This window comes from Streptomyces nigra, from assembly GCF_003074055.1.
In the GTDB taxonomy this organism is placed as follows: Bacteria; Actinomycetota; Actinomycetes; order Streptomycetales; family Streptomycetaceae; genus Streptomyces; species Streptomyces nigra.
The window spans coordinates 567,481-624,614 of the sequence record NZ_CP029043.1 but is presented as its reverse complement, the minus strand read 5'-3'; the positions used below and the strand labels follow the sequence as shown (position 1 = coordinate 624,614).

51 protein-coding genes (2 of these 51 only partly in view) are annotated in these 57,134 nt (G+C 72.9%); 29 read left to right on the top strand and 22 right to left on the bottom strand.

The window, feature by feature from the left end:
* On the top strand, window positions 1–629 hold the 3' portion of the coding sequence (locus tag DC008_RS02905) for a glycoside hydrolase family 75 protein (protein ID WP_108705562.1). It extends 67 nt beyond the left edge of the window; the window shows 629 of its 696 coding nt (coding positions 68–696); its start codon lies beyond the left edge, outside the window; it ends in the stop codon at window positions 627–629.
* 34 nt (window positions 630–663) lie between these two features.
* Here the strand turns inward: DC008_RS02905 and dhaM are convergent, their stop codons facing one another.
* The 5 genes from dhaM to DC008_RS02880 all read right to left on the bottom strand — a co-directional run bounded on the left by dhaM (window position 664) and on the right by DC008_RS02880 (window position 4,420).
* Window positions 664–1,083 carry a dihydroxyacetone kinase phosphoryl donor subunit DhaM gene (gene dhaM / locus DC008_RS02900; protein ID WP_108705561.1) on the bottom strand — a complete coding sequence of 140 codons (420 nt, stop codon included), beginning with the start codon at window positions 1,081–1,083 and terminating at the stop codon, window positions 664–666.
* Window positions 1,076–1,675: a dihydroxyacetone kinase subunit DhaL gene (gene dhaL, locus DC008_RS02895; RefSeq protein WP_108705560.1), complete on the bottom strand. Its 600-nt coding sequence runs from the start codon at window positions 1,673–1,675 to the stop codon at window positions 1,076–1,078. Before dhaL ends, dhaM begins: the two co-directional genes overlap by 8 nt.
* Window positions 1,676–1,721: 46 nt before the next feature.
* Window positions 1,722–2,714: a dihydroxyacetone kinase subunit DhaK gene (gene dhaK, locus DC008_RS02890; protein ID WP_108705559.1), complete on the bottom strand. Its 993-nt coding sequence runs from the start codon at window positions 2,712–2,714 to the stop codon at window positions 1,722–1,724.
* 185 nt (window positions 2,715–2,899) lie between these two features.
* A complete protein-coding gene (locus tag DC008_RS02885; protein WP_108705558.1) occupies window positions 2,900–3,505 on the bottom strand; it encodes an HD domain-containing protein in 606 nt (201 codons plus the stop codon).
* Window positions 3,506–3,568: 63 nt separating this feature from the next.
* A complete protein-coding gene (locus DC008_RS02880) occupies window positions 3,569–4,420 on the bottom strand; it encodes an enoyl-CoA hydratase/isomerase family protein (protein ID WP_235071683.1) in 852 nt (283 codons plus the stop codon).
* Between the two features lie 209 nt (window positions 4,421–4,629).
* Between DC008_RS02880 and DC008_RS02875 the strand changes: the two genes are divergently transcribed.
* A complete protein-coding gene (locus DC008_RS02875) occupies window positions 4,630–5,193 on the top strand; it encodes an NADPH-dependent FMN reductase (protein WP_108705556.1) in 564 nt (187 codons plus the stop codon).
* A gap of 52 nt (window positions 5,194–5,245) precedes the next feature.
* Here the strand turns inward: DC008_RS02875 and DC008_RS02870 are convergent, their stop codons facing one another.
* The 4 genes from DC008_RS02870 to DC008_RS02855 form a co-directional block, all read right to left on the bottom strand.
* On the bottom strand, window positions 5,246–5,704 hold the full coding sequence (locus tag DC008_RS02870; RefSeq protein WP_108710539.1) for a MarR family winged helix-turn-helix transcriptional regulator: 459 nt from the start codon (window positions 5,702–5,704) through the stop codon (window positions 5,246–5,248).
* 50 nt (window positions 5,705–5,754) lie between these two features.
* A complete protein-coding gene (locus tag DC008_RS02865; protein WP_108705555.1) occupies window positions 5,755–6,447 on the bottom strand; it encodes a type 1 glutamine amidotransferase domain-containing protein in 693 nt (230 codons plus the stop codon).
* Window positions 6,448–6,613: 166 nt separating this feature from the next.
* The gene (locus DC008_RS02860; protein ID WP_108705554.1) at window positions 6,614–7,420 is read right to left on the bottom strand and encodes an MBL fold metallo-hydrolase; all 807 of its coding nucleotides are present in this window, start codon (window positions 7,418–7,420) and stop codon (window positions 6,614–6,616) included.
* Window positions 7,421–7,523: 103 nt separating this feature from the next.
* Window positions 7,524–7,997, bottom strand: coding sequence for a MarR family winged helix-turn-helix transcriptional regulator (locus tag DC008_RS02855; RefSeq protein WP_108705553.1), 474 nt, complete (start codon window positions 7,995–7,997; stop codon window positions 7,524–7,526).
* 113 nt (window positions 7,998–8,110) lie between these two features.
* On the opposite strand from DC008_RS02855, the gene DC008_RS02850 reads away from it, so the two are divergent.
* The 7 genes from DC008_RS02850 (at window position 8,111) to DC008_RS02820 (ending at window position 16,165) form a co-directional block, all read left to right on the top strand.
* A complete protein-coding gene (locus DC008_RS02850; protein WP_108705552.1) occupies window positions 8,111–9,160 on the top strand; it encodes an LLM class flavin-dependent oxidoreductase in 1,050 nt (349 codons plus the stop codon).
* 36 nt (window positions 9,161–9,196) lie between these two features.
* Window positions 9,197–9,895, top strand: coding sequence for an NADPH-dependent F420 reductase (locus DC008_RS02845; protein ID WP_108705551.1), 699 nt, complete (start codon window positions 9,197–9,199; stop codon window positions 9,893–9,895).
* A gap of 166 nt (window positions 9,896–10,061) precedes the next feature.
* Entirely contained in the window at window positions 10,062–10,826 is a 765-nt protein-coding gene (locus DC008_RS02840; protein ID WP_108705550.1) for an SDR family NAD(P)-dependent oxidoreductase, read from the top strand.
* 192 nt (window positions 10,827–11,018) lie between these two features.
* A complete protein-coding gene (locus DC008_RS02835) occupies window positions 11,019–11,738 on the top strand; it encodes an SDR family oxidoreductase (RefSeq protein WP_108705549.1) in 720 nt (239 codons plus the stop codon).
* A 258-nt stretch (window positions 11,739–11,996) separates the two neighbouring features.
* A complete protein-coding gene (locus tag DC008_RS02830) occupies window positions 11,997–12,752 on the top strand; it encodes an HAD family hydrolase (RefSeq protein ID WP_108705548.1) in 756 nt (251 codons plus the stop codon).
* Entirely contained in the window at window positions 12,749–15,145 is a 2,397-nt protein-coding gene (locus tag DC008_RS02825) for a glycoside hydrolase family 65 protein (RefSeq protein ID WP_235071676.1), read from the top strand. The genes DC008_RS02830 and DC008_RS02825 overlap by 4 nt, the downstream gene beginning before the upstream one ends.
* Before the next feature lie 129 nt (window positions 15,146–15,274).
* Window positions 15,275–16,165: a universal stress protein gene (locus DC008_RS02820; protein WP_108705547.1), complete on the top strand. Its 891-nt coding sequence runs from the start codon at window positions 15,275–15,277 to the stop codon at window positions 16,163–16,165.
* A 9-nt stretch (window positions 16,166–16,174) separates the two neighbouring features.
* On the opposite strand, the gene ppk2 is transcribed toward DC008_RS02820, so the two are convergent.
* From ppk2 to DC008_RS02805, 3 genes are all read right to left on the bottom strand, one after another.
* Entirely contained in the window at window positions 16,175–16,978 is an 804-nt protein-coding gene (gene ppk2, locus DC008_RS02815; protein ID WP_108705546.1) for a polyphosphate kinase 2, read from the bottom strand.
* Between the two features lie 146 nt (window positions 16,979–17,124).
* Window positions 17,125–17,478, bottom strand: coding sequence for a DUF8129 domain-containing protein (locus DC008_RS02810; RefSeq protein ID WP_108705545.1), 354 nt, complete (start codon window positions 17,476–17,478; stop codon window positions 17,125–17,127).
* A gap of 68 nt (window positions 17,479–17,546) precedes the next feature.
* Window positions 17,547–17,903: a DUF6479 family protein gene (locus tag DC008_RS02805; protein ID WP_108705544.1), complete on the bottom strand. Its 357-nt coding sequence runs from the start codon at window positions 17,901–17,903 to the stop codon at window positions 17,547–17,549.
* 116 nt (window positions 17,904–18,019) lie between these two features.
* Here DC008_RS02805 and DC008_RS02800 point away from each other — a divergent pair, with 116 nt between their 5' ends.
* From DC008_RS02800 to DC008_RS02780, 5 genes are all read left to right on the top strand, one after another.
* Window positions 18,020–18,403 (top strand): four-helix bundle copper-binding protein, encoded by a 384-nt coding sequence (locus DC008_RS02800; RefSeq protein ID WP_108710537.1) that lies wholly within the window; start codon window positions 18,020–18,022, stop codon window positions 18,401–18,403.
* A 117-nt stretch (window positions 18,404–18,520) separates the two neighbouring features.
* The gene (locus tag DC008_RS02795) at window positions 18,521–19,696 is read left to right on the top strand and encodes an acyl-CoA dehydrogenase family protein (protein WP_108705543.1); all 1,176 of its coding nucleotides are present in this window, start codon (window positions 18,521–18,523) and stop codon (window positions 19,694–19,696) included.
* Window positions 19,697–19,705: 9 nt separating this feature from the next.
* Window positions 19,706–20,548, top strand: coding sequence for an oxygenase MpaB family protein (locus DC008_RS02790; protein WP_108705542.1), 843 nt, complete (start codon window positions 19,706–19,708; stop codon window positions 20,546–20,548).
* A gap of 55 nt (window positions 20,549–20,603) precedes the next feature.
* A complete protein-coding gene (locus tag DC008_RS02785) occupies window positions 20,604–22,808 on the top strand; it encodes a serine/threonine-protein kinase (protein WP_108705541.1) in 2,205 nt (734 codons plus the stop codon).
* A 207-nt stretch (window positions 22,809–23,015) separates the two neighbouring features.
* Entirely contained in the window at window positions 23,016–24,596 is a 1,581-nt protein-coding gene (locus DC008_RS02780; RefSeq protein ID WP_208645803.1) for a phytoene desaturase family protein, read from the top strand.
* A gap of 7 nt (window positions 24,597–24,603) precedes the next feature.
* Here DC008_RS02780 and DC008_RS02775 read toward each other — a convergent pair whose 3' ends face one another.
* Window positions 24,604–26,319, bottom strand: coding sequence for a serine hydrolase domain-containing protein (locus tag DC008_RS02775; protein ID WP_108705539.1), 1,716 nt, complete (start codon window positions 26,317–26,319; stop codon window positions 24,604–24,606).
* A gap of 218 nt (window positions 26,320–26,537) precedes the next feature.
* On the opposite strand from DC008_RS02775, the gene DC008_RS02770 reads away from it, so the two are divergent.
* A complete protein-coding gene (locus DC008_RS02770; protein WP_108705538.1) occupies window positions 26,538–27,647 on the top strand; it encodes an NAD(P)H-dependent flavin oxidoreductase in 1,110 nt (369 codons plus the stop codon).
* A complete protein-coding gene (locus DC008_RS02765; RefSeq protein ID WP_108705537.1) occupies window positions 27,644–29,221 on the top strand; it encodes an acyl-CoA synthetase in 1,578 nt (525 codons plus the stop codon). The genes DC008_RS02770 and DC008_RS02765 overlap by 4 nt, the downstream gene beginning before the upstream one ends.
* An 87-nt stretch (window positions 29,222–29,308) precedes the next feature.
* Here DC008_RS02765 and DC008_RS02760 read toward each other — a convergent pair whose 3' ends face one another.
* A complete protein-coding gene (locus DC008_RS02760) occupies window positions 29,309–31,723 on the bottom strand; it encodes a penicillin acylase family protein (RefSeq protein ID WP_108705536.1) in 2,415 nt (804 codons plus the stop codon).
* 112 nt (window positions 31,724–31,835) lie between these two features.
* Here DC008_RS02760 and DC008_RS02755 point away from each other — a divergent pair, with 112 nt between their 5' ends.
* Window positions 31,836–33,335, top strand: coding sequence for an acyl-CoA synthetase (locus DC008_RS02755; protein WP_108705535.1), 1,500 nt, complete (start codon window positions 31,836–31,838; stop codon window positions 33,333–33,335).
* On the opposite strand, the gene paaK is transcribed toward DC008_RS02755, so the two are convergent.
* A complete protein-coding gene (gene paaK, locus DC008_RS02750; protein WP_108705534.1) occupies window positions 33,336–34,634 on the bottom strand; it encodes a phenylacetate--CoA ligase PaaK in 1,299 nt (432 codons plus the stop codon).
* A 195-nt stretch (window positions 34,635–34,829) separates the two neighbouring features.
* On the opposite strand from paaK, the gene DC008_RS02745 reads away from it, so the two are divergent.
* Entirely contained in the window at window positions 34,830–35,717 is an 888-nt protein-coding gene (locus tag DC008_RS02745) for an alpha/beta fold hydrolase (RefSeq protein WP_108710536.1), read from the top strand.
* Here DC008_RS02745 and DC008_RS02740 read toward each other — a convergent pair.
* Window positions 35,668–37,479: an LTA synthase family protein gene (locus DC008_RS02740; protein ID WP_108705533.1), complete on the bottom strand. Its 1,812-nt coding sequence runs from the start codon at window positions 37,477–37,479 to the stop codon at window positions 35,668–35,670. The two genes, DC008_RS02745 and DC008_RS02740, sit on opposite strands and share 50 nt — an antisense overlap.
* Window positions 37,480–37,607: 128 nt before the next feature.
* Window positions 37,608–39,254 carry an acyl-CoA synthetase gene (locus DC008_RS02735; RefSeq protein ID WP_108705532.1) on the bottom strand — a complete coding sequence of 549 codons (1,647 nt, stop codon included), beginning with the start codon at window positions 39,252–39,254 and terminating at the stop codon, window positions 37,608–37,610.
* 178 nt (window positions 39,255–39,432) lie between these two features.
* Here DC008_RS02735 and DC008_RS02730 point away from each other — a divergent pair, with 178 nt between their 5' ends.
* The 7 genes from DC008_RS02730 (at window position 39,433) to DC008_RS02700 (ending at window position 45,371) form a co-directional block, all read left to right on the top strand.
* Window positions 39,433–40,233 carry a crotonase/enoyl-CoA hydratase family protein gene (locus tag DC008_RS02730; protein ID WP_108705531.1) on the top strand — a complete coding sequence of 267 codons (801 nt, stop codon included), beginning with the start codon at window positions 39,433–39,435 and terminating at the stop codon, window positions 40,231–40,233.
* Between the two features lie 13 nt (window positions 40,234–40,246).
* The gene (locus DC008_RS02725) at window positions 40,247–41,188 is read left to right on the top strand and encodes a Zn-ribbon domain-containing OB-fold protein (protein WP_108705530.1); all 942 of its coding nucleotides are present in this window, start codon (window positions 40,247–40,249) and stop codon (window positions 41,186–41,188) included.
* On the top strand, window positions 41,185–42,234 hold the full coding sequence (locus DC008_RS02720) for a thiolase domain-containing protein (RefSeq protein WP_108705529.1): 1,050 nt from the start codon (window positions 41,185–41,187) through the stop codon (window positions 42,232–42,234). Before DC008_RS02725 ends, DC008_RS02720 begins: the two co-directional genes overlap by 4 nt.
* On the top strand, window positions 42,231–43,397 hold the full coding sequence (locus tag DC008_RS02715; protein ID WP_108705528.1) for a thiolase domain-containing protein: 1,167 nt from the start codon (window positions 42,231–42,233) through the stop codon (window positions 43,395–43,397). The genes DC008_RS02720 and DC008_RS02715 overlap by 4 nt, the downstream gene beginning before the upstream one ends.
* 118 nt (window positions 43,398–43,515) lie before the next feature.
* Window positions 43,516–43,761 carry a DUF397 domain-containing protein gene (locus tag DC008_RS02710; RefSeq protein ID WP_062669662.1) on the top strand — a complete coding sequence of 82 codons (246 nt, stop codon included), beginning with the start codon at window positions 43,516–43,518 and terminating at the stop codon, window positions 43,759–43,761.
* 135 nt (window positions 43,762–43,896) lie between these two features.
* Complete coding sequence (locus DC008_RS02705) at window positions 43,897–44,799, top strand: universal stress protein (protein ID WP_108705527.1); 903 nt, start codon at window positions 43,897–43,899, stop codon at window positions 44,797–44,799.
* A gap of 74 nt (window positions 44,800–44,873) precedes the next feature.
* Window positions 44,874–45,371: a hypothetical protein gene (locus DC008_RS02700; RefSeq protein WP_055619707.1), complete on the top strand. Its 498-nt coding sequence runs from the start codon at window positions 44,874–44,876 to the stop codon at window positions 45,369–45,371.
* 19 nt (window positions 45,372–45,390) lie between these two features.
* On the opposite strand, the gene DC008_RS02695 is transcribed toward DC008_RS02700, so the two are convergent.
* Together DC008_RS02695 and DC008_RS02690 are read right to left on the bottom strand one after the other, a co-directional pair.
* Window positions 45,391–47,313 carry an N-acetylmuramoyl-L-alanine amidase gene (locus DC008_RS02695; protein ID WP_108705526.1) on the bottom strand — a complete coding sequence of 641 codons (1,923 nt, stop codon included), beginning with the start codon at window positions 47,311–47,313 and terminating at the stop codon, window positions 45,391–45,393.
* A gap of 252 nt (window positions 47,314–47,565) precedes the next feature.
* The gene (locus DC008_RS02690; RefSeq protein WP_108705525.1) at window positions 47,566–48,708 is read right to left on the bottom strand and encodes an aminoglycoside phosphotransferase family protein; all 1,143 of its coding nucleotides are present in this window, start codon (window positions 48,706–48,708) and stop codon (window positions 47,566–47,568) included.
* 233 nt (window positions 48,709–48,941) lie between these two features.
* Between DC008_RS02690 and DC008_RS02685 the strand changes: the two genes are divergently transcribed.
* Window positions 48,942–50,435, top strand: a complete 1,494-nt coding sequence (locus DC008_RS02685; RefSeq protein WP_108705524.1) for a DNA-binding protein NsdB — start codon at window positions 48,942–48,944, stop codon at window positions 50,433–50,435.
* A gap of 29 nt (window positions 50,436–50,464) precedes the next feature.
* Here the strand turns inward: DC008_RS02685 and DC008_RS02680 are convergent, their stop codons facing one another.
* Entirely contained in the window at window positions 50,465–51,832 is a 1,368-nt protein-coding gene (locus DC008_RS02680; protein ID WP_108705523.1) for a PP2C family protein-serine/threonine phosphatase, read from the bottom strand.
* A 426-nt stretch (window positions 51,833–52,258) separates the two neighbouring features.
* On the opposite strand from DC008_RS02680, the gene DC008_RS02675 reads away from it, so the two are divergent.
* Window positions 52,259–52,672, top strand: a complete 414-nt coding sequence (locus tag DC008_RS02675) for an SsgA family sporulation/cell division regulator (RefSeq protein WP_108705522.1) — start codon at window positions 52,259–52,261, stop codon at window positions 52,670–52,672.
* A 61-nt stretch (window positions 52,673–52,733) separates the two neighbouring features.
* On the opposite strand, the gene DC008_RS02670 is transcribed toward DC008_RS02675, so the two are convergent.
* The gene (locus DC008_RS02670) at window positions 52,734–53,831 is read right to left on the bottom strand and encodes a baeRF3 domain-containing protein (RefSeq protein WP_108705521.1); all 1,098 of its coding nucleotides are present in this window, start codon (window positions 53,829–53,831) and stop codon (window positions 52,734–52,736) included.
* A 78-nt stretch (window positions 53,832–53,909) separates the two neighbouring features.
* Window positions 53,910–55,490 (bottom strand): alpha/beta hydrolase, encoded by a 1,581-nt coding sequence (locus DC008_RS02665; protein WP_108705520.1) that lies wholly within the window; start codon window positions 55,488–55,490, stop codon window positions 53,910–53,912.
* A 293-nt stretch (window positions 55,491–55,783) separates the two neighbouring features.
* On the opposite strand from DC008_RS02665, the gene DC008_RS02660 reads away from it, so the two are divergent.
* Both DC008_RS02660 and DC008_RS02655 read left to right on the top strand, forming a co-directional pair.
* Window positions 55,784–56,443 (top strand): chaplin, encoded by a 660-nt coding sequence (locus DC008_RS02660; RefSeq protein WP_108705519.1) that lies wholly within the window; start codon window positions 55,784–55,786, stop codon window positions 56,441–56,443.
* Window positions 56,444–56,611: 168 nt separating this feature from the next.
* Window positions 56,612–57,134 carry the 5' portion of a GNAT family N-acetyltransferase gene (locus tag DC008_RS02655; RefSeq protein WP_108705518.1) on the top strand. 332 nt of this gene lie beyond the right edge of the window, so the window shows 523 of its 855 coding nt (coding positions 1–523); the start codon lies at window positions 56,612–56,614; the stop codon falls past the right edge of the window.

Sequence of the window (57,134 nt, the reverse complement as noted above, 5' to 3'; positions counted from 1 at the left end):
CCCCGCCGCCACCCGTCCCGGAGGAGCCGAGGGTGAGTCAGGAGGCCGACGTCACCGCCGCGGAACTGCTGGCCAAGGTGAACAGATGCGCCCAGGTCTCCGGGGGCCGCTACCGCACGGACAGCGGCCGGCCCGCGACCGTGCCGGTCTGCGGGACCGAGGAGGCGGTGTTCTGGAAGGCCGACATGGACATCGACTGCGACGGCCGCCCCACCGCCCGCTGCAGCCGCCGCACGGACCCGCACTTCTCCTCCGCCACCGCGTTCACCCAGTCCGACGGCCGCTATCTGAGCGCCGAGAAGCTGCCCTACATCGTGGTGCCGACGCCGAGCACCATATGGGACTACCGGGACCACGGGATCCGCGGCGGCTCGCTCGCCGCCGTCATCCACCAGGGCCGGGTGCGGTACGCGGTCGTCGGCGACGTCGGCCCGTACGACATCATCGGTGAGGCGTCGTACGCCGCCGCCGAGGCGCTCGGAATCCCCGCCGACCCCCGCTCCGGGGGCGCCGCGTCCGGGGTCACCTACATCGTCTTCAAGGACCAGGCGGTCAAGCCCATCGAGGACGCGGCCGAGGCCGTCCGCACCGGGGAGCGCGTGGCCAGGAAGTTCACGCGCGGACGGTGACGGACAGGGGCACCAACCGGCACCCCCTTGGCGCTCACACCTTCCGGTAGCTGTACGCGTCCGCCGCGGCCGCCTCCACCGCCGCGAGGTCGGCGCCCGTCGCCGCCGTCACGACCGCGGCCACCGCGCCCTCCACGAACGGCGCGTCCACCAGCCGGGTGTTCTCCGGCAGTTCGTCGCCCTCGGCCAGCAACGCCTTCACGGTGAGGACCGCGCTCCCCAGGTCGGTGAGGACCGCGACGCCGGCACCCCGGTCCACCGACGCGGCCGCCGCCGCGATCAGCTCGGCGCTCGTGCCCAGCTCACCGCCCTCGGTGCCGCCCGCGGGGGCCACGGGCACATCGGTCCCGCCGCCCGCCAGCTTCTGCGCCAGCTCGGCCACCGACGCGGCCACCTGCGCGCTGTGCGAGACCAGCACGATGCCGACCGGTCGGCCTTCCTTCGCCTCACTCATCGGACGCCTCCACGAGAGCCTCCACGAGCAGCGCCGAGGACGTGGCGCCCGGGTCCTGGTGCCCGATGCTGCGCTCCCCGAGATAGCTGGCCCGTCCCTTGCGCGCCTGCATCGGCGTCGTCGCGACGGCACCCTCCCGCGCGGCCGTCGCCGCCGCGGCGAACCCGTCGCCCAGCGCCTCCACGGCGGGGACGAGGGCGTCGAGCATGGTCGCGTCGCCCGGAGCGGCGCCCCCGAGCGCCATGACCGCGTCGACCCCGGTGCGCAGGGCCTGCGCGAGCTGCTCGGCGCCGACCTCGGCCGCGTCGCCCAGCGCCTTGCCGGTACGGCGCAGCAGCGTGCCGTACAGCGGCCCGGACGCCCCGCCCACCGTGGAGATGAGCTGCCGTCCGGCCAGGATCAGGACCGCGCCGGGCGTCTGCGGCTGCTCCTTCTCCAGCGCCGCCGTGACGGCTGTGAACCCGCGCTGCAGATTGCTGCCGTGGTCGGCGTCGCCGATGGGGGAGTCGAGGGCGGTGAGGTTCTCCGCCTCGCGGTCCACGGAGGCGGCGGTCGCCGTCATCCAACGGCGGAAGAAGTCGGCGTCGAGCACTTGATCTCCTTGCGTGGCAGGTGGCTCGTGTTCGTACGGCCCCGGATCACATGCCCCAGCGCAGGCCCGGTGTGCTCACCGGCGCGTCCCACAGCCGCAGCAGCTCCTCGTCGACCTGGCACAGGGTGACCGAGGCACCGGCCATGTCCAGCGAGGTGACGTAGTTGCCCACCAGCGTGCGCGCGACCGCGACCTCGCGCTCGGCGAGCACCCGCTGCACCTCGGCGTTGAAGCCGTACAGCTCCAGCAGCGGGGTGGCGCCCATGCCGTTGACCAGGACGAGGACCGGGTTGCGCGGGGTCATGTCGTCCAGGATGGCGCCGACCGCGAAGTCCGCGATCTCGCCCGAGGTCATCATCGCCCGCCGCTCGCGGCCGGGCTCGCCGTGGATGCCGATGCCCAGCTCCAGCTCGCCGGTGGGCAGGTCGAAGGTGGGGCTGCCCTTGGCGGGCGTGGTGACGGCGCTCAGCGCGACGCCGAAGCTGCGCGCGTTCTCGTTGACCTGCCGTCCGACGGCCTCCACCCGCTCCAGCGGCTGCCCCTCGTCGGCGGCGGCCCCGGCGATCTTCTCCACGAACAGGGTCGCGCCCGTGCCGCGCCGCCCGGCCGTGTAGAGGCTGTCGGTCACCGCGACGTCGTCGTTGACGAGCACCTTGCCGACCTGCACGCCCTCGTCCTCGGCGAGTTCGGCGGCCATGTCGAAGTTGAGGACGTCGCCCGTGTAGTTCTTCACGATGAAGAGCACCCCGGCCCCGCTGTCCACGGCGGCCGCGGCCCGCACCATCTGGTCCGGCACCGGGGAGGTGAACACCTCGCCGGGACAGGCCGCCGACAGCATGCCGGGACCGACGAATCCGCCGTGCAGCGGCTCGTGCCCCGAACCGCCGCCGGAGATCAGCCCGACCTTGCCCGCGACGGGGGCGTCCCGCCGTACGATCACCCGGTTCTCCACGTCGACGACCAGCTCGGGGTGCGCGGCGGCCATCCCGCGCAGCGCGTCCGCGACCACGGTCTCCGCGACGTTGATCAGCATCTTCATGAGTACCTCCCGGGAAGCTCACCAGGTGACCTGGCGACTTGCGTCTGGGCTGTTCGGAGTGGGTACGGGGCAACGATCGCACGCGGGGCCCGTGGAAGTCCCGCTGTCGGAAGTATCGACCTTGTGGCTGCGCCGGTCACCTCCACGGGCGTCCCGGTGTCCCGGGGGACCCCCGGCCGCGTGGGTCAGAAGGCCGGGTTGACGCCGTCGCGGTCCTGCTGCGCCCTGTGCGCGGCGAGCAGCCCGCCCGGCCAGCTCGACGGGGGTGCCTTCTCCGGGCGCCGGAGCGCCTGTGCCACCACCGCGGCGCTCAGCGCGGCCTCGATGTCCTGGCGCGGGAAGGCGGCGAGGGCGGCGGCCAGGGTCTCCTCGTCGCCGGGCGGGATCAGGTCGGTGTGCCCGAAGTCGGCCAGGACGCCCTCCCGGACCAGCCGGGGCAAGGTACCCATCCGCTCCGCGATGCCCGGGGAGGTGTGCAGCGCGATCGCCTCCCAGACGCTCCGCACGAGCGGCTCCGGCCAGTCGTACGCCGCCAGGAACGCGCGGGCCGCGTCGGCGCCCTCCACCTCGAACCGCTGCGGCCCGTCGTGGACGGCGGCCGTGCCGGAGTCGTGGAACAGACAGGCCACCGCGAGGGCTTCGCGCTCGATGCCGTCGACACCCTCCCGTCGGCCGATGTGGTCGGCCAGCAGCCACACCCGCACGCTGTGGTGGAGGATCGGCGGGTCGAGCACCTCGCGCACATGCGCGTGGGCGGCGTCCGCGACGGCCCCCGGGAAGGCGATCGGCATGGCGCGGCCTCCTGTTCCCCGGGCCGGGGGAGAGGTGTGCCTCCGCGAGAGCGCGGCCCGGCGTCAGGTCGATGGTCCCAAACGCCGCCCGAGGTCGCGTTCGGCGCCGTCCGGCTGCTGCAGACCGGCGTCGAAGAGCCGTTTGACGCGGGCGCTGTTCTCCGGCCGCCCCGAGGTGCGGAAGAACGCGGCCAGGGCCTCGGCGAACTCCTCGACGGGCGGCTCGGTGACCGCGTCGACCAGGGCCTTGGTCTCGGACACCGCGACCTTGTCGAATCCGGCGACGCGGCGCGCGAAGGCGTCCACGACGTCCTCCAGCCGGTCCTCCGGCACCACGCGGTTGACGTAGCCGTACGCCGCCGCCAGGTCGGCGGGGAAGTCGTCGGCGCCCAGCAGCACCTCCAGCGCCCGTCCCCGCCCCAGCAGCCGGGCCAGCCGTCCGGCGGGGTTCCCGCCGGGCACCGAGCCGACACCGACCTCGAAGTGCCCGAGGACGGCGCGGGGCCCGGCGAACCGGACGTCGGTCGCCAGGACGAACTCGCTGCCGGCGCCCCGGGCCCGACCGGCGATCTCGCTGACGGTGAGGGCGGGCACCCGGGCCAGCCGGTACATGTTGTCGGCGTACGGATGCAGCCCGGAGGCGGCCGGGCTCATCGCGGCCACCCGGGCGGTGTCGGACAGCATGTCCCAGTGCGCCATGAAGAAGTCCTCATGGGCGCTGCGGAAGACGACGACCGTGAGATCGGGCGCCTGTTCGATACGGGTGATCAGCTCCGCGAGCTGCTCCACGGTGTCGGGGTCGACCAGGTTGATCGCGCCGTTGGAGAAGGTCACGCGCCAGTAGGACGGCGTGACCTCCTGAACGGCGAACTGCTCGGCGGCGCTCATGTGCTCCGGCCCTTCGTGAGGGGTCATCGCTCGTGACTGTGCCCGGCCGGGGCGTCCCGCCCCACCCGACCGCCTCCGTCAGGGTGACGCGGGAGACACCCGGGAGACACGGCGTTTACTTGACGTGTCAATTAAACGGAGTTACCTTCTCGATGTGGTAATTGCTTGACGAATCAAGCTTTCTCGGTGCGCACCGTACGCGCGCACCACCGCACACCACTCCACGGAAGGTCCTCATGACCAAGATCGGAATCATCATCGGCAGCACGCGCCCGGGCCGGAACGGTGAGGCCGTGGCCCGCTGGGTGCACGAGGTCGCCGCCGAGCGCACCGACGCCGAGTTCGAGATCGTCGACCTGCTGGACTACGAGCTCCCCGTCCTCGACGAGGCGTACCCGGCGTCCCTGGGCAACTACACGCAGCCGCACACCCGGGCCTGGGCCGAGAAGATCGCCTCGCTGGACGGCTTCGTCATCGTGACGCCGGAGTACAACCGCTCCGTGCCGGGCGCCCTGAAGAACGCCATCGACTTCCTCTACGCCGAGTGGAACAACAAGGCCGTCGGGTTCGTCAGCTACGGCTCGGTCGGCGGCACCCGCGCCGTGGAGCACCTGCGCGGCATCGCGGGCGAGCTCCAGATGGCCGACGTCCGCTCGCAGGTGGCGCTCTCCCTGTTCACCGACTTCGAGAACTTCACCACCTTCACGCCGGCCGCCATCCAGCGGGACACCCTGGTGACCACGCTCGACCAGGTCGTGGCCTGGTCCACGGCGCTGGCCCCGCTGCGCACCGGCGCCTGACGCACGGCCGCCCCGGCACCCGCATCAGCGGTGCCGGGGCGGCCGCTGCCGGTCAGTCGTCCGCGGCGACGCGCTCCAGGACCCGGGCCGCGGCGGCGATGTCACAGCCCTCGAGGCGGGAGAAGATGTGCCGGCGCACACTCGCGAGGTTGGTCGGCCAGGCCAGCTCCAGCCGCTCCCAGCCCTCGTCGGTGAGGCTCGCCAGCCAGGCCCGGCCGTCGTCCGGGCACTTCTCGCGCAGCACCAGCGACTGCGCCTCCAGGCGCTTCACCACGCGGGTGACACCGCTCAGGGAGAGCCCGCACATCCGGGCCAGATCGCTCATCCGCAGATGGTTCCCGGGAGCCTCGGACAGATGCACCAGCACGGTGTACTCGCTGCTGGTGATCGGCTGCTCCTTGGCCATGTCGGCGTCCACGACGCGCGGCAGGTACGCCATCACGCGTCCCAGCGCGCGGAGGAACGCCTCCTCGTCCTGGTCGAGCGGCTCGACCGCCGTCGTATCTGCCATGAACACAGTCTATTGCGCACAACCGACCGCCAGTTCCGGCCGCCGCCGCGCTACAGGACCTTCAGCAGTTCGGCCGCCAGGGCCTCCGCCGAAGCCGGGTTCTGCCCGGTGTAGAGGTTGCGGTCGACCACCGTGTACGGCTTCCACATGTCGCCGCGGACGAAGTCCACGCCGAGCACCTTCAGCTCGTCCTCCAGCAGCCACCGCGCCCGGGAGGCCAGCCCGACGCCTTCCTCCTCGTCGTTGGTGAAGCCGGTGACCCGGTAGCCCGCGAACGGGGACACACCGCGGATCCTGGTCGACAGCATCGCGGCCGGCGCGTGGCAGACCACGGCCAGCGGCTTGCCCGAGGCGAGGGCCGCGGTCAGCAGCCGTCCCGCGTCGGGGTCCTCCCAGAGGTCCTCCATCGGTCCGTGGCCGCCCGGGAAGTACACGGCGTCGTAGTCCTCCAGCCGCGCGTCGGACAACTGGAGCGGGCGCCGCATCTCCTCCGCGGAGCGGATGATCTGCTCCAGTTCGAGGGCGGTCTCGGCGCTCCCGGCCATGTCGGGGCGCAGACTCATCATGTCGACGGTCGGGACCACACCGCGGGGCGTCGCCACCGTGACCCGGTGACCGGCGTCCGTGAACGCCCGGTAGGGGGCGGCGAACTCCTCGGCCCAGTAGCCGGTCGCGTGCCTGGTCCCGTCCTTGAGCGTCCAGTAGGAGGCTCCGGATATCACAAACAGCAGCTTCGCGCTCATGGTCACTCCCGCCGTCACAGCGCCGTTCCGGACAGGGCGCGCGCCACGCTCACGGAGGGAGTCACGGCCACGAACCCCACTGCCCCATGCTGCTCCCCTTGCTCGTGAGCCGCACACCGTGAGGGCCCCTGGGCCGCACACCGTGAGCCGCACGCCGTGTGGGGTCTCAGGGGCGCAGGTGCACCCACGATCCATGCGGCGCGGTCCGCAGCAGCGAGGACAGGCCCGCCTCGTGGAAGGCGAGTTCCAGGTCGGTGAACCCTTCCGAGAAGTGGGCCCAGCCGTCGTAGTGGGCCGGCACCACCACGTCGGCGCCGAGGACGGCCGCCGCGGCGGCGGCCCGCCGGCTGTCGAGGGACAGCGGCCGTCCGTCGTACTTCACCGGCACCCGGGCGGCCCCGGCGTGCAGCACGGCCGCCGTGATGTCCGGGACACGACGGGAGATCTCCGCCACGACCCGGATCGAGGCGTTGTCGCCGCTGACGTACAGCGTCGGAAGCCCCTCACCGGACAGGACGAAGCCGGTGACCTCGCAGTTGACGTTCCCGTCGGCGTCGCGCCCGGCGTCCTCCGGGCCGTGCACCGCGGGCACCGCGAGCACCGTGAGGTCGCCGTGGCCGTCGCCGCGCGGGAGGGAGTGGCTCGTCCAGGGGGCCAGCCCGTGCGCCGGCGGCCCGAGCCTGGACGCGGTGACGGGCCCGGTCAGGACCAGCGGCGCCGTCAGCGCGAACGCGCGGCCCCGTTCGTCGAGGTTGTCCGGGTGCAGATCGTGGCTGACCAGGACGAGGTCCACCGGGCCCACGGCCGCCTCGGTGCGGGCCGGTCCCGCCGTCTTGGTGAGATAGCCGTGCGGGCCCGCCGCGTCGAAGGTCGGATCGCTCACGATGCGCAGCCCGCCCATGTCGATGACGGCGGTCGGTCCACCCAGGACCGCGACCGCGCAGTCCTGGCGGGCGAGTGGCGTGGTCGTCATGGGCGGCTCCGTCCGGGTGATCGTCCTGCTCCAGAATCTACGGCACCACCGGTGCGTCCCGCGCGAGGGCGACCCGGCGAAGACCGCTTCCGACGGCGTGTGTTCAGCGGTCCCATCGCGTTCCCGTGCCCTCCCGCAGGGCCGTCAGGGCGTCGCCCACCGCCGTGATCTGCTCCGGCGTGAGCGGGGCCACGAACAGCTCGCGGATCGCGACCAGATGGGGCAGTGCCGCCGCCCGGAACGCCCGGGCGCCCTCGTCGGTGAGCACCACCTCGGCGCCCCGGCTGTCGGTGGCGCACTCCTCACGCCGTACGAGACCCCGGCGCTCCATGCGTCCCAGCTGGTGGGAGAGCCGGCTGCGCTCCCAGCCGAGGGTGCGGGCCAGCGCGGAGGGCCGCAGCCGCAGGCCGTCCGCCTCGCTGAGCGCCAGCAGTGTCCCGTAGTCGCCGGGAGACAGGGCCGAGTCCTTCTGCAGGCGTGCGGCCAGCTCGGTGCGGAGCGCCTGCGCGGTCTCGACGAAGTCCCGCCAGATCCGCAGCTCCTCGGTCGTCGGGTAGGCCCGGCGTCTGCCGTCCATCCCGCCCCCTTTCGTTTGACGAGTCAAGTATCGTTCGTTGATGCTTGACGTGTCAAGCAATGGCGGGTGGCGCCCCGATGCCCGCCCGACCATCCGTCCGAAGGAGCCCGCCCATGACCACCGCGACCGACCCGTCCGACCTCGTACTCGGCCTCGACACCTTCGGTGACGTGCCCGTGGACGACGCCGGAGTCCCGCTCACCGACGCCGCGGCGATCCGGCAGGTCGTCGACGAAGCCGTCCTGGCCGACGGCATCGGCGTCGACGTGCTCGCCGTGGGGGAGCACCACCGCCCCGAGTGGGCCGTGTCCACCCCGGAGACCGTGCTCGCGGGCATCGCCACGCGCACCAGCCGTATCCGCCTGTCCTCCGGGGTGACCGTCCTCAGCTCGGACGACCCGGTCCGGGTCTTCCAGCGGTTCGCCACGGTCGACGCACTGTCCCACGGCCGCGCCGAGGTCATCCTCGGCCGCGGCTCCTCGACCGAGTCGTTCCCCCTCTTCGGCTACGACCTCGCCGACTACGAGGTGCTGTTCGAGGAGAAGCTCGACCTGTTCGTGCGCCTTCTGGAGGAGCGGCCCGTCACCTGGGAGGGCACGGTGCGCGCCCCGCTGCGGGACGCCCAGGTGCTCCCCCGGACCGAGTCCGGGCGCCTCACCACCTGGGTCGGCGTCGGGGGATCGCCCCAGTCCGTGGTGCGCACCGCACGGCACGGCCTCGCGATGATGCTCGCGATCATCGGCGGCCCGCCGGAGCGCTTCGTCCCGTACGTGGACCTCTACCGGCAGGCCGCCGACCAGCTCGGCACCACCGCCCACCCGGTCGGCATGCACTCGCCGGGCTTCGTCGCCGACACCGACGAGGAAGCCCGCGAGCTGTACTGGCAGCCGTATCGGGAGATCCGCGACCGCATCGGTGCCCAGCGCGGCTGGCCCCCGCTGCGACGCCGCGAGTTCGAGGCCGAGATCGGGCACGGCTCGCTCTACATCGGCTCGCCCGAGACGGTCGCCCGCAAGATCGCCGCCAACGTCCGCAAGCTCGGCGTCGGCCGGTTCGACCTCCTCTACACCTCCGGCGCGCTGCCGGCCGGCGCCCGGCTCCGCGCGGTCGAGCTGTACGGCACCAAGGTCATCCCGATGGTCCGCGACCTCCTGGCCGACTGACCGCGAAGGAACCGAAGGAGAACGGAAGGAGATCCGATGGACACGGACATCCGCACGATCGGCATCCTCGGCGCGGGCAAGCTCGGTACCGTCCTGGCCCGGCTCGCCCTCGCGGCGGGCTTCCGCGTGCTCATCGCGGGGTCGAAGGAGGCCGAGGCCATCGCCCTCACCGTGAACGTCCTGGCGCCCGGAGCGGTCCCGGTGACCGCCGCCGAGGCCGCCTCCGGGGCCGACGTGGTGATCCTGGCCCTGCCGCTCGGCCGGTACCGGAGCCTCCCGGTGGAGGCGCTGCGGGGCCGGCTGATCATCGATGCCATGAACTACTGGTGGGAGGCCGACGGCATCCGCGACGACCTCGGGGACCCGCGCCGCTCCACCAGCGCGATGGTCCAGGCGTTCCTGCCGGACGCCCGTGTGGTCAAGGCGTTCAACCACATGGGCTACCACGACCTCGAGAGCGGGGCCCGGCCCGGCGGCGCCGCCGACCGCAAGGCGATCGCCGTCGCCGGTGACGGCCCCGGGGACCTGGCCCTGGTGGCCGGGCTGGTCCGGGCGCTCGGCTTCGACGCCGTCGCGGCGGGGACCCTCGCCGACGGCGTGCGGCTCCAGCCGGGCACCGAGTCCTTCGGCGCGTACGTCGACGCCGCTGAACTGCGCGCCATGCTGGACCGGTTCCCGCAGACGGAACTCGGCCGGGCGGTGACGAAAGCGCGCGCGTCCGGCGAGGCCGCCTGAATCCGGGAATGGATCGGTCGCGGGTGTGGTTGCAGCAGGTGCTTGACGTGTCAAGCAAATAAGGCGGGAGGGCACACCCCCGCCGGGACGCCCCGGCCGACGGGGCCTCCGTCCCCATCGCGTGGCACACACCCGCGCCACGCACCTCACACTCAGGAGCAGTGCCATGGGAACACTCGATGGCAAGGTGGCGCTCATCACCGGCACCGCCGGCGGCATGGGCCGCGTCGCGGCGCTCGTCTTCGCCCGCGAGGGCGCCCGGATCGTCGGTACCGACATCCAGGCCGAGGCCGACGCGGAGACCGTCGACCTCGTCCGCCGCGCGGGCGGCGAGATGACGAGCGTCGCCCCGATCGACCTCACCGACCCCGACGCGGTACGACGGCTGGCCGACGAGGCCGCCGCGGCGTACGGCGGCCTCGACGTGGTCTACAACAACGCGGCGATGCAGCGCTTCGGCCCGATGCCGGACTTCTCGATGGAGGACTGGCACGCCACCGTCGCCGGCGAACTCGACATCCCCTTCCTCGTGTCGAAGTACACCTGGCCGCACCTGGTCCGACGCGGCGGCGGGGTCATCATCAACATCGCCTCCGAGGCCGGGCTGATCGCCGGTGCCACCCCTCCGATGGTCGCCCACACGGCCGCCAACGCCGGCGTCATCGGCATGACGCGGCAACTCGCGCTGGAGGGCGCCCCGCACGGCATCCGCGCGGTGGCGATCAGCCCAGGACCGGTGCTGACCCCGGCCAGCGACCGTGACCTCGGCGACAACCAGGCGGCCAGGGACGCGATCACCAGCAAGACGCTCCTCAAGCGCTTCGCCCGCCCCGAGGAGATCGTCGAACTCGCCGCGTTCCTCGCCTCGGACCGGGCGGGCTACATCACCGGCGCAAACTACCCCGTCGACGGCGGCGCGAGCGCCTGGTGACCGGCGCGGTCCCCGTGCCCGCCGCCGCGCGTCCGGCGGCCGGGCACGGGGCCGCGGGGCGGGGCCTTCCGCGTCAAGTGGTGGCGGCCGGTCGGGCGATATAGCTTCGTAGGGACCGCCGCGGGCCGCCGGACCGCCTCGTCACCGACCGGTCGCCGGCCCCCGGGAGCACCCGGCCGGGAAGGTACGCGCATGAAGGTGGAAGGCTCCGTCGCGTTCGTCACCGGCGCCAACCGCGGGCTCGGGGAGCAGTTCGTCCGGGCCCTGTTCGACGCCGGGGCCGCCAAGGTCTACGCCGGAGCGCGTGATCCCGCGAAGGTCACCGTGCCGGAGGCCGAACCGGTCGCCGTGGACATCACCGACCACGCGTCCGTCCTCGCCGCGGCCGATCTCGCCGAGGACGTCACTCTTCTGATCAACAACGCCGGCTCCACGACCCGGGCGCACATCCTCACCTCCGAACTGGACTCCTTCCGCACGGAGTTCGAGACCCATGTGCTCGGCACCCTCGCCATGAGCCGGGCCTTCGCCCCGATCCTCGGCCGCAACGGCGGGGGCGCCCTCGTCAACGTGCTGTCCGTCCTGTCCTGGGTGTCGATCGTCCCCAGCGCCGGGTACGCCGCGGCCAAGTCCGCCGAGTGGTCGGTGACCAACGCGTTGCGGCTCGCCCTCGCGGGCCAGGGGACGCAGGTCACCGCCCTGCACGTCAGCTACCTCGCCACGGAGATGGCGGCGGCCGTCCCGGGACCGAAGGCCGACCCCGCGGTGGTGGCCCGGACCACCCTGGAGGGGGTCGAGGCGGGGCTGCTCGAGGTGGCCGCCGACGACGTCAGCCGACGGGTCCAGAGGGCGCTGTCCCAGGGCGCCGGGGCGCTCTACCCCGAGCTGGGCGGCGGCCCGTCCCTGCTCTGACCGCCCACGCCGGTCGCCCACGCCGGCCGCCCGGGACTTTCGGCCCATAGGCGGCACTCCGGTGACGGGACAGGCTCGGCGGGTACCCATGAGCGGATCCCGCCGGAGCGCGGGACCGCCGTGACAGGGAGGTGAGCAGGCCGTGGGCCTCAGGATCCGCGCCGCCGGGCCGGCAGGGCACCACCGGGACGGCCCACCGGCACCGCGTCCCGCGTTCACCCGTCCGGCTCCGTCCCTCACCCGTCCGGGACGGCGACCATGACCGCCCCCGAGGGGTCTCTCGCCCCCGTCCTGCGGGACGTCGACGCCGTCGTCTTCGACACCGACGGGGTGATCACCGAGTCCGCCACCGTGCACGCCGCCGCATGGAAGGAGGCCTTCGACGCCTACCTGCGCGCACACCCGCCCGCCGACCCCGCCGCACGCCGCCCGTTCGACGTACGGGACGACTATCTGCGGCACGTGGACGGCAGGCCCCGGCTCGACGGGGCGGCCGCCTTCCTCGCCGCACGCGGCGTCGACGCCACCCCCGAGACCGTCCAGGAGGTCGCGGCGGTCAAGGAACGCCTGTTCACCGACCGGCTCCGCGAACGGGGCGTCGACGCCTACCCGGGGACCGTACGGCTGGTGCGGGAGCTGCGGGCGGCGGGCGTGCCCCGGGCCGCCGCCTCCGCGTCCCGGCACGCCGGGGAACTGCTGAGCCGCGCCGGTGTGCTCGACCTGTTCGACGCCCTCGTGGACGGCGGCGAGGCGGCCCGGCTGGGCCTCGCCGGCAAGCCGGAGCCCGACCTGTTCCTGGAGGCGGCCGCCCGGCTCGGCGTGCCCGCCGGACGGGCCGCCGTCGTCGAGGACGCCCTGGCCGGGGTGGAGGCGGGGCGGCGCGGCGGCTTCGCCCTCGTCGTGGGCGTGGACCGGGCGGCCGGCGAGGGCACCGCCGCGCGCCTGCTGCGGCACGGCGCCGACATCGTCGTACGCGACCTCGGGGAACTCTGTGCGGGAGGAGAGCCGAAGTGACGGACGTGGGCACGGACGCCGGGGCGGACGGCTGGAGCTGGGAGTACGAGGGCTACAAGGCCGCCGACGAGCGGCTGCGGGAGTCCCTGTGCACGCTCGGCAACGGCTACTTCGCCACCCGGGGCGCGCTCCCCGAGTGCGACGCCGACGACGTCCACTACCCGGGGACCTATGTGGCCGGCATCTACAACCGCCTCACCTCGGAGGTCGCCGGCCGCACCGTGGAGAACGAGGACATGGTCAACGTCCCCAACTGGCTTCCGCTGCGTTACCGCCTGCCCGACGGCGACTGGATCGACCCCGACTCGACGGAGGTGCTGGAGCACCGGCAGGGCCTCGACCTGGCCGCGGGCGTGCTGGAGCGCGTGACCCGGTACGACCTGGGCGGCGGACGGACACTGACGGTGCGTCAACGCCGTCTTGTACATATGGCCGACCCCCATGTGGCCGCGCTGCGCACCGAGTTCACCGCCGAGGGCCTCTCCGGCCCGCTGGAGGTCGAGGCGGCTCTGGACGGGGGAGTGACCAACTCGGGCGTGGCGCGCTACCGGGACCTCGACGGGCACCACCTCACCCACGTCCACACCGGCGTCTCCACCGAGGACTCGGTCTGGCTGCGCTGCCGCACCCGCACGTCCGACGTCCGTATCGGCCTCGCCGCCCGGTTCACGGCAGGCGCCCTCGTCACGGTCCGCCGCGAGACGTCCCGCATCGTCCAGTGCGTCACGCTCGACCTCGCGCCCGGCCGCACCGCCACCGTCGACAAGACCGTCGCGCTGCACACCTCCCACGACCCGGCCATCAGCGACCCGCTGCACGCCGCCGTCGACCGTGTCGCCCGGGCGCCCGGCTTCGACGCGCTGACCGCCACCCACCGCGTCGCCTGGGGCCAGCTGTGGCGCCGCGCAGAACTCGAGGTGCCCGGCGAACCCGGCCGCATCCTGCGACTGCACCTCTTCCACGTCCTGCAGACCCTCTCCCCGCACACCGCCGACCTCGACGTCGGCGTGCCCGCGCGCGGCCTGCACGGCGAGGCCTACCGCGGGCACGTCTTCTGGGACGAGCTGTTCGTCCTGCCCTTCCTCAACCTGCACTTCCCGGAGGTCTCCCGCGCCCTGCTGCACTACCGCCACCGGCGCCTCGAACAGGCCTGCACCACCGCCGCGCGGGCCGGCCGGCGCGGCGCGATGTACCCGTGGCAGAGCGGCAGCGACGGACGCGAGGAGACCCAGCAGCTCCACCTCAACCCGCGCTCGGGACGCTGGCTGCCCGACCACTCCTGGCTCCAGCACCATGTGGGCTCCGCCATCGCCTACAACGTGTGGCAGTACTGCGAGGCCAGCGGCGACATGGAGTTCCTGCACACCAAGGGCGCCGAGATGCTGCTGCAGATCGCGCGCTTCTGGGCGGACAAGGCCGAGTACGACGACGAACTGGGCCGGCACCGCATCAAGGGGGTCGTCGGACCCGACGAGTACCACGAGGCCTACCCGGACGCCGACACCCCGGGCCTCGACGACAACGCGTACACGAACGTCACCGTGGCCTGGGTGCTGGCCCGCACGCTCGACCTGATGGACATGCTGCCCGAGCCGCGCCGCCGCGAACTCGCCGAGCGGACCGCCCTGGACGCGGGCGAGCTCGAACGGTGGCAGGAGGTCTCCCGCACCCTGCACCTGCCGTTCCACGACGGTGTCATCAGCCAGTTCGAGGGCTACGGCGACCTGGCCGAACTGGACTGGCAGGGGTACCGGGAGCGATACGGCGACATCCGGCGCCTCGACCGGATCCTGGAGGCCGAGGGCGACACCGTCAACCGCTACAAGGCGTCCAAGCAGGCCGACGTGCTGATGCTCGGCTATCTGTTCTCGCCGTCCGAACTGGGCTCGCTCTTCCGCCGGTTGGGGCACCTGCTGAACGAGGGCGTCTGGCGGCGCACCGTCGAGTACTACCTGCACCGCACCAGTCACGGCTCCACCCTCAGCGGCCTGGTCCACGGCTGGGTGCTGGCCCGGTGCCGGCGAAGCGACGCGTGGGCGTTCGTCCAGGAGGCCCTCCAGGGCGACATCGCCGACGTCCAGGGCGGCACCACCGGCGAGGGCATCCACCTCGGCGCCATGGCCGGCACCCTGGACCTCGTCCAGCGCGGGGTGACCGGTCTGGAGACGCGCGACGGCGCGCTGCGCCTGGACCCCGTCCCGCTGCCCGAGCTGTCCTCGTACGGCTTCTCGCTGCTCTACCAGGGCAACTGGGGCGTACGGCTGCGCCTCGAGCGGGGCCTGCTGGAGATCGCGGTCCCGTCCTCCGACATCTCCCCGATCACCATCCGCCTGCCGGACCGCGAGGTGTCGGTGGAGCCCGGCGACACGGCCCGGCTCGTCCTCCCCGACTGACCCGCCGCCGCGGGGCCGGGCCGTGCGGGACACCCGCCGCGGGGCGACCCTGGAAGGGCGGGGGAGTGGCCCGGAGCGCGTGCGGCCGGTGCCGCGGTCTCGCGGCCTTCCGCCGGAAAGGGGAACACGATGGACGGTGCCGGCCCGGTAGTGGTGGGCGTGGACGGCTCGCCGTCGAGCCTCGCGGCGGTGGAGGCCGCCGCCCGCGAGGCCCGCGCGCACGGGGTGGGCCTGCGCGTGGTGCACGCGTTCGGCCGGCCGCCCGCACGCATACCGGTCGGCGGCCGCCTCTGGGAGCCCTCCTCGGCGGCCGGGGTGCCCCAGCTCATCGACGGCACGCTCGGCGAGGCCGAACAGCGGGCCCGTGCCATCGCCCCCGGTGCCCCCGTGGAGCACGAGGTCGTCGTCGGCGACCCCGTGGAGGTGCTGGAGATCGAGTCGCGCACCGCGTCCCTGCTCGTCCTCGGCAGCCGGGGCCAGGGCCGCTTCGGCGCCCTGCGGGTGGGGTCCACGACCGGGCACCTCGCCGCGCACGCCTCCTGCCCGGTCCTGGTCATGCGCGACGATCCGCATCCGTCAGGGCCGGTCCTGCTCGCCGTCGACGGCTCGCCCGCCGCCCGGGGCGCCGTCGAGTTCGCCTTCGCGCAGGCCTCTTGGCACGGCAGGCCCCTGGTGGCAGTGCACGTGTGGAGCACCCGGACCGAGCGCGCCTACGCCTCACCGGCCGACCCGCCGTTCGTCACGTACGACGAGGGGCGGCTGCACGACGAGGAGGAGCGGGTGCTCGCCGAGGCCCTCGGCGGGCTCGGCGACCGGTACCCGGACGTGCCCGTCGAGCGCCGGCTGGTGCGCGGCAGGGTCCGGCACACCCTGATCGAGGCCGGCGCGGACGCCGGGCTCCTCGTGGTCGGCGCCCGCGGCCGGGGCGGGTTCGCCGGTCTGCTCCTGGGCTCGGTCAGCCAGGCCGTCCTGCACCACGCGCCGTGCCCGGTGGCCGTCGTCCGCGCCCGCCCCGTGTGACGCCGGGGTTCAGAGACGGGCCGCGTGGTCCGGGACGTAGGTGCGCAGCTCGCGGGGCGGGCGCTGGTAGCCGGTCGACTCCGGCCGCTCTGGCAGTTCGATGACCGGCGGTGGGACCTCGTCGTAGGGCAGGGAGTCCAGCAGGTGGGCGATCATGTTCACGCGCGCCCGGCGCTTGTCGTCGCTCTCGACGACGTACCAGGGGGCCTCGGTGATGTCGGTGTGGACCATCATCTCGTCCTTGGCCCGCGAGTAGCCCTCCCAGCGGGTGATCGACTCCAGGTCCATGGGGGACAGCTTCCAGCGGCGCAGCGGGTCCTGAAGACGCCGCCGGAACCGCTCCTGCTGCTCCTCGTCGCTCACCGAGAACCAGTACTTGCGCAGCAGGATCCCGTCCTCCACCAGCATCCGCTCGAACAGCGGGCACTGCCGCAGGAACAGCTCGTACTCCTCCTCGGTGCAGAACCCCATGACGTGCTCGACGCCCGCACGGTTGTACCAGCTGCGGTCGAACAGCACGATCTCGCCGGCGGCCGGCAGATGCTCGATGTACCGCTGGAAGTACCACTGGGTGCGCTGGCGCTCGGTCGGCCGGGGCAGGGCCGCGATCCGGGCCACCCGGGGATTGAGATGCTCCGTGACGCGTTTGATCGTGCCCCCCTTGCCCGCGGCGTCCCGGCCCTCGAAGACCACGACCAGCCGGGCCCCCTCCGCGCGCACCCACTCCTGGAGCTTCACCAGCTCCGTCTGCAGCCGCAGCAGCTCCTTCTCGTACGTCTTGCGCGGCAGCTTCCCCGTCTTGTCGCCGGACATGGCGTCTCCCCACTACCCGATCCCGGACACCGGAACTGCACCGTACTGAGCGGGCCCGCCGGGCGCACGCCGGAGGCGGCCGGCGCGGTGCACGACGACGGCGCGGACCCCGGGCACTCCCGGGATCCGCGCCGTGCGACGGTTCGTCACGAGGTGCGGTCGCCCTTCGGGCGGCCCCGCTGGTCCGGGGTGCCGTGCGGCGGCGGGCCGAAGGGCTGCGGCGACGTCGCGGGCGACACCGGGGAGCCGGCGCGGCGCCCGCCGCTCTCGGGCCGCAGGGCGCCCGGATCGCCCGAGGTCGGCTCGGCGCCGGAGTGCAGCTGGTCGAGCCGGGCGTCCAGCAGTTCCGTCACCGGGAGGCGGTCGCCGTGGGAGTGCTCGTAGGCGAGCAGCTCCTCCACCTCACCGGCGGTCAGCGACCGCACCCGGCTCCGCAGACCGCCGAGCGGCAGATGGTCGTAGTCGGGCAACGGCAGTGCGTCGTGGGAACGGTCGGACATGGTGCTCACTTCCCTGTGGACGACTGCGTCGACTGACAGGTGCGCGCCCGGCGCGGACGGGACGGGCGTCAGCCCGAGCCGCCGCTGCCGAACGAACCGCTGCGGCCCTCGTCCCAGCGGCGCCGCCCCTCGAGCGAGCTGTCGCGGGAGGAGACGTTGCCGCCACCGGGCATCTCGTGCGGGCTCAGCCGCTCGTCGCCGCGGGGCACCTCGTCGGGCTCACGGTGCTCGCGGATCTCGTGGACCGCGCCTTCCGCGGGCAGCCTCGGCTGCTCCTCGGGGCGCGGACGGGGCGGCTCCCTGCGCTTGGAGCGCACACCCAGGGCGAAGGCGCCGATCAGCAGCGCCACGAGGACCAGGCCGACCACGGCCAGTCCGATACCCAGGGCACCTTCTGCGGCGATGTCCGTCGATGCGATGTTCATGGCCGGCGGGTACCCCCGGACTCCCGGGTGAACCCGCCGGCGACTCCCGGGTGAACCCGCCGGCGCCGGCCGCGGGCGCGGGTTTGACGCCGGGCGGCCGGGGCTACCCGGCCCACGTGACATCGACGGCATCGCAGCAAGAACTCGTCCGGTTCCTGGAGGACCGCTTCACCTGTGCCCAGGCCTGCACGGAGTGCGCCCGGGCGTGCGCGCTGCGTGCCAGCCTCGTCGACCCGGACGGGGCCGAGGACCACGAACTGCTGCGCCGCAAGGGCATCCTGTGCGCCGAGGTCTGCGACGCGACCTGCCGGATGCTGTCCGACCAGGGCCACTTCGACAAGGACGCCGAGGACACGCTGCGGATGCAGCTGGAGTGGACCCGGACGGTCTGTCTGGAGAGCGCGCAGGTGTTCGAACGGCACCCGGAGGCGGAGGAGACCGCGCGGGCCTGCCGCGCGTGTGCCCGGGCCTGCACCGACTTCATGACGCTGCTCGCCTGACATCGGCCCCGCCGATCCCGCCCCCGCGGATCGCGGACCCTCCCCGCCATTCCCAATTTCTGGAACACGTTCTACGGTGTGCGCCGACAGGACCAGCCCTGGGAGCCTGGAGGCGCCGTGCACCTCGCATACACGCCCGAGCAGCAGCGGCTGCGCAGCGAACTGCGCGCCTACTTCGCCACGTTGGTGCCGGACACCCCGATCCCGCCCGGCGACCACGCCGCCCAGAAACGGCACTACCGCGCCACGATCCGGCGGCTCGGCGCGGACGGCCGGCTCGGCGTCGGCTGGCCCGAGGAGTACGGCGGACGCGGACTGACCGCCCTCGAGCAGTTCGTCTTCTTCGACGAGGCCGCCCAGGCCGGCGTCCCCCTGCCGCTGATGGCGCTCAACACCGTCGGACCCACGATCATGCGGTACGGCACCGACGAGCAGAAGGCGTACTTCCTGCCGAGGATCCTCTCCGGCGACATCGACTTCGCCATCGGCTACAGCGAACCCGAGGCCGGCACCGACCTCGCCGCGTTACGCACCCGCGCGGTCCGCGACGGCGACCACTACGTCGTGAACGGGCAGAAGATCTGGACCACCAACGGCGACACCGCCGACTGGGTGTGGCTCGCGGTGCGCACCGACCCGGACGCCCCGCCGCACAAGGGCATCACCATGCTCCTGGTGCCGACCACCGACCCCGGCTACTCCTGCACCCTCATCCACACCCTCGCCTCCCACGACACCACGGCCAGCCACTACGAGAACATCCGCGTCCCCGTCTCCCGCCGCGTCGGCGAGGAGAACCAGGGCTGGCGCCTGATCACCAACCAGCTCAACCACGAGCGCGTCACCCTCGCCGCCCACGGCACCATGGCCGTCCGCGCGCTGCACGACGTCCAGCGCTGGGCCATGGAGACCAAGCTCGCCGACGGCCGCCGGGTGATCGACCTGCCCTGGGTGCGCCGCCGCCTCGCCCAGACCCACACCCGGCTCGACGCCCTCAGGCTGCTGAACTGGAAGATGGTCAGCGCCGTCGAGGACGGCAGCCTCACCCCGCAGGACGCCTCCGCCGTCAAGGTCTACGGCTCCGAGGCCCGCCGAGACGCCTACGCCTGGCTGATGGAGGTCGTCGCCGCGCCCGGCGCCCTGAAGGAGGGCTCGGCGGGCGCCGTCCTGAAGGGCGAACTGGAACGCGGCTACCGCTCGGCGGTCATCTTCACTTTCGGCGGCGGCAACAACGAGATCCAGCGCGAGATCATCGCCTGGATCGGGCTGGGGATGCCGCGGGTGCGCCGGTAGCCTGCCGGTATGGGCGATCCAGGGCTCTTCACGCCGCACTCGGTCACCTGGCAGATGCACGGCGACCCCATGATGTGGGTCGCCGGGATCCGCGCCCTCTACCTGCAGGCACTGCACCCGCGCGCCCTGCGCGGCGTCCTGCAGAACTCCGACTTCCGCCGGGACGCCTGGGGCCGGCTGCTGCGCACCGCCGACTTCGTCGGCACCATCACCTACGGCACCACGGAAGCCGCCGAGAAGGCGGGCGCCCGGGTCCGGAAGATCCACCGCATGCTGGGCGCCACCGACCCCGACACCGGCGAGCGGTACGGCGTCGACGAACCCGCGCTGCTGCTGTGGGTGCACTGCGCCGAGATCGACTCCTACCTCCAGGTCGCACGCCGCTCCGGGTTCCCGCTCACCGACGGCCAGGCCGACCGCTACATCGCCGAACACCGGGTCAGCGCCCGCCTGGTGGGCCTCGACCCCGACGCCGTACCCGGCGACCGGAAGGAGATGGCGGCGTACTTCGAGCGGGTGCGGCCCGAGCTGTCCTGCGGGCGCGAGGCACGCGTCGTGGAGGACTTCCTGCTCCGTCCGCCGACGCACCCCCTCCTCGTCCCGGCGCGCGAGGTGCTGTGGCGGCGCGTGTCCCGGCTGGCGTACGCCGCTCTGCCGCCGTACGCCCACGAACTGTACGGAAGACCGGTCCCGCAACCCGCCGTCGTCACCCGGCGGTTGCGTGCCACCGGCACCGCGCTGCGCTGTGTTCCCGCACGTCTGCGCTGGCAACTGCCGCCCAAACACATCCTGCGTGCCATGGACCGCCTCGGTCCCGGTGCCCGCCCGGCGCCGTACAAACTCGGACGATAGCTCGCCATACTGGACGAGCCGGGAGGGCGGACCACACGGGGGGCGAGCGCGGCAGATGGGGGAAAGCAGGCTGATCCAGGGGCGGTACCGGCTGCTCGATCCGATCGGGCGGGGCGGTATGGGGGAGGTGTGGCGGGCCCGCGACGAGTCGCTGGGCCGGCAGGTCGCCGTCAAGTGCCTCAAGCCGCTGGGGCCGCACCACGACACGTCGTTCATGCGGGTCCTGCGCGAGCGGTTCCGCCGCGAGGCCCGGGTGGCGGCCGCGCTCCAGCACCGCGGGGTGACGGTCGTCCACGACTTCGGCGAGTCCGACGGGCTGCTGTTCCTCGTGATGGAGCTGCTGGAGGGCCGCAACCTCAGCCAGCTCCTGGAGGACAACCGGCACCACCCGCTGCCCGTCGCGGACGTCGTCGACATCGCCGAGCAGGTCGCCGCCGCCCTCGCCTACACCCATCAGCAGGGCATCGTGCACCGCGATCTGAAGCCGGCGAACATCATGCGGCTCGCCGACGGCACCGTGAAGATCTGCGACTTCGGCATAGCGCGCCTCGCCCACGACATCGGGTTCACCTCCCGGCTCACCGGCACGGGGGTCGCCATGGGCACCCCCCATTACATGTCGCCGGAGCAGATCGGCGGCGAGGAGGTCGACCGGCGCAGCGACCTGTACTCCCTGGGCTGCGTCCTGTACGAGATCGCCACCGGCGTCCCGCCGTTCGACCTCGACGACCCCTGGGCGGTCCTCGTCGGGCACCGGGACACCCCGCCCCGGCCCCCGCGCAGCCACCGCGCCGACCTCCCCGGATACCTGGAGAAGGTCATCCTGGACCTGCTCGCCAAGCGCCCGGAGGAACGCCCGCACGACGGCCGTGAACTGGTCCGCCGGATCGGCCTCGGCCGGACGACCCCGGAGTACGTGCCCACCGTGGTGACCGAGCGGCCCGGGACCGGACCCGCGCGGCCCGCAGGCCGATCCCCGCGCCTGCCGTCCTGGACCCGGGGCATGACCACCGGCCACAAGGCCACCGGCGCCGGCCTGCGCACCACACCCCCCGACGCCGCGGCCGGACTCACCGGCGAATGGATCCCCCGGCCTTCCGGCACCGCCCCCGCGGTCGCCGCGCTCACCGCGCTGGCCGGACGGCACCACGCCGGGCTCAGCCTCGGCCGCATGGGCCGCTGGACGGAGGCCCGCGAGGTGCACCGGACGGTGGCCGCCGAACGCGAACGCCTCCTCGGCCCCGACCACCCCGACACCCTCGCCAGCCGCTACGAACTCGCCTTCACCCTCAGCCGTACCGGCCGCGCCGCCGACGCGCTGCGCGAGTACAAGCACGTCGCCCGCGCCCGCAGCCTCGCGCTCGGCCCCGACCACCCCGAGACGCTCGCCGCACGCCAGGAGATGGCCTACGTCCTCGGCCAGTTGGGCCGGCACCTCGACGCGCACCAGGTCTACACCTCGGTGCTGGCCGACCGGGAGCGCGCGATGGGCGCCGACCACCCCGACACCCTGCGCTGCCGCCACAACCTCGCCTTCAACCTCAGCAGACTCGGCCGCCCCGAGGACTCCCACCGCATGGCCGGGGAGGTGGCCGCCGCCCGTGCCCGCGTCCTCGGCCCGCACCACCCCGACACCCTGGTCACCCGCTACGAGGTGGCGTACGCGCTGGGCCAGCTGGGGCGCTGGGAGGAGGCTCTGGAGACCTACCGCGAGGTCGCCGACGCCCGCGCACACGCCCTCGGCCCCGACCACCCCGACACCCTCGCCGCCCGCTACGAGGTCGGCATCAGCCTCGGCCGCCTCGGCCGCAGCGCGGAGGCGCTCCAGCTCTACCGCGCCCTCGTCGACGACCGCACCCGGGTGCACGGCCCCGCCCACCCGGAGGCCCTGCGGGCCCGCCACGGCCTCGGCGTCAACCTCGGCCGGCTGGGCCGCTGGGAGGAGGCGCTCGCCGAGGCCCGCGACGTGTGCGCGATCCGCGAGCGCGTCCTCGGCGCGGATCCCCCCGACACACTGGTCAGCCGCCGCGAGGTCGCCGTCGGCCTGGGCTGGCTGGGCCGCTGGCCGGACGCCCTGTCCGAGTACCGTCGGGTGGCCGACGCCCGCGAACGGGTCCTGGGCGCGGACCACCCCGACACCCTCGCCAGCCGCACCGACGAGGCCCACTGCCTGGAACAGCTCGGGCATGTCGCGGAGGCGGCGGAGCTGTACCGCCGGGTGGCGCTGCTGCGGCGCCAGAGCGTGTCCGAGGGCCGCTGACCCGGGCGCACCCCCTAGGGCCTCTCATTTGGATCAGGCCGGGCTCGCGGGGTCCGGGGCCGCACCTCGCCGCGTTGTCGTCGGTTGCCATGGCGCCCTCCTCCGCCTTGCGATGCACGGCACCGGACCCCGCTCCCTGATCCGGCCTGATCCAACCGAAAGACCCTGGCCCTGGCCCCAGTGGATCACCCCGTGTTACCAAGGACCATGCCCGTACACGACGCACGCCCCGGACACCGTACGTACGACGCCGTCATCGTCGGCGGAGGTCACAACGGCCTGGTCGCCGCCGCCTATCTGGCCCGGGCCGGCCGGTCCGTGCTGGTGCTGGAGCGGCTGGACCACACGGGCGGGGCGGCCGTGTCCACGCGCCCCTTCGCCGGGGTCGACGCCCGGCTCTCGCGCTACTCGTACCTGGTCAGCCTGCTGCCTGACAAGATCGTCCGCGATCTGGGGCTGAGCTTCCAGGTCCGCAAGCGGGACGTCTCCTCGTACACGCCGGTGGAACGGGACGGGCGGCCGACCGGGCTGCTGGTCGGCGGCGGGCCGGAGCGCACCCGGGAGGCGTTCGCCCGGCTGACCGGCGGCGAGCGCGAGTACGAGGCGTGGCAGCGCTTCTACGGCATGACCGGCGAGGTCGCCCGGCGGGTGTTCCCGACCCTCACCGAACCCCTGCCGAGCCGGGACGAGCTGCGCCGGCGTGTGGCCGACGACGACGCCTGGCGGGCCCTGTTCGAGGAGCCGGTCGGTGTCGCCGTCGAGGAGCGCTTCCAGGACGACCTGGTGCGGGGCGTGGTCCTCACGGACGCCCTGATCGGCACGTTCGCCGACGCCCACGACCCCTCCCTGCGGCAGAACCGCTGCTTCCTCTATCACGTGATCGGCGGCGGCACCGGCGACTGGGACGTCCCCGTCGGCGGCATGGGCGCGCTCACCGACGCCCTCGCCGAGGCGGCCCGCGCGGCCGGCGCCGTCCTGGTCACCGGACACGAGGCCGTGCGCATCGACACCGACGGCCGTACCGCCGAGGTCACCTACCGCACGGCGGACGGCGAGGGCGTCGCCGCCGCCCGCCACGTCCTGGTGAACGCCTCCCCGCAGGAGCTGGCCGCCCTCACCGGGGACCCGGCCCCGGAGCCCGCCGAGGGCGCCCAGCTGAAGGTGAACATGCTGCTGAAGCGGCTGCCCCGGCTGCGCGACACCTCCGTCGACCCCCGTGAGGCGTTCGCCGGCACCTTCCACATCGCCGAGGGCTACGAGCAACTGGCCGCGGCCCACGCCCAGGCCGCCGCCGGGGAGCTTCCCGCCGCGCCGCCGTCCGAGATCTACTGTCACTCCCTGACCGATCCGACGATCCTCGGACCCGACCTCGTCGAGAAGGGCTACCAGACGCTCACCCTGTTCGGCCTCCACACCCCCGCGCGGCTGTTCGAGAAGGACAACGACGCGGTCCGCGAGGACCTGCTGGCGTCGACGCTGGCCCAGCTGGACGCCCATCTCGCCGAACCGCTCGCCGACTGCCTGGCGACCGACGCGGACGGGCGCCCCTGCATCGAGGCGAAGACGCCTCTCGACCTCGAACGCGACCTGCGCCTGCCCGGCGGGAACATCTTCCACCGGGAGCTGTCCTGGCCGTACGCCGGCGAGTCCACCGGCCGCTGGGGCGTGGAGACCCGCCACGCGAACGTCCTGCTGTGCGGGGCGGGTGCCGTGCGCGGGGGAGGGGTGAGCGGTGTGCCGGGGCACAACGCGGCGATGGCCGTGCTGGAGGCCGGCGACGGGTCGTGACGGCCCGTCAGTCCGCGGACGCCGTCCAGCCGGTGGCCGTCAGCCGTGCGGCGTCGGCCGGGCGGGACTCGTCGTACAGCACCCGGTGCGACCTCTCGACCCGCAGCCCGTCGACGTACGCGCCCCGGCCCACATAGAGCCGGTCGGTGGTGTAGCGCCAGCGCACCCGCAGGGCCGGGTCGGCGGGCAGCGGCGCGGTCAGCCGGTGCCAGGCCCGGCCGGACCAGCCGGAGACGGTGCCGGCCGGGTGCTCCTCGGCCCCGTCGCCCTTGCGCGTGGTCGTGAAGGGCAGCGGCTCCCAGGTGGCGCCCTCGTCCGTGGACGCCTCCAGCGCGAGGACGTCCGCCGCCGGCTCGGTGTCCCACCACACCGCGCAGCGCAGCCGGGCGCCGCCGCGCGAGGTGTCGAGGGCGGGCAGCGCGAGCGTGGCGGTCGTCGCGCCGGCCATCCCCGAGAACCAGGCGGTGCGTCCGTGGGCCGGGCGCACCGGGACCGCGCGCGCCATGTTGTTCGCCGCGGCCACCCGGGGCGCCGACCCGGACCGCCAACTGCGCACAGGATGCACGGAGTTGCCGAGCACGACGAGGAAGGAGTCCGTCGTCGGGTCGAGGACCAGCGAGGTACCGGTGAACCCGGTGTGACCGGCCGTGCGCGGGGTGGCCATGGCGCCCATGTACCAGTGCTGGTAGAGCTCGAAGCCGAGGCCGTGCTCGTCGCCGGGGAACGCGGTGTTGAAGTCCGTGAACATCAGCTCCACCGAGTCCGGCTCCAGGACGCGTGCCCGGCCGTAGGAGCCGCCGTTGAGCAGGGTCCGGCCGAGGATCGCGAGGTCCCAGGCGGTGGAGAACACCCCGGCATGGCCCGCGACGCCGCCGAGGCTGAAGGCGTTCTCGTCGTGCACCTCGCCCCACACCAGTCCCCGGTCCAGGCCGGACCACGGTCTGCGGGCGACCTCGGTGGCCGCGATGCGCGGCTTCCAGGAGGCGGGCGGGTTGTAGCGGGTGTGGCGCATGCCGAGCGGGCCGGTGATCTCGTCGTGGAGCAGGGTGTCGAGGGTGCGGCCGGTGATCTTCTCCAGGACGAGCTGGAGGGAGATCAGGTTGAGGTCGGAGTACAGATACGTGCTGCCCGGCGCGTTGAGCGGCGCCTCGTCCCAGATGAGCTGGAGCTTCCCCTCGTGGGTGGGCGCGCCGTAGAGCGGGATCCAGGCCCGGAACCCCGAGGTGTGGGTGAGGAGCTGACGGATCGTGATGTCCTGCTTGCCGGCCCGCCCGAACTCCGGGAGGTGGGACGCGACCGTCGCCTCCAGGCCGAGCTCGCCGCGCTCGATCTGCTGGACGGCGAGGATCGAGGTGAACAGCTTGGAGACCGAGGCCAGGTCGAAGACGGTGTCCTCGGCCATCGGTATCAGCTGGTCGGCGGGGAACTCCACGCCCGTGTCGGTCTTGTCGTCGTAGTCCTGGTAGCGCACCGCCATGCCGATGGGCTCGTGCAGGGCGACGGTGTCGCCGCGCCCGGCCAGCAGGACCGCGCCCGCGTACCAGGGGTGCTGCGGCGACGGGCCGAGGAACGTCTCGGCGTCGGTGACGAGCCGGCGCAGCGCGGAGGAGAGAAGGCCGGCGCGCTCCGCGGAGCCGTGCCGCAGGGTGCCGGCCTGGCCGGTCGCCGCGGCCGCGGGCACCGCCGGGAGAGGGGCGAGCGCGAGGGCGCCGCCCAGGGCCATGACCCCCCTGCCGAGTTGACGTCGCGTCAGGCCCGCTTTGTCGTCCGTCACCGAGGTCCTCCCACCGTTCCGGCTGAAAGTATCTTTCGTGATCGTCGTGCCGGGTGAAACTTTCCTGTCAGGAGTGGGTCCTGTCAACGGTGCGGCCCGGAACAATGATCTGACGATGTGTCAGAAAAGGTCTTCCGTCGTCCGGGTGACTGCGGCATCCTGCGCCCATGCAGACGGAGCTGAGCACCACCCTGGGAGTCGAGCACGCCGTCTTCGGCTTCACGCCGTTCCCCGCCGTCGCCGCGGCCATCAGCCGGGCCGGCGGCTTCGGGGTGCTCGGCGCGGTCCGCTACACGGCCCCGGACGACCTCGCCCACGACCTCGACTGGATCGACGCCCACGTCGGCGGGCTGCCCTACGGCCTCGACGTCGTGATGCCCGCACGGAAGGTCGAGGGCGTCAGCGAGGCCGACGTCGAGGCGATGATCCCGCCCGGGCACCGGCAGTTCGTGCAGGACACCCTCGCCAAGTACGGGGTGCCCGACCTGCCCGCCGGGGAGGCCGCAGGCTGGCGCATCACCGGCTGGATGGAACAGGTCGCCCGCGCCCAGCTCGACGTCGCCTTCGACCACCCCATCCGGCTGCTCGCCAACGCCCTCGGCTCCCCGCCCCCGGACATCGTCGCCCGCGCCCACGACCGGGGCGTGCTCGTCGCCGCCCTCGCGGGCAGCGCCCGCCACGCCCGCAAGCACAAGGACGCCGGCATCGACATCGTCGTCGCACAGGGCTACGAGGCGGGCGGCCACACCGGAGAGATCGCCTCCATGGTGCTCACCCCGGAGGTCGTGGCCGAGGTCCACCCGCTGCCCGTCCTCGCGGCCGGAGGCATCGGCAGCGGAGAGCAGGTGTGCGCCGCGCTCAGTCTCGGCGCACAGGGTGTGTGGCTGGGCTCTATGTGGCTCACCACCACCGAGGCGGATCTGCACTCGCCCGCCCTCACCCGCAAGCTCCTCGCGGCCACGTCCTCCGACACGGTCCGCTCCCGCGCCCTCACCGGTAAACCCGCCCGTCAGCTGCGCACCGAGTGGACCGACGCCTGGGACGGCGCGGACAGCCCCGGCCCGCTGCCCATGCCCCTCCAGGGACTCCTCGTCGCCGAGGCCGTCTCCCGCATCCAGCGGTACGAGGTGGAACCGCTCCTCGGCACCCCGGTCGGGCAGATCGTCGGCCGGATGACCGCCGAACGCAGCGTCCAGGAGGTCTTCGACGACCTCACCCGCGGCTTCGAACGGGCCGTCGACCGCATCAACCGCATCGCCGGAAGGAGCGACCGATGACCAGTGCCTCCACCGCACCCGCCGGGAACACGGCACCCGTCGGCTTCTGGGCCCAGGCCACCGCCGCACCCGACCGCACCGTCCTCGTCACCCCCGACGGCGAGCGGTGGGCCGCCGGCCGGCTGCACGCCGACGCCAACCGCCTCGTGCACGGCCTGCGGGCCGCCGGACTGGAACGCGGCGACGCCTTCGCCGTCGTCCTCCCCAACTCCGTCGAATTCCTCACCGCCTATCTGGCGGCCGGGCAGGCCGGCTTCTACCTCGTGCCCGTCAACCACCATCTCGTCGGCCCCGAGATCGCCTGGATCGTCGCCGACTCCGGCGCCAAGGTGCTCATCGCACACGAGCGCTACGCGGCCGCCGCACGCCAGGCCGCCGACGAGGCGGGCCTCCCACCGGCCCACCGCTACTCCGTCGGCACCGCCGAGGGCCTCCGGCCGTACCGCGAACTCCTCGACGGGCAACCGGAGTCGCCGCCCGCCGACCGCACCCTCGGCTGGGTCATGAACTACACCTCCGGCACCACCGGCCGACCCCGCGGCATCCGCCGCCCGCTGTCCGGCAAGGCCCCCGAGGAGGCCTATCTGGGCGGCTTCCTCGGCATCTTCGGCATCCGGCCGTCCTTCGACGACGTCCACCTCGTGTGCTCGCCGCTCTACCACACCGCGGTGCTCCAGTTCGCGGGCGCGTCCCTGCACATCGGCCACCGGCTGGTGCTGATGGACAAGTGGACCCCGGAGGACATGCTCCGCGCCATCGACACCCACCGCTGCACCCACACCCATATGGTGCCGACCCAGTTCCACCGGCTGCTCGCCCTGCCCGAGGAGACCCGGGCCCGCTACGACGTCTCCTCCATGCGGCACGCCCTGCACGGCGCCGCGCCCTGCCCCGAGCACGTCAAACGGGCGATGCTCGACTGGTGGGGGCCGTGCGTCGAGGAGTACTACGCCGCCAGCGAGGGCGGCGGGACGTTCGCGACCGCCGAGGACTGGCTGAAGAAACCCGGAACGGTCGGCAGGGCCTGGCCGATCAGCGAGGTCGCCGTCCTCGACGACGAGGGCGACCGGCTCCCGCCCGGCGAACTAGGCACCGTCTACCTGCGGATGGACACCGGCGGCTTCAGCTACCACAAGGACGAGGCCAAGACGCGCGCCAACCGCGTCGGCGACCTCTTCACCGTCGGAGACCTCGGCTACCTCGACGAGGAGGGCTATCTCTTCCTCCGCGACCGCAAGATCGACATGATCATCTCGGGCGGGGTCAACATCTACCCCGCCGAGATCGAGTCCGTGCTGCTCTCGCATCCCGCGGTCGCCGACGCCGCCGCCTTCGGCATCCCGCACGACGACTGGGGCGAGGAGGTCAAGGCCGTCGTCGAGCCGGCCCCCGGCCACGAACCCGGCCCCGCCCTCGCGGACGCCGTCCTCGCCCACTGCGCCGAACGGCTCGCCGGCTACAAGCGGCCCCGCAGCGTCGACTTCGTCCCCGAGATGCCGCGGGACCCCAACGGCAAGCTGTACAAACGGCGGTTGCGCGACCCGTACTGGCAGGGCCGGACCCGGCCCATGTAAGTGGCCCATACCCGTGTGAGAGGCCCGTCCAAGACGGCACGGCCCCGCCCCGCGCCCGTCGAGGATGCGCGGCGGGGCCGTGACCGCTCAGCGCTCGCGCACCCGCACGATCCGCAGCGCGGGCGACGCCAGGACGTCCTTCTCGCAGAACCGCGCCGTCACCCACTTCTCACCCGAGAACAGCCGGGTCTGGTCGCTGAAGTGCGGCGACCTCGAGTTGGAGGACTGCGCGTACGTCAGCAGCGTCCGCGCCACCGGGCAGCGGCTGCCGTCCCAGCCGACCGCCTGGATGTGGCTGGAGCCGGTCGTCACCTCCGGGTAGCCGCCCTGCGCGGCATTCCACACCGGCTCCACCTTGTTCCACACCCCGAGCTGCTCGGTGCCGCCCGGAACGGCGATGCGCTGCCCGTTCCGTACGACGAACTGGTGCTCGCCCAGCCGGGAGTCCAGCGCGATGCCCGCCGCCCTCAGCTCGGCCACCGCGTCCGCGAGCGCCCTCGCGAACCCGGGCGCGCCGGTGTTGAGAGTGTTCGGGGTGCGCACCGGGTCCGCCGCCGAGAACGGCACCTTCCACCGCTCGGCCGCCGGAACCGACGCGTTGAACTTCCGCCAGAACCGGTCGAACAGCAGGGCCCCACGGCTGCCGGTGTCCATGGTGCGGTCCCACGCCGCGAGCACCCGGCAGGCCGCCGACACGTCGACCGCCTTGCCGTCGCTGCCCGTCGTCGTCCCGCCCGGCAGCCCGGCGCACGCCGTCGCCACGTCGTCCGCCGCCAGATCGGCGACGGGCACCCGGTTCGCGAACTGCTGCCGCTCCAGGTCCCGTACGGTCAGCGAGCCCTCGCGCGCCATCGCCGCAACGTCCTCGACGGCACCGCGCGTGCGCGGCGAACGCTGGGTGCCGACCGTGCCGAAGATCCGCTCGTACCCGGTCAGCGGCCGGTCGGCGTTGGTGAGCCAGGCGCTGTCGTTGGAGTTCTCCACGTACGGCGCGTCCTTCAGTGTCGGCATGCGCGCCGGCCCGAACGTCCCCGGCTGCACGGCGTCGGCATCCCGGCCGAGCGCGCAGTCACCGCGCGAACCGTCGAGGACGGCGAGGCCCGCCGCCGGATACGTGGCCTTGCCCAGCGGCGTGGAGCAGCGCGCCGCCAGGTCGTCGGTGATCCGGGGCAGCACCTGCGACTGGCTGAACAGCGAGTGCCCCGAGGAGTCGGCGGCGATGGTGTTCACCCACGGCAGACCCTGGTGCCGGGACAGCGACTTCAGCACGTCGGCCGTGCTGCGGGCCTTGCTGAAGCCGAGCGAGGTGTCGGCGAACCGCATGTTCGCGGCGTTCGGGTCGTGCAGCGCGAACGCCGTGGTCGCCGTCCAGGGCAGCGGCGGGTTGCCGCCCGGGTCGGCGACGACGGGCCCGTACCGGGTCCACCACTGGGTGCGGGTCACCGGGGCACCGCCCTTGACCGCGACCGTCACGGTCCGCTTCTTCATCCGTTCCCGCCGGCCGTCCACGAGATAGACGGTCGGGTCGGCCGGATCCAGCGTCAGCTGGTGCAGATTGAACGGGACACCGGTCGACACGGTGTGGCTCCACGCCACATGGGCGTTGTACCCGATGGAGATCGTCGGCGAGCCGAGCAACGACCCACCCGCGACGTTCAGTTCACCGGGAATCGTCTGCTGCGCCTGCCAGAAGCGGCGGCCGCCCTGCCACGGGTAGTGCGGGTTGCCCAGCAGCAGACCGCGGCCGTTCGCCGTGGTGTCGCCCCGGAACGCCACCGCGTTCGACCCCATCGCGGCGTCGGCGGTCCGCTGCCGTACGGCCCGGATCACCGCGTCCGCGTCGGGTGCGGTGCTCCCGGAGCGGGCGGCGGAACCGGTCGGGGGCTGCGCGGCCGTGATGTCGTCCACGGATCCGCCCTGGCCGCCGAGCACCGCGAACGCGTAGAAGCGCGCGGCCACGTCCAGCGTCGTCACGGGCCGCACCCAGTCGTCCCCCTCGCAGGCCGGGTCGGTGACGCGGTTCTGCTTCAGCCACGCGTTGTACCCGGAGGCGAAACCGCGCAGCAGATCCGAGACCTGGCGGCTCGGCCCGAGCGGCGCGGGCCGTGCGAGCAGCTTCTCGACGGTCCGCGACTGCCGTACACCGCGGAAGTACAGATCGCTGGAGAGGTTCGTCCGCGCGGACGACAGCGAGAAGTCGGTCGCCGCGTCCGGCCCGAGGAACCGGGAGCGCTCGCCGCGCACGGTCAGGAAGCCGTCGGCGAGGACGCACACCTGGTCGGCGGCCTGCGCCCAACCGGTGCCGAAGCCAAGCGACTTGTAGTCCTCGGCGACGATATGGGGGATGCCGTACTCGGTGTAGCGGATCTCGGCCGACAGCCTGCCGTGCGAAGGACGGTCGTGACGGTCCGGCCGATCGGCCGCGGCGGCCGGCAGGGCCGCGGTGGCGGTGAACAGGACGGTGGCCGCGGCGGCCAGTCGTCTCAGGCGGGTGGTGCGCATCGTGCCTCCCGACGTCGTTGAGGGAAGGAGCGGTTGAGCGTACCTACTGGTCGGTGCGGTTGACCCCCCGGATGCTTGACCTGCCCCGGCGGCGCACCGAGGATCATGAGTCATGACGCAGGGACAGGGCAGCACGGTTGACGGGGTGCTGCGGCGCAGCGCCCGCCGCACTCCGGCACGCACCGCCGTGGAGTACGGCGACCGCTCATGGACGTACGCCGAACTCGACGACGCCGTCTCACGCGCGGCGACCGTCCTGATCGGCCAGGGTCTCGAACCCGGCGACCGGGTCGGCGCCTACGGCCACAACTCGGACGCCTATCTGATCGGCTTCCTCGCCTGCGCCCGCGCGGGCCTCGTCCACGTCCCGGTCAACCAGAACCTGACCGGCGACGACCTCGCCTACCTCGTACGGCAGTCCGGCAGCGCGCTGGTCCTCGCCGACCCCGATCTGGCCGGCCGGCTGCCCGAGGGCACCCGGTCGCTGGCCCTGCGGGACGCCGACGACTCCCTCCTCGCCCGGCTCACCGACGCGGAACCCCACGACGGTCCCGAGCCGCGCACCGAGGATCTTGTCCAGCTCCTCTACACGTCCGGGACGACGGCCCTGCCCAAGGGCGCGATGATGACGCACCGCGCGCTCGTCCACGAGTATCTGAGCGCCATCACCGCGCTCGACCTCAGCGCGGGCGACCGGCCCGTGCACTCCCTGCCGCTGTACCACTCGGCGCAGATGCACGTCTTCCTGCTGCCCTACCTCGCCGTCGGCGCCACCAACATCATCCTCGACGCCCCGGACGGCGACCGGCTCCTGGACCTGATCGAGGCCGGCCGGGTGGACAGCCTGTTCGCCCCGCCCACGGTGTGGATCGCCCTCGCGGGCCGTCCCGACTTCGCCGACCGCGATCTGAGCGGGCTGCGCAAGGCGTACTACGGCGCCTCGATCATGCCGGTGCCCGTCCTGGAGCGGCTGCGCGAACGACTCCCGAAGCTCGGCTTCTACAACTGCTTCGGGCAGAGCGAGATCGGCCCGCTCGCCACCGTCCTCGCCCCGGACGAGCACAAGGGCCGGATGGACTCCTGCGGCAGGCCCGTGCTGTTCGTGGACGCGCGTGTGGTCGACGAGGACGGCAAGGACGTCCCCGACGGCACGCCCGGCGAGATCGTGTACCGCTCCCCGCAGCTGTGCGAGGGCTACTGGGACAAGCCCGAGGAGACCGCCGCGGCCTTCCGGGACGGCTGGTTCCGCTCCGGCGACCTCGCGGTGCGCGACGCGCACGGCTACTTCACGATCGTCGACCGGGTGAAGGACGTCATCAACTCCGGAGGCGTCCTGGTCGCCTCACGGCAGGTCGAGGACGCCCTCTACACCCATGAGGGCGTCGCCGAGGTCGCCGTGATCGGACTGCCGGACGACCGGTGGATCGAGGCGGTCACCGCGGTCGTCGTCCCGCGCGGCGAGGTCACCGAGGCGGAGCTGATCGAGCACGCGCGCGAGAAGCTCGCCCACTTCAAGGCCCCGAAGCGGGTCGTGTTCGTGGACGGGCTCCCGCGCAACGCCAGCGGCAAGATCCTCAAGCGCGAACTGCGCGACCGGTTCGCGCGGTCCTAGTCACTGCTTGGGGCGCAGATCGACGATGCGGCGGATCTTGCCGACCGAGCGCTCCAGTGACTCCGGCTCGACGATCTCCACGGTGACCGACACCCCGATGCCGTCCTTCACGGCCGCCGCGATCGACCGCGCGGCGGCGTCCCGGGCCTGCGGCGACGCGTCCGGACGGGCCTCGGCGCGCACGGTCAGCGCGTCCATCCGGCCCTCCCGGCTCAGCCGCAGCTGGAAGTGGGGCGCCACGCCAGGCGTGCGCAGCACGATCTCCTCGACCTGCGTCGGGAACAGATTGACGCCCCGCAGGATGACCATGTCGTCGCTGCGCCCGGTGATCTTCTCCATCCGCCGGAACACCCGTGCCGTGCCCGGCAGGAGCCGGGTCAGATCCCGGGTGCGGTACCGGATGATCGGCATGGCCTCCTTGGTGAGCGAGGTGAAGACCAGCTCGCCCTCCTCGCCGTCGGGCACCGGCTCACCGGTGAGCGGGTCGACGATCTCGGGGAAGAAGTGGTCCTCCCACACATGGAGCCCGTCCTTGGTCTCCACGCACTCCTGCGCCACCCCCGGGCCGATGACCTCGGACAGCCCGTATATGTCGACCGCGTCGATCGCGAAGCGCTCCTCGATCTCGCGCCGCATCTGCTCGGTCCACGGCTCGGCCCCGAAGATGCCGACGCGCAGCGAGGTCCCGCGCGGATCGACGCCCTGCCGCTCGAACTCGTCGAGCAGGGTCAGCATGTACGACGGCGTCACCATGATGATCTCGGGCTTGAGGTCCTGGATCAGCTGCACCTGGCGTGCGGTCATACCGCCGGACGCGGGGATGACCGTGCAGCCGAGCCGCTCGGCCCCGTAGTGCGCGCCGAGCCCGCCGGTGAACAGCCCGTAGCCGTACGCCACATGCACCTTGTCGCCGGGCCGGCCGCCCGCCGCCCGGATCGACCGGGCCACCATGTCCGCCCACAGGGAGAGATCGCCGTCGGTGTAGCCGACGACCGTGGGGCGCCCGGTGGTGCCGCTGGAGGCGTGGAGACGGCGGATACGGTCCTGGGGGACCGCGAACATCCCGTACGGGTAGTTCTCCCGCAGGTCGGCCTTGGTCGTGAACGGGAACCGGGCCAGGTCGGCCAGCGATGCGCAGTCCTCGGGCCGGATCCCGGCCTTGTCGAAGGACTCCCGGTAGAACGGCACGTTGTCGTACGCGTGCCGCAGCGAGGTCCGCAGCCGTTCCAGCTGGAGCGCCCGCAGCCCCTCCAGGTCGAGGCGTTCCCCCGCGTCCAGCAGGTCCGTCACTTCCGTCATAGGGAGATCTCCCGCCAACCGTGCCAATCCGGGCGACCGATCATTCGGTCTGGGTCTTCCGGGATCAGTAATTCAGGCGGTGCGTGATCAGGCAAGGGGGTCGAGCGGATTTTTCTCCATGTGAGAACGGGCCGACGGGAGGGACGCCTGGAATCACCTTGCGGGCCGGGGCGCGCCGCGACCATGATCGACCCCATGCCGACCCTGCGCGCCGCCGACGGTACCGAGCTCGCCTACCACCTGCGCGGAGAGGGCGAACCGCTCCTCGTCCTGCCGGGCGGACCGATGCGCGCCTCCGCCTACCTGGGCGACCTCGGCGGGCTGTCCGCCCACCGGCGCCTCGTCCTGCTGGACCTGCGCGGCACCGGCGCGTCCGGGACCCCCGCCGACCCCGCCACCTTCCGCTGCGACCGCCTCGTGGACGACGTCGAACGGGTACGGGAGCACCTGGGGCTGCCCCGCATGGATGTGCTCGGCCACTCCGCGGGCGGCAGCCTCGCCCTGCTGTACGCGGCCCGGCACCCCGAGAGGGTGGCCCGGCTGGCGCTGGTCACCGTGACACCGTGGGTGCTGGGGATGCCGGCCACGGCGGAGGAGCGCCGGGCGGCGGCGCGGTTGCGGGAGGCCGAGCCCTGGTTCGCCGAGGCGTTCCCGCTGTTCGAGAGGTGGCTGAGCGGCGAGGGCGACTTCGACCCCGCGATCGTGCCCTTCTTCTACGGCCGCTGGGACGAAGCCGCCCGGGCGCACGACGCCCGCGCCGACGCCGAGTGCAACGACGAGGCGGCCGACGTCTACTTCTCCGAGGGCGCCTTCGACCCGGCGGCCACCCGGGCGGCCCTGGCCCGGCTGACCGCCCCGGTCCTGGTCCTCGCGGGCGAGGTCGACGGCGGTCCGTGCCCCGACCTGGCCCGCCGGTCCGCCGCCGTCCTCCCGCACGCCGAACCGGTCGTCCAGCCCGGCGCCGGGCACTACCCGTGGCTGGACGACCCGGAGTGGTTCGTCCAGCGGATCACGGCTTTCCTGGACCGTCCGCTCACCGGCCCTTCGGACCCTGCGGACCGTCCGGACCGTACGCCGTCATGAAACGGTCCCTGAAGCGGTCCATGCCCCACTCCGGGGCGTCGTCGGCGGGCTTGAGGCCGGGCGTCCAGTTCCACCCCTCGATCCGCTCCAGGACCTTCGGGTCCCGGGCGACGATCGTGATCGGTACGTCCTTGTCGGTGTCCCCGCCCGTGACCGTCGGGACGGGCTGGTGGTCGCCGAGGAAGACGAGCACCGTGTCGTCGGTGCCGTAGCGCTCGACCCACTCGGTGAGGCTCTGCACCGAGTACTCGATGGCGCGCCGGTACTCGGTGCGCACCCGCTCGGGCTTCTTCCAGACCTGGGTCGGGTCGGTGCCCTCCTTCTCGATCCCGTCGAACACCGAGCCGTCACCGAGCTCGTCCCAGTCGAGCATGCGGGGGATCGGCGACCACGGGTTGTGGCTGGAGGCGAGGATGATCTCCGCCATGATCGGGTCGCGGTCCTTCTTGCCGTGCTCCAGCCGCTGGAACGCCTCCAGGCTGAACTGGTCAGGCACCGGCGACCAGCTGAAGTAGGGGCCCTGGTACCCGAGGTGCTCGGAGTCGTAGATGTGGTCGAGCCCGAAGTACTCGCCCTCGGGCCAGGCTTTGCGGACGCCGGGGACGATGCCGACGGTCCGCCAGGCGCCGGTCTTCTGGAAGTAGCTGGTGAGGGTGGGGCGGTCGCTGGTGGTCAGGGTCCGGTAGCGCTGCTGGTTCTTCACCCACAGCCCGGACAGGAACGTGGAGTGGGCGAGCCAGCTCCCGGCGCCCGTCACCGGCGACTCGAGCCAGCCGCTGCGCGCGGAGAAGCCCGCGGCCTTCAGCCGGGCGTCGCCCTCCCTGAGCGTCGCGTCGATCTTCGGGCCCATCTTCGGATCGTCGATGGCGACCCGGCCGTAGCTCTCGATGAAGGTGAACATGACGTCCTTGCCGCGCAGCCCGGTCAGCAGCTGGTCGGACGGGGTCTTGGCGTAGGCGTCGACGGCGAGCTGCTTCTCGAACACCTCGGCGTCCCCGAGGCCGTCGCGGACGTACTGCACCCGGTTCGACAGGTACTGGGTGTAGCCCTTGGTGGCCAGTGTGAGGCCGCCGCCGGACTGCACTCCCAGGGTGAAGCAGAGGATCCACACGACGCCGAGGACCAGGGCGGTGCGCAGGGCCAGCGGGCGGTGGCGGGCCAGCACGTTCGCCAGCCGCGTCATCGCGAGCGCGCTCAGCACGAGTACGGCCACGGTCGCGACAATGACCCCGATCACCGCGAGCACCTCGCCCGTGCGGCCGAGCGAGTCCTTCAGGAAGTCCGCGGCGTCGGCGAGCAGCACCCAGTCGAAGACCAGGTCGAACGGCCGGGCCAGGGTCTCCCGGAAACCCATGTCGAGGCACTTCAGGACCGCCGTGAGACCGACGAACACGCCCAGGACGGCGGCCGTGATCCGCCGGGCCCGCGACGGCAGGACGGGCAGGACGGCCGCGAGGACGATGGCCTCGACCGGGAGGCGGAGGAACGACTGGACGGTGATCTGGTCGAGCCGGTTGGGCACGAGCAGCACGACGAACACCAGCACGGCGGCCAGCACGGTCGTACCCACCCACACCCCTCGCGCGGTACGCGGGAAACGCCGGCGCCAGCCGAACCAGCCGCGGCGCGTGTCACGGGCGGCGGGTTCCCGTGCTCCGGGCTCCGGGTCCTGTTCCGCTTCGTCCGCCGCCGTCACGTCGGGGTCCGGGCTCCCGTCGGCGTCCGTGTCCGGCAGCTGGCGAGGGGGCGTGAGGTGCGACACCCGTACGTCCTTCCGTGCGGTTTCCCTGCTGGTACGGCGGACCGGGCCCGTGGGCCGGGGCCGCCTCCCATGGCGTACGGCCCGCCGTCATCCATCGTTCAGGCGCGCAGGTCAACCGCGGGCAAAGACTACGCCCTTCCCCGTCCCCGCAGGTCGGCGGACGCCGCCACGTCACGGGCCCACCGGTAGTCCGCCTTGCCGCTCGGCGAGCGCCGGATCGACTCCGTGACGACGAGTTGCCGCGGGATCTTGTACCCCGCGAGATGGGAGCGGCAGTGCGTCTGGATGTCCGCCAGCGTCGGCGCCGCCGCGCCCGTCCGCAACTGGACCACCGCCGCGACATGATGGCCCCACCGAGGGTCCGGCACCCCGGCGACCAGGGCGTCGTACACGTCCGGGTGGGACTTGAGCGCCTGCTCGACCTCCTCCGGGTACACCTTCTCGCCGCCGGTGTTGATGCACTGCGAGCCCCGGCCCAGCACGGTGACGACGCCCTCCTCGTCGACCGTGGCCATGTCGCCCAGCAGCACCCAGCGTTCGCCGTCCTTCTCGAAGAACGTCTCGGCCGATTTCACCGGGTCGTTGTAGTAGCCGAGCGGTACGTGGCCGCATTGCGCGACCCGGCCCACCTCGCCGGCGCCGACCGGTTCGCGGGTCACCGGGTCGACCACCCGGGTCCGGGAGTTGACCTGGATGCGGAAGCCGCGCTCGGGACCGGAGTCCGGCGTCGCCGTCCCGTTGAAGCCGGACTCGGAGGAGCCGAAGTTGTTCAGCAGCAGCGCGTTGGGGACCAGTTCCTGGAACTGCCGGCGCACGGTGTCGGACATGATCGCCCCGGACGACGACACACTGAACAGGGACGAGCAGTCCGTGCCCTTCAGCGGCCCGTTCAGCGCGTCGACCAGGGGCCGCAGCATCGCGTCACCGACCAGGGACACGCTGGTGACCCGCTCCCGCTCGATGGTGTGCAGCACCTCCTCCGGCACGAACCTGCGGTGGATCACCACCCGCTGCCCGAAGCCGAAGCCGATGAACGCCGTCAGCGTGGACGTCCCGTGCATCAGCGGGGCCGTCGGGAAGAACGTGATGCCGTCGCCGCCGGCGGCCACGCGCTCGGCCAGCTCCTCCGGCCTGCCCACCGGCTCACCGGTCGGCGCGCCGCCGCCGAGCCCGGCGAAGAACAGGTCCTCCTGCCGCCACATGACGCCCTTGGGCATCCCGGTGGTGCCGCCCGTGTAGATGATGAACTGGTCGTCGCCCGACCGGGCCGGGAACCCGCGCTCCGGCGACCCGGCGGCCTCCGCGGCCCGGAACGGCACCGCCGGCACGACCGGCGCCCCGGTGGTGCCCGGATCGACCCGGCCGACCCGCACCAGATGCCGCAGCCCGTCGACGCCGGGCAGCGCCGCCGCGACCCGCCCGGTGAACTCGGCGTCGAAGACCAGGGCCGCCAGGTCGGCGTCCCGGTACAGATAGACCAGTTCCTCCTCCACATAGCGGTAGTTGACGTTGACCGGGACGACCCGGGCCTTGAGACAGCCCAGCACCGTCTGCAGATACTCGACGCCGTTGTAGAGGTGGAGCCCCAGATGCTCGCCGGGCCGGACACCGCTGTCGATCAGGTGATGGCCGATCCGGTTGGCGGCCGCGTCCAACTGTGCGTAGGTCAGGCGGCGTTCCGCGCCCGAGCCGGGGTGGTCGAGGTACACGAGCGCCTCACGGCCGGGAACCGCGTCGACGACCGACTCGAACAGGTCGGCAAGGTTGTACTCCACCGTTCCTCCTGACCTCGGCGGGGTCTGGCCATGTGACGGTTCGCCGGTCATCAGAGCAAAGGGCGGCGCGACTGGGAACCCTTCGCGCAAAAGAATCTGACTGCCTGTCAGAAAACCCTTGAACTGCTCCGTCGCCTCCTGCAACCTGTTCTCGTTCTCGACAGACGGGAGACGGCTCATGGGCGGGACGGAACACCTCACCGTGCGGCGCGAGGGCGCCACGCTGGTGCTCACGCTCGACCGGCCCGAGGCGAGGAACGCCCTCTCGCTGCCGATGCTGGTCGGACTCCACGACGGCTGGGCCGAGGCCGACGCCGACGACTCGATCCGCTCGATCGTGCTCACCGGCGCGGGCGGCGCCTTCTGCGCCGGCATGGACCTCAAGGCCCTCGCCGGCGACGGCATGGCGGGGGAGGGGTACCGCGACCGGCTCGAGGCCGACCCCGACCTGCACTGGAAGGCGATGCTGCGCCACCACCGGCCGCGCAAACCGGTGATCGCCGCCGTCGAGGGGTACTGCGTCGCCGGCGGCACCGAGATCCTCCAGGGCACGGACATCCGGGTGGCCGGCGAGTCGGCCGTCCTCGGACTCTTCGAGGTCCGCCGCGGCCTCTTCCCGATCGGCGGCTCCACCGTGCGCCTGCCCCGCCAGATCCCCCGCACCCACGCCCTGGAGATGCTGCTCACCGGACGGCCCTACAGCGCCCGCGAGGCCGCCGCCATCGGCCTGATCGGACACGTCGTGCCCGACGGCACCGCCCTGGAGAAGGCCCTGGAGATCGCAGAACGCGTCAACTCCTGCGCACCGCTCGCCGTCGAGGCCGTGAAGGCGTCCGTGTACGAGACCGCCGAGATGACCGAGACCGACGGCCTCGCCGCCGAACTCAAGCGCGGCTGGCCCGTCTTCGACACCGCCGACGCGAAGGAAGGCGCCCGCGCCTTCGCCGAGAAACGGCCACCCGTCTACAAACGCGCCTAGCGAGGGAGCCACCGTGCCGGACGTCCTGAAAGCCCCCCTGGTCGTCGAGTTCCCCTTCACCCGGTCCCTCGGACCCGTGCAGAGCGCCTTCCTCACCGGCCTGCGCGAACGCGTCGTCCTCGGCGTGCGCACCACCGACGGCCGCACCCTCGTCCCGCCCGCCGAGTACGACCCCGTCACCGCCGAGGAGATCCGCGACCTCGTCGAGGTCGCCCCCACCGGCACGGTCACCACCTGGGCCTGGAACCACGCCCCCCGCCGCGGCCAGCCCCTGGACACCCCCTTCGCCTGGGTCCTCGTACGCCTCGACGGCGCCGACACCGCCCTCCTGCACGCCCTCGACGCCCCCGGCCCCGACGCCGTACGCACCGGCATGCGGGTCCGCGTCCGCTGGGCCGCCGAACGCTCCGGCGCCATCACCGACATCGCCTGCTTCGAGCCGTACGACGGCGGACCCGCCCAACCCGACGGCCACTGCGGCGACTTCGCGGACCCGGTGACCGGGATCGTCGCCCCCGCCCGCCTCGACTACACCTACACACCCGGCCGCGCCCAGACCGCCCACCTCGACGCCCTCGCCGAGCGGCGCATCGTGGGAGAGCGCTGCCCCTCCTGCCGCAAGGTCTACGTCCCGCCCCGCGGCGCCTGCCCCACCTGCGGGGTCGCCACCTCCGAGCGGGTCGAGGTCGGCCCCCGCGGCACCGTCACCACGTTCTGCATCGTCAACATCAAGGCGCGGGGCCTCGACATCGAAGTGCCGTACGTCTACGCCCACATCGCCCTGGACGGCGCCGACCTCGCCCTGCACGGCCGGATCGGCGGCATCCCCTACGACCGGGTGCGCATGGGGCTGCGCGTCGAACCCGTGTGGACCGGGGGCGCCCGCCACCCCGACCACTACCGGCCCACGGGCGAACCCGACGCGGACTACGACACCTACCGGGAGCTGCTGTGAACCGCGAGATCGCCGTCGTCGCCTTCGCCCAGACCGACCACCGGCGCACCAGCGAGGAGCTGTCCGAGGTCGAACTGCTGATGCCCGTCCTGCACGACGTGCTCGCGCGGACCGGACTGCGCACCGCCGACCTCGACTTCGTCTGCTCCGGCTCCAGCGACTACCTGGCGGGCCGCGCCTTCTCCTTCACCCTCGCCCTCGACGGCGTCGGCGCCTGGCCCCCGATCTCCGAGTCCCACGTCGAGATGGACGGCGCCTGGGCGCTCTACGAAGCGTGGACCAAGCTGCGGACGGGCGACGCCGACACCGCCCTCGTCTACGCCTACGGCAAGTCCTCGCCCGGCTCCCTGCGGGACGTCCTCACCCGCCAGCTCGACCCCTACTACGTCGCCCCGCTCTGGCCCGACTCCGTCGCCCTCGCCGCCCTCCAGGCACAGGCGCTGATCGACGCGGGCGACACCGACGAACCCGCACTCGCCGCCGTCGCCGCCCGCAACCGCGAGAACGCCACCGCCAACCCGCACGCGCAGCTCCGCGGCCCGGTCCCGCACGGCGACCACGTCGTACGGCCGCTGCGGCGCGGCGACTGCGCGCCCGTCGGCGACGGGGCCGCCGCCGTCATCCTCGCGGCGGGGGAGCGGGCCCGCGCCCTGACCGAACGCCCCGCCTGGATCCGCGGCATCGACCACCGCGTCGAGGCGCACGGCCTCGGCGTCCGGGACCTCACCGACTCGCCCTCCACCCGGCTCGCCGCCGAACACGCGGGCGCCTTCGAACGGCCCGTCGACACCGCCGAACTGCACGCGCCCTTCACCTCGCAGGAGATCGTCCTGCGCAAGGCGCTGCGGCTCGGCGACGGCGTCCGCGTCAACCCCTCCGGCGGCGCCCTCGCCGCCCACCCCGTCATGGCCGCCGGGCTCATCCGCATCGGCGAGGCCGCCGCCCGCATCCACCGCGGCGCGTCCGACCGGGCGCTCGCGCACGCCACCTCCGGCCCCTGTCTGCAGCAGAACCTGGTCGCCGTACTCGAAGGGGATCCGCGATGAGCAAGGAACCCGTGGCCGTCGTCGGCATCGGCCAGACCCGGCACGTGGCGGCCCGCAGGGACGTCTCGATCGCCGGGCTCGTCCGGGAGGCCGCCCGACGCGCCCTCGACGACGCCGAGTTGACCTGGGCGGACGTCGACGCCGTGGTCATCGGCAAGGCGCCCGACTTCTTCGAGGGCGTGATGATGCCCGAGCTGTACCTCGCCGACGCGCTCGGCGCGGTCGGCAAGCCCATGCTCCGGGTGCACACCGCCGGGTCCGTCGGCGGGTCCACCGCCCTCGTCGCCGCCACCCAGGTGGCCGCCCGCGTCCACCGCACCGTCCTCACCGTCGCCTTCGAGAAGCAGTCCGAGTCCAACGCCATGTGGGGACTGTCCCTGCCCATCCCCTTCCAGCAGCCCCTGCTGGCCGGCGCCGGCGGCTTCTTCGCCCCCCATGTGCGCGCCTACATGCGGCGCAGCGGCGCCCCCGACCACATCGGCGCGCTCGTCGCCTACAAGGACCGCCGCAACGCGCTGAAGAACCCCCACGCACACCTCCACGAGCACGACATCACGCTCGAGAAGGTCCAGGCGTCGCCGATGCTCTGGGACCCGATCCGCTACTCGGAGACCTGCCCCTCCTCCGACGGCGCCTGCGCCATGGTCCTCACCGACCGGGCCGGCGCGGCCCGCTCGCCCCGGCCGGCCGCCTGGCTGCACGGCGGCGCCATGCGCAGCGAACCCACCCTGTTCGCCGGGAAGGACTTCGTCTCGCCCCGCGCCGGCCGCGACTGCGCCGCCGACGTCTACCGGCAGGCCGGCGTCACCGACCCGCGCCGGGACATCGACGCCGTCGAGATGTACGTGCCGTTCTCCTGGTACGAGCCCATGTGGCTGGAGAACCTCGGCTTCGCCGCCGAGGGCGAGGGCTGGAAGCTCACCGAGGCCGGGGTCACCGAACTCGACGGCGATCTGCCCGTCAACATGTCCGGCGGTGTCCTGTCCACCAACCCGATCGGCGCCTCCGGCATGATCCGCTTCGCCGAGGCGGCCCTCCAGGTCCGCGGACAGGCCGGGGAACACCAGGTGGGCGGCGCCCGCCGGGTGCTCGGGCACGCCTACGGCGGGGGCTCGCAGTTCTTCGCGATGTGGCTCGTGGGCTCCGCCCCGCCCGACGCCTGAGCGCATGCCCGGACGCCGGTGCCACCGGCCCGCACAAAGGTCCCCCTCACGTGGCCTGTTGGCACCAGGAACCGGTCGCTAGGCTGGCCGCGGACGACGAACCGGGAGGAGCACGGACGTGGCCGAGAGCACCATCCAGCAGCAGTCGCCGCTCGCGGGCTGGGACAAGCCGGAGCTGGACCTCAGCAACGCGGACTGGCACTCGAGCAGCCGTGGCCTGGGGGATGTCCAGATCGCCTTCGTCGAAGGCTTCATCGCCATGCGCAACGGCGACCGGCCGGAGAGCCCCTCCCTGATCTTCACCCCGGCCGAGTGGGGCGCCTTCGTGTCCGGCGCCAGGGAAGGCGAGTTCGACCTCACCTAGGGGCGGTTCCGGAGCCGTTCCGGGGGTGTCGCGGCCGTTTTTCCGGACACGCGACCTGGACAACCGTGCCCGGGCCGGCGCCTGCGTCAGGCTGGCCCCGGGGCGCGAAGGTCGTACTCCGGAGGTGAGGATCCCATGAGCACCCTGCCGGTCATCGCGGCGGTCGACGGTTCGGACGACAGCCTGGTCGCACTGGACTGGGCGTTCGAGGCCGCGCTTACGCGCGACGCGCCGCTGAGCGTGGTCCACGTCCAGCAGTACCCCGCGTGGGCCCGGCCCGACTCCCTGCCCGTCGGCCGTCCCGAGCCGGAGGACGACACGGTCCTGAACCTCGCGCGCCGCTACCTGGCGGGCCGCGAAGAGGAGCCGACGATCGCGTACCACGCTCTGGAAGGCGCCGTCGGGACGCTGTCCGCGCTCGGCTCGACCGCCCAGCTCCTGGTGCTCGGCTCCCGGGGCCGCGGCGGCTTCGCCAGCCTTCTGCTCGGCTCCACCGGCCTGGCCGCCGCCCGCGACGCCGAATGCCCGGTCGTCGTCGTGCCCAAGCCGGGACGACGGGTCCACGACGGCCCGCCCGTCGAGCCGGGACCCCGCGTCGTCGTCGGACTCCAGGTCGACAGCCCCGACGAGGCCACGCTGTCCTTCGCCTTCGCCGAGGCCGCCCGGCGCGGCGCCCGGCTCCAGGCCGTCGCCGCCTACACCTGGCCGCTGCACCTGTGGACGACGGCCACCGCCCAGATCGTGCAGCCGGGCGAGGACCAGGACGCCGTCGAGGCCGAGACCCGCAGCCTCGCCGAGGGCTTCCTCGCCCCGCACCGGGCCCGCCACCCCGAGGTGCGCGCCGATGCGACCGCGGCCCCCGGCGACGCGGCCGGCGCGCTCGTCGCCGCCAGCCAGGACGCCGCCCTCGTCGTCGTCGGCCGGCACCGCCGCCGCCTGCTGGCCCCGGCCCGCATGATGGGCTCGGTCACCCAGGCGGTCCTGCTGCACGCCGCGAGCCCGGTGGCGGTGGTCCCGCCCGCCCCCGCGGAGGACTGACACACCGGGCGACCGGCCTCCCGCACGCCTCGCCCGCACGACGTGGAACAGGCCCGGCCACGTACCATGGCGGCATGTCGTTCCTCCGCCGCCGCAGCGCCACGCCCGCCGGGCCCGACTTCGACGTACTGGCCATGGACCCGGGCGACTGGCCCGGCAACCTCGGCGCCGGGCTGCTGCCCGCTCCCGACGGCAGCTGCCAGGGCGTCTTCCTGCGCTACGACCTCTTCGGCGGCCGCGGCCCCGCCATGATCATCGGCAATCTGCCCGAGGGCTCCCCGGCCCGCGAGACCGACGAGGGCGAGATCCCGTTCGAGGTGGCGCAGCTGCTGCTGGCCCTGGAGAACGAGGAGGACGTCACCGTCGTCGGCAGCGAGGACGTGCCCGTCATGCAGGGCGACAACCTGCTGATCGTGCGGCGGCTCAAGCTCTCCGAGAGCCGTATCTCCTGCGTGCAGTTCGACCGCAGCGACAACGTCCTGGTGACCATCGCCGCCTGGGACCGCCCGATCACCGACGACCTCTACGCGCTGCTGAAGCCGCTGCCCGCCGAGCTCTTCCAGCAGGGCTGAGCCCGGCGGGGGCGGCCCGTCAGCCGTCCGAGCGCACCACCTTCACATCGGCGGCCCGCACGAACGCCACCCGGTGCCCGTACTGGATCTCGTAGTAGAGGTCCTTGCCCCGCACCACCCGGTGCGAGCCCTCGTCGAAGGTCACCGCGTAGTAGTACTCGCCGGGCACCTTGCCGCCCACCACATACCGCTGCCCGGCCGGAAGCGTGTACGGCAGCGGCGACACCGCCTGCGCCGGCACGTCCGCCGGATACGCGGACGCCTCGGGGTAGGCCCGGCCGTACACCGGCACGCTCTCCGCACCGTCCTTCGGCGTGACCACGTCACCGGCCGCGTGGACGGCCGTCGGCTTCTTCGCCGGGTTCCTGAACCACGCCTTCTGCCCGAGGTACCAGATCGCCGTCCAGTCGCCGTCCCGGCCGGCGACCGCGAACTGCTGCCCGGTCGACACCCGCGACGACAGGTCGTTCACACCCTTGGTGGGGTTCGACCCCAGACCGATGTCCTTGATCAGGGGGTACGACTCACCGGGCCCCGAGTACAGCCGCACCGCGCTGGAACCGTGGGCCGCGCACGGCTCGCCCGCCGTCGTGCAGCCCGTGAACTCGGGCCGGTTCGAGGCGTAGTCGGGGCGGATCGTCACCAGGCCGCCCTTCGCGCCGGCGGTCGGCACCAGAGGCCGGCCGAGCAGCTCGAAGTAGTGCCGCCAGTCCCAGTACGGGCCGGGGTCGGTGTGCATCCCGCCGATCGTCGACGTCGTCGGCCCCGGCACCGTGTCGTGCCCGAGGATGTGCTGCCGGTCCAGCGGGATGCCGTGCTTCTCGGCGAGATAGGAGACCAGCCGCGCCGAGGAGCGGTACATCGCCTCCGTGTACCAGGAGTCCGGCCGGGTCAGGAAGCCCTCGTGCTCCAGGCCGATCGACTTGGCGTTGACGTACCAGTTTCCCGCGTGCCAGGCCACGTCCTTGGCCTTCACATGCTGGGCGATGTGCCCGTCCGTGGACCGCAGGGTGTACTGCCAGGACACATAGGTCGGGTCCTGCACCATGTTCAGGACGCCCTCCCAGGCGCCCTCGGTGTCATGGACGACGATGTACTCGATCTTCTGGTCCTTCGGACGGTTCCCCAGGTCGTGGTTGCCGTAGTCGCCGTCCCCGAACTCCTCGTAGGGCGCCGGGATCCACTCGCAGGACACCGTCGGCGGGCACTCCGTCTGCGCGGCCTTCGCCCGGCGCAGCCCCGCGCCCTTCAGCTGGTCGGTGTCGGGGACGAGACCGGGCCGCGCGGCCAGCTCCACCCGCTGCCCCTCGTCGGTGCGGCGCTCCTGCCCGGTGCGCAGCACCTCGAAGACGTCGTCCGCGTACGCCGCGGCCGTCGCCGAGTCGTCGGCGCCGGAGAACCGGGCCACCGCGCCGTACCAGTCGGCCGGGTCGGAGCTCAGCGGCTCACCCAGCTCCCGTTGCGCGGCCGCCAGCAGTGCGGCGCCGCCCGCCACATTGGCGGCCGGGTCACTGCGCAGACGATCTGCGCTCAGCCCCGTCAGCTCCGCCGCCTTCGGCAGCGTCCTCAGCCGGGCCGGGATCTCGGAGGTCTTCAGCGCCTTCGCCACCGGGGGCGGCGCAGGGCGGGCGCTGTCGCCGCGCGGGTCCTCGGTGCCCTCGCTGTGGTGCGGGGCCGTGTCCGCGAGCGCCGCGCGGGCGTCGGTGAGATGCATCGGGCCGTAGCCCCCGGACACGCTGGGCGCACCGTTGTGCGTCTCCCAGCGGGACTGGAGGTAGGAGACGCCGAGCAGAACGCTCGACGGGACGTGGTACTCGGCGGCGGCCGCGGCGAAGGCCGACTGGAGCCGGTCGCCGGAGTCGGTGCGGGTGCCGGACGGGGCCGCCCCGATGAGGGGCACCAACAGGGCCGCGGTGGCGACGGCGGTGACGGATCCTCGCAAAGCAGCCTCCTGGGACGGTCGTGCGCGCTGAGCCGTGCGGGCCGGGCGAGGTCAGTGGTACCCGCTGTCAGACGATCCGTCAATCATGCCAAGGGCTGGGCGAATACCCATGTCAACCGGGTGTTCCCGGGAGTTTCGCGGGGGCGGGCGCCGGGCCTGCGCGGCGTCAGTGGCCTACCCCAATGACCGGACGCACGAAGGCCCGCGGAACGCCCCCTGATCTTCAGGGCGCGCCGCGGGCCTCAGTCCCCGTCAGCGAGTGCCGACCGCCGCGCGTACGGCCCGGCGGGCCAACTGGCAGTCGTCGTGCAGCCGCCTCAGCAGCAGCCGCTGTTCCTCGCCGGACGGCGCGGCACCCTGATGGGCCGTTCCGGGTGCCGTCGGGGCCGGATCGTGCATCGAACGCTGCACCGCCATCTCGTAGGTGCGGATCTCACGGGTCAGGACCAGCATCAGGTTCACCAGGAAGGCGTCCCGGGAGGCCGGGCCCGCCGACTGGGCGATCTGGCTGATCTGCCGCCGGGCCACCGGCGCGTCCCCGAGCACCGACCACAGCGTCGCCAGGTCGTACCCCGGCAGGTACCAGCCCGCGTGCTCCCAGTCCACCAGCACTGGACCGGCCGGTGAGAGCAGGATGTTCGAGAGCAGTGCGTCGCCGTGGCAGAACTGGCCCATGCCCTGCCGGCCCGCGGAGGTCGCGATGCCGTGCAGCAGCTTCTGCAGATCCCCCATGTCCCGGTCGGTGAGCAGACCCAGATCGTGGTACCGGGAGATCCGCGTCGCGTAGTCCAGCGGGGCGTCGAACGTGCCCGCGGGCGGCCGCCACGCGTTCAGCCGGCAGATCGCGCCGAGTGCCGCTCTGATGTCCGCCCGCGGCGGCGCCTCCACCGGATGCCGCTGGAGTGCCGCCACCCGGCCGGGCATTCGCTCGATGACCAGGGTGCCGTTGTCCGGATCCGCCGCGATCAGTCTCGGCACCCGCACCGGGGGGCGATGCCGGACGAACGAGCGGTATGCCGCTATTTCGTGCCGGATCCGCTCCGCCCACGCGGGGGACTGGTCGAGTAAGCACTTGGCGACCGCCGTACTGCGCCCGGTCGTGCCGACCAGGAGTACGGAGCGTCCGCTGCGGCGCAGCACCTGCACCGGCGCGAACTCCGGACAGATCCGGTGCACCGACGCGATCGCCGCGCGCAGCTGGGCGCCCTGGGGACCGGACAAGTCGAGTCTCCCGCTGAGCGGTTGGGTGCCGAGCCCCGCGGGACGCCGCGGCCGGCCCGCGCCGAGCACGGGAGCGGGCCCCGGACGCGCGGGGTCGAGGTAGGGACCGCCACCCGCCGGGCGGGCACGCAGCGGCCGGGGCGGGGCGGACACGGAGGACGATGCTGCGTACATGGGAGAAACAGATCCCTTCGTGTGCCTGCGACGTCAATGCGCCCTCCCGACCCGGCCGCCGGATACACCCTGGGGAATGTCCCCCGGCGACCGGGTCGGGGTGGCGCGTTCCTACCTGACACCCGTCGCCAGGTGGCACACCATCTGGCGCACCCTGGCGAACCCTGGCGAATAGTCCCGGGGCACCTTTCACCGGGCTACTGTCAACTCAGCCGAGAACCTGGGGGCTTGACGTGAGCGGAGAACCCAACACCCGTCTGTCGGATCTGTTCGGCCTGGCCGGCTGGTCCAAGGGCGAACTCGCGAGACTGGTCAACCGGCAGGCGGCGGCCATGGGCCACCCCCAGCTGGCGACCGACACCTCGCGGGTGCGGCGGTGGATCGACATGGGAGAGATCCCGCGCGATCCGGTGCCGCGGGTGCTGGCGGCCCTGTTCACCGAGCGTCTCGGCCGTGTCGTGACCATCGAGGACCTCGGTCTGGTCCGGCACGGGCGTACGGGGAGACGGCAGGACGCCGGGAGCGTGGAGCATCCCGACGGTGTGCCGTGGGCGCCCGAGCGAACCGCCGCGGTCCTCACCGAATTCACGGGAATGGACCTCATGCTCAACCGACGCGGCTTGGTGGGCGCGGGTGCCGCGCTCGCCGCGGGATCCGCACTCAGCAGCGCCATGCACGACTGGCTGCGCACCGACCCGGCCCTCAGGGCCGAAGCCCCCCAGTTCGACGACCCCTTGCACGCCGACCCCGCCGGGTTCGACCGTTACGAGGCCGCCCCCATCGGATCGCAGGAGATCGAGGAGCTGGAGCGCTCGGTCGAGGTGTTCCGGGCCTGGGACGCCGCCCGTGGCGGCGGACTCCAGCGCAAGGCTGTGGTGGGCCAGTTGAACGAGGTGGGTGGCATGCTCGCCTACCGACACCCCGACCATCTCCAGCGGCGCCTGTGGGGCGTCGCCGCCAACCTCGCCGTCCTCGCGGGCTGGATGTCGCACGACGTCGGCCTGGAGCCCACGGCCCAGAAGTACTTCGTCATCGCCGCCCACGCGGCCCGTGAGGGCGGCGACCGGCCCCGTGCCGGGGAGGCCCTCTCCCGGGCCGCGCGCCAGATGGTGCACCTCGGCCGGCCCGACGACGCGCTCGACCTGATGAAGCTCGCCCAGTCCGGCTCGGGCGACGAGGTCCTGCCGCGCACCAAGGCCATGTTCCACACCATCGAGGCCTGGGCGCAGGCGTCCATGGGCAAGGGCCAGGCCATGCGCCGCACACTGGGGCAGGCCGAGGAGCTCTTCGTCTCCGACAAGAGCGACGTACCGCCGCCCAGCTGGATGCAGACCTTCAAGGACGAGGATCTGTACGGGATGCAGGCCCTGGCGTACCGCACTCTTGCCGAGTTCGAGCCCGGAGCGGCCGCCCACGCCCAGCACTTCGCGGAGAAGGCCCTGGCCCTGCGCGTCGACGGCCGGGAGCGGTCGAAGATCTTCGACCATCTGTCCATGGCGTCCGCCTGCTTCATCGCTGACGACCCCGAACAGGCCGACCGATACGCGCGGCTGGCGCTGATGTCGATGGGCTCCAACTCCTCCGGCCGCACCTGGGACCGGCTCCGGCAGATGTACCGGCTCACCGCCGAGTACTCCAGCTACCCGAAGATCCATGAGCTGCGGGAGGAGATCCGGCTGGCGCTGCCGAAGGCGAGGAAGCCCCAAGACGGCACCGCCCAGGCGTAGCGGCAGAAGCGTCAGCGCGATCCGTTTCGCTAGGACGTCGCTCTGGCCATGAGTACGGAGGCGTCGCCCTCGTGCTCCCTTTCACCGAACTCCTCGGTGACCAGCCGTACGCAGTCCTGTGCGGTGCCTGCCTCGACGAAGCGGGAGGCCAGGTCGAGGAGCCGGCGCGAGAAGTCCATGCCGTCGTGCCCCGCCACCGGTCCGTCGGTGTGCAGCACGATCAGGTCGCCCTCCTGGAGGGTCTCCTCGGCCTCGCCGTACACGGCGCCCGGGGTCGCCCCCAGCAGGGGGCCGCAGGGCGAGTCCAGCCTGTGTCCCGTCCCGCCGCGGAACAGCAGCGGGGCGGGGTGTCCGGCCCTCGCCCAGGTCAGCGTGCGGGTGTCCGGCCGGTAGCGGCAGCACACCGCGCTGCCGAGGACCGGCAGGTCTCCGGTGTCCAGAAGGTGCCCCAGCCAGGAGAGCAGCTGTCCCGGTCGGGTGCCGGCCATGGCCATACCGCGTACGGCACCCAGCAGGGTGGCCGTGCCGGTGGCCGCGGCGACGTCGTGCCCGGTGAGATCGCCGACGGTCAACAGCGTGGCCCCGTCGGTCAGTTCGAGGGAGTCGTACCAGTCGACGCCGATCGGGGCGCTCGTCGGGGACGACAGCCGGTGGGCCGCGATGTCCAGGGTGCCGGGGGCCTGCCGGGCCGGCCGCGGGGCGGTCCGCCACGGCGGCAGCACCGCCTCGCGCACCTCGGCCATGAGTCGCCGCTCGGCCGGCACCGCGTCCCGGGTGTCGCTGACCGCGCGCCGCCGGCGGCGCACCTCGCTGACGTCCCGGAGTACGGCCCACATCGAGGCGGCGCCGCCGTCGGGGTCGAGCACCGGCTCGCCCATCATGTGCACGGTCCGCAGCTCGCCGTCGGGCCGGACGATCCGGAACTCCCCGTCGATCGGCTGTGCGTCGATCAGACAGGCCGTGACCATCGTGGTGAGCCGGCGCCGGTCCTCGTCGTGCACCAGGGACGGCAGTTCGTCGAGCGTCAGCGGTGGCGCGGCCGGGTCCCGTCCGAGGATCTGGTACAGCTCGCCCGACCAGCTGGCCTCGTCGGTGAGGAGGTTCCACTCGGCGCTGCCGACCCGGCTGAGCAGTGCGTCGGTACGGGCCGCCGGAGCGGGGGCGGGGCCGTCGCGCAGCTGGGCGAGGTGGGCGTCGAGGTCGTCGAGTTGATGCAGGGCGAGGTCGCACAGGGCGCGCTGCCAGCGCTCGCGGGCTCCGGAGGCGTCGCTCGGGGTGTCCCTCCGCACGGCGTCCACCTCGCCCTTGAGCCGTCGCGTCTGAGAGATCAGCGCGTCGACCGGACCGGGTCCGGGGGGCTGTGCGGCGGGGCGGTCCGCGGAGACATGGGGCGGCATGACGCTCTCCGATGAGGGGACGGTACGACCAGGAACGACGGAGGGACCGTTACGACTGTCGCACAGCCCGCGACGCCCCGTAAGGGATTTGGCAACACCCGATGCGGTGGTGCGTCCGGCATATGCCAGAGTCTTCCGGAACAGGTCATGCGGTACGCATGGTGTACGTGTCCGCCGCGGTGAAGTCGTATGCGGCGTACGTGAAATGAGGGGCGTCCGGGGTGGCCCGGCGACACTCATGCACATGTTCGACGGTCAGCTGTTCTAAGGGCGAGTCGTGGCGGCCGTGCCTCGGACGGTTGCACTCCGCGGAAGTGATGCAGTTCACAAAAAGAATCCAGGCGGAGGTGTCATGCGAAAGGTGATTGCGGGCTCCTAAAAGCAAGCCGCAAAAATCACCGTCCGCCGACGCAGGGGAGAGTGTCCATGGAGATCGCCCTGGAGCAGCCCGCCCACGCCCGCCTGATCACCGGCGAGGAGCGCGAACTCCCCGTCCCCGCCACGCTGCGGTACCGGTCCACGGACCCGCTGGCGGTGCATCTCGACTTCCCCGGCGAGGTCTCCCTCGACGGCCGGGGTGCCGTCTGGACGTTCGCCCGGGGCCTGCTGGACGCCGGGCTGCGCGGGCCGGCCGGGGACGGCGACGTGCGCGTCTGGCCCTGCGGCAGAGAGCGCACCGTCGTCGAGTTGCACTCCCCGCACGGCATGGCGCTGCTCCAGTTCGACACCCCCGCCCTCGAGCGCTTCCTGCTGCGCACGTGCGCCGTGGTCGCGCCGGGTGAGGAGGACCTGGGCGAGGCCGTGGAACGCGGCCTGAGCGCGCTCTTCGACGGTGTGTGACCGGGCGCGGAACGACGAGGAGGCCGACCGCGGCCGTACCTCCTCGTCGTCCCGTCGCCCGTCAGTAGCGCAGCACGCCCGCGATCCGCTCGGCGTCGTCCAGGGTGCCGTCGGGCACGAACCGGACGTCGGCGCCGGTCTCCAGGCACTGCTCGACGATCTCGTCCACGATGTCCTCGCGGGCGTCGAGTTCGCCGCTCGCCGCCGGGATCAGATGGTCGCCGTCCTCGCCGCGCACCGTCATCCGGAAGTTCTCCTCGACGGCCAGCAGCCGCACCCGCCCTTCCCGGGCGCTCTGCCAGACCTCGTCGACCCCGGCCGCGTACGCCTTGCGGCCCCGGGCCGCGACGAGTTCACGCATCACCTGGTCCGTGCTCTCCCGCAGGTCGGCGGTGATCCGGGGCTGGACGGCCTGCCACACCGCGTCGCGGGTGCCGTGCGCCAGACCGCCGTGCGGGATGTGCACGGCGAGCTTCGCGGCGCCGCCGATCTCGTCCAGCAGGGACAGCGCCGCCGGCGTCCCGGTGACGTACAGGCGCCGCGGATCCCGCCGTACGACGGCGGCCAGCGCGGAGTCGGCGTCCTTGAGGAAGTGCCGGGTGTCCTCGTCGCGGAAGGTGCTCGGGGTGTCGCCGATCCGCTCGCGCCGCTCGGCGTCGAAGTTCTCCGGACGCCGGGTGAGGGGGAAGCCGCCGATCCGGGCCTCGGTGATGCGGTCCAGGGTGCCGGTCCACAGGGTGACGCGGTCGGCGGCGACCGAGCACACCCAGTAAGGCCGCTCGGCGGCCTGTGCGGAGACCAGGTTGCGGGTGAGGAAGGTGTCCGAGAGCACCACGCGCTCGGGCACGGACCGGGCGAGCGACCACACCTGGTGTTCGCCGGGGGCCGCGAAGATCACCAGGCCGTCCTCGGCGTAGGTGAGGTCCACTTCGGCGAGGGCCTGGTCGAGTTCGCGCTCGACCTCCGCCCGGCGCTCCCGGGTGACGGACGGATCGCTCTCCAGCTGCTTCTTGGCCTCGGCGACGACATTGCGCAGCCGGACCTGGTCCTGGGCCCGGTAGGGCTCGCGGCGATGTGTGGGCGTCAGCACGGACACGGCCGGATAGGGGCGCGGGCGCCGCAGCTCGGACAGGGTGGTGGGACTGAGTGCGTGCTCCATAAGAAGACGATAGGACCGATTCGCCCTTCGGGCATTTGGGGCAATCCCTCACCTGGTCGGGGGCCGCCGGCCGGAGGACTACTCGCGCTCCTCGTCGGGTGCGCACGAACTGCCGTCCGGCGGCAGCGTGCCGTACAGCAGGAACGCGTCGACCTTGCCGTGGACGCACTTGGACGAGGCGTAACCGGTGTGCCCGCTGCCCTTGTTGTCCAGGACCACGGCCGACGAGCCCAGCCGCCGCGCGGTCTCCATGGTCCAGCGGTACGGCGTCGCCGGGTCGCCGCGGGTGCCCACGAGCAGCATCTTCGGCGTGTCGAGGTCCTTGACGTCCTCGCGGATGAAGTCCGTGCCCCGCGGGCGGCCGTAGCACATCAGCACCTCGGTCAGCCGGTGCCGGCCGAAGACCGGTGAGGCCTCCTCGTAGCGGGCGCGCAGCCGGTCGAGGCCGTCGGTGATCTGCCGGCCGCCGGGACGGTCGGGGTCGTCGGCGCAGTTGATCGCCATCATCGCCGCGGCGGGGTTGTCGAGCGGGACGTCCTCCGGGTCGGTCAGGCCGCCGTCGTCGTCCCCGGCCTGCGCGCGGCGCGTCGGGGAGGCCCCGCCACCGGCGAACGCCTCGATGGCGTGGGTGCTGCCGTCCTCGACCAGCGTGGCCAGGGCGCGCTCCAGCGAGGGCCACAACTCCTTGCTGTAGAGGGCGCTGCCCATCGCGCCGACCAGGTCCTGCCCCGTGAACGGCTCACCGAACACCGAGGGCACCGGGTCCTTGTCGAGGGAGTCGACGAGCATCACCACATACCGGCGGGCCTGGCGCGCGTCCGTCCCGAACGGGCACGCGACGTCCTGCGCGCACCAGTCGGTGAACTCGTCCAGCGCCTTCTGCTGCCCCTCGGCGCCGGCCACCCCCTGCTCCGCCAGCGGCTCCGTCAGGGTGTCCACGCCGTCGAGCACGAACCGCCCGACCTTGTCGGGGAACTGGGCGGCGTAGACCGCGCCGAGCCGCGTCCCGTAGGAGAAGCCGAGGTAGTTGAGCTTCTTGTCGCCGAGCGCCGCGCGCATCACGTCCAGGTCGCGCGAGGCGTCGACGGTGCCTATGTGCGGCAGGACCGGGCCCGAGTGCCGGGCGCACGCGTCGGCGGCCTTTCGCAGCCCGTCCAGCACGGCCTCCGGATCGCGGCGGACCTCCGCGTCGTCATCGGGCAGGTCGATCTGCTCCTTGCCGTCCCCGCAGCTCACCGGGGAGGAGCGGCCCACCCCGCGGGGATCGAACGTCACGATGTCGTAGTCGTCCGTCAGGCTCATGAACTCCTTGCCCGCGCCCGCGAACTGGGGCACACCCGCGCCGCCCGGCCCGCCGAAGTTCACCAGCACCGAACCCTTGCGGTCACCCGTCGCCCGATAGCGGGCGAGCGCCAGTTCGAGTGTCCCGTCGCGGGGGCGGTCGTGGTCCAGCGGAACGGTGATCTTGCCGCACTGCATGTCCTTGGGCATGCCCTCGCCCGGGCACTTGCCCCAGGCGACCTTCTGCTCGTAGAAGCGGGACACGTCGGGCTCGGACGGTCTGCCCGTCGGCAGGCCGGTGCCGATCACGGCCAGCCCGACCGCGCAGGTGACGGCGCTGCGCCGCAGCAAGGGGCGCGTGGACAGCTTTGCCGGCATCGATGCCTCCAGGGACGCCCGTCGCGGTCCGGGGAGCGGCGTCCTCGGCTCACGATAGGCGGCACCCGGAATGGTCGCCTCCGCACGAACGGCGCACCTGTGCGTCGGCCGCCTGTGCGACTTGTGCGGTGATCAGACCGTTTACCCCTAGTTCGACTGCCAGGCACTCGATGGGGTGAATGGCCGATAAGCCATAACTCGGATGGATCGCTCGCGTTTTATCCGGTGCGGGCGAGTGCTCGTGACCATGTCTGGAAGGCAGGGACCCTATGAGACGGGTTACCCGAAACGGTGTGATCGCCATCGCTGCCGCCTCGGGCGCGATGGCCGTGACGTTCCCGGCTTACGCCGACTCCGCGGCGGACGCCGCCGTGGCCGACTCGCCCGGAGTGCTCTCCGGGAACACCGTCCAGGTTCCGGTGCACGTTCCGGTGAACGTGTGCGGGAACACCGTGAACGTGGTGGGGCTGCTGAACCCTGCCGTCGGCAACACCTGCGTCAACGAGGACGGAGGTGCGAAGAAGAAGGAGAAGGAGGAGGACAGCACGTCCGCCGCGTCCTCGGTGAGCGGGGCGAAGGCGAAGGGCGTCGCGACCGAGTCCGGCGGCATCGGCTCCGGCAACGTCGTGGAGCTGCCGCTGCACGTGCCGGTCAACGTCACCGGCAACAGCGTGAACGTGATCGGTGTCGGCAACGCGGCCATCGACAACGAGTCGGTGAACACCTCGGGCGAGGACACGCCCGCCACCACGCTGCCGGCCCCCGAGCCGAAGGCAAAGCCCAAGGCTCCCGAGGTGCGGTCGATGCCGCCCGCGCACGTGCCGCACGAGGCCGGAGCGGTCCTCGCCCACACGGGCGCGGACGCGGCCGCCCCGCTCGCGGCGGGCGCCACGGCGCTCGTCCTCGGCGGTGCCGTCCTCTACCGGCGCTTCCGCGCCCAGGCGGTGCGCTGACCCCGTCGTCGGTCATCGCGTGAAGGCCCCACCCGCTGGACACGGGAGGTGGGGCCTTCTGTGCGTCACGGGGCCGGGCGTGGCATCGGCTTGATCATGTCGTGACCCGGGCCCCCGGGATCGGCGAGGATGCCGCGTGACCGCACCCCCCTCGAACGGAGCGCCCCCATGGTCCTCGCGGCCCCCACGGACCTCGTCGTCGGCCGGGCAGGGCCGCAGGACTGGCCGGTCATCAGCGGCTGGGCCGCCGCCGAGGGCTGGAACCCGGGGCTGTCCGACGGACCCGCGTTCTTCGCACAGGACCCCGACGGCTTCTTCCTCGGCCGTATCGACGGCGAGCCGGTGTCCGCGATCTCCGTGGTCACCTACGGCCCGGACTACGCCTTCCTCGGCTGCTATCTCGTCCGCCCCGACCTGCGCGGCCGCGGCCTCGGCCTGGCCACCTGGCGGACCGGTCTCGCACACGCCGGGGACCGCACGGTCGGCCTCGACGGCGTCGTCGCCCAGCAGGGCAACTACCGCCGCTCCGGCTTCGCCCACGCCCACCGCACCACCCGCTGGACCGGCGTCGCCCCCGCCACCCGGACACCGGAGGGCGTCCGCGCCGTACGGCCGGAGGACATCGAGGACCTCCTCGCCTACGACGCCCTGTGCACACCGGCCGACCGGCCCCGCTTCCTGCGCGCGTGGC

Bases quoted from the DNA above. Each gene is read 5' to 3' on its own strand.
- dhaM (WP_108705561.1), bottom strand. From the start codon at position 1,083: ATGAGTGAGGCGAAGGAAGGCCGACCGGTCGGCATCGTGCTGGTCTCG.
- dhaK (WP_108705559.1), bottom strand. From the start codon at position 2,714: ATGAAGATGCTGATCAACGTCGCGGAGACCGTGGTCGCGGACGCGCTG.
- DC008_RS02885 (WP_108705558.1), bottom strand. From the start codon at position 3,505: ATGCCGATCGCCTTCCCGGGGGCCGTCGCGGACGCCGCCCACGCGCAT.
- DC008_RS02880 (WP_235071683.1), bottom strand. From the start codon at position 4,420: ATGACCCCTCACGAAGGGCCGGAGCACATGAGCGCCGCCGAGCAGTTC.
- DC008_RS02875 (WP_108705556.1), top strand. From the start codon at position 4,630: ATGACCAAGATCGGAATCATCATCGGCAGCACGCGCCCGGGCCGGAAC.
- DC008_RS02870 (WP_108710539.1), bottom strand. From the start codon at position 5,704: ATGGCAGATACGACGGCGGTCGAGCCGCTCGACCAGGACGAGGAGGCG.
- DC008_RS02865 (WP_108705555.1), bottom strand. From the start codon at position 6,447: ATGAGCGCGAAGCTGCTGTTTGTGATATCCGGAGCCTCCTACTGGACG.
- DC008_RS02860 (WP_108705554.1), bottom strand. From the start codon at position 7,420: ATGACGACCACGCCACTCGCCCGCCAGGACTGCGCGGTCGCGGTCCTG.
- DC008_RS02855 (WP_108705553.1), bottom strand. From the start codon at position 7,997: ATGGACGGCAGACGCCGGGCCTACCCGACGACCGAGGAGCTGCGGATC.
- DC008_RS02850 (WP_108705552.1), top strand. From the start codon at position 8,111: ATGACCACCGCGACCGACCCGTCCGACCTCGTACTCGGCCTCGACACC.
- DC008_RS02845 (WP_108705551.1), top strand. From the start codon at position 9,197: ATGGACACGGACATCCGCACGATCGGCATCCTCGGCGCGGGCAAGCTC.
- DC008_RS02840 (WP_108705550.1), top strand. From the start codon at position 10,062: ATGGGAACACTCGATGGCAAGGTGGCGCTCATCACCGGCACCGCCGGC.
- DC008_RS02835 (WP_108705549.1), top strand. From the start codon at position 11,019: ATGAAGGTGGAAGGCTCCGTCGCGTTCGTCACCGGCGCCAACCGCGGG.
- DC008_RS02830 (WP_108705548.1), top strand. From the start codon at position 11,997: ATGACCGCCCCCGAGGGGTCTCTCGCCCCCGTCCTGCGGGACGTCGAC.
- DC008_RS02820 (WP_108705547.1), top strand. From the start codon at position 15,275: ATGGACGGTGCCGGCCCGGTAGTGGTGGGCGTGGACGGCTCGCCGTCG.
- ppk2 (WP_108705546.1), bottom strand. From the start codon at position 16,978: ATGTCCGGCGACAAGACGGGGAAGCTGCCGCGCAAGACGTACGAGAAG.
- DC008_RS02810 (WP_108705545.1), bottom strand. From the start codon at position 17,478: ATGTCCGACCGTTCCCACGACGCACTGCCGTTGCCCGACTACGACCAT.
- DC008_RS02805 (WP_108705544.1), bottom strand. From the start codon at position 17,903: ATGAACATCGCATCGACGGACATCGCCGCAGAAGGTGCCCTGGGTATC.
- DC008_RS02790 (WP_108705542.1), top strand. From the start codon at position 19,706: ATGGGCGATCCAGGGCTCTTCACGCCGCACTCGGTCACCTGGCAGATG.
- DC008_RS02785 (WP_108705541.1), top strand. From the start codon at position 20,604: ATGGGGGAAAGCAGGCTGATCCAGGGGCGGTACCGGCTGCTCGATCCG.
- DC008_RS02780 (WP_208645803.1), top strand. From the start codon at position 23,016: ATGCCCGTACACGACGCACGCCCCGGACACCGTACGTACGACGCCGTC.
- DC008_RS02775 (WP_108705539.1), bottom strand. From the start codon at position 26,319: ATGGCCCTGGGCGGCGCCCTCGCGCTCGCCCCTCTCCCGGCGGTGCCC.
- DC008_RS02770 (WP_108705538.1), top strand. From the start codon at position 26,538: ATGCAGACGGAGCTGAGCACCACCCTGGGAGTCGAGCACGCCGTCTTC.
- DC008_RS02765 (WP_108705537.1), top strand. From the start codon at position 27,644: ATGACCAGTGCCTCCACCGCACCCGCCGGGAACACGGCACCCGTCGGC.
- DC008_RS02760 (WP_108705536.1), bottom strand. From the start codon at position 31,723: ATGCGCACCACCCGCCTGAGACGACTGGCCGCCGCGGCCACCGTCCTG.
- DC008_RS02755 (WP_108705535.1), top strand. From the start codon at position 31,836: ATGACGCAGGGACAGGGCAGCACGGTTGACGGGGTGCTGCGGCGCAGC.
- paaK (WP_108705534.1), bottom strand. From the start codon at position 34,634: ATGACGGAAGTGACGGACCTGCTGGACGCGGGGGAACGCCTCGACCTG.
- DC008_RS02745 (WP_108710536.1), top strand. From the start codon at position 34,830: ATGCCGACCCTGCGCGCCGCCGACGGTACCGAGCTCGCCTACCACCTG.
- DC008_RS02730 (WP_108705531.1), top strand. From the start codon at position 39,433: ATGGGCGGGACGGAACACCTCACCGTGCGGCGCGAGGGCGCCACGCTG.
- DC008_RS02715 (WP_108705528.1), top strand. From the start codon at position 42,231: ATGAGCAAGGAACCCGTGGCCGTCGTCGGCATCGGCCAGACCCGGCAC.
- DC008_RS02705 (WP_108705527.1), top strand. From the start codon at position 43,897: ATGAGCACCCTGCCGGTCATCGCGGCGGTCGACGGTTCGGACGACAGC.
- DC008_RS02700 (WP_055619707.1), top strand. From the start codon at position 44,874: ATGTCGTTCCTCCGCCGCCGCAGCGCCACGCCCGCCGGGCCCGACTTC.
- DC008_RS02690 (WP_108705525.1), bottom strand. From the start codon at position 48,708: ATGTACGCAGCATCGTCCTCCGTGTCCGCCCCGCCCCGGCCGCTGCGT.
- DC008_RS02680 (WP_108705523.1), bottom strand. From the start codon at position 51,832: ATGCCGCCCCATGTCTCCGCGGACCGCCCCGCCGCACAGCCCCCCGGA.
- DC008_RS02675 (WP_108705522.1), top strand. From the start codon at position 52,259: ATGGAGATCGCCCTGGAGCAGCCCGCCCACGCCCGCCTGATCACCGGC.
- DC008_RS02670 (WP_108705521.1), bottom strand. From the start codon at position 53,831: ATGGAGCACGCACTCAGTCCCACCACCCTGTCCGAGCTGCGGCGCCCG.
- DC008_RS02665 (WP_108705520.1), bottom strand. From the start codon at position 55,490: ATGCCGGCAAAGCTGTCCACGCGCCCCTTGCTGCGGCGCAGCGCCGTC.